The sequence below is a fragment of the Exiguobacterium sp. JMULE1 genome (assembly GCF_013337175.1).
Lineage (GTDB): Bacteria > Bacillota > Bacilli > Exiguobacteriales > Exiguobacteriaceae > Exiguobacterium_A > Exiguobacterium_A indicum.
On the sequence record NZ_SGWC01000002.1, the window covers coordinates 2835001 to 2892513 of the forward strand.

Consider the following 57513-nt stretch of genomic DNA (forward strand, 5'->3'; position numbering starts at 1 on the left):
ACAACAAAATCAAGTGTCTCCTTCAGTTTCGTTTGCGAGACATCATGTTGATATTGACCAACTCCAACAGACTGCGGGTCGACTTTGACAAGTTCAGCGAGTGGATCCTGCAAACGACGCGCAATCGAAATCGCGGATCGTTGTTCGACCTGAAGCTCTGGAAACTCCGTCCGGGCAATCTCTGAAGCGGAATAAATACTCGCCCCTGCCTCGTCGACGATTGTAAAGGCGATATCTGTTTGCCCCTTCATCCAGTCCGCAACAAATGCTTCTGTTTCCCGTGAAGCTGTACCATTGCCGATTGCAATCAACTCGATCCCGTATGTATCAACGAGCTGCGAAAGGGTTTGACGTGCTTCTTTTGCTTTTTGCTCTGACATCGTCACGTAAATGACGCCGACTTCCTTCATTTCACCTGTCGGATCGATGACTGCCCACTTACATCCTGTCCGGTAGGCCGGATCCAGTCCCAACATGACTTTCCCTTTCATCGGTGGTTGCATGTAGAGTTGACGGAGATTCTTACCAAAGACGTCAATCGCTTGGAACTCTGCCTTTTCCGTCAGTTCATTTCGAATTTCTCGTTCGATGGCAGGAAAGACCGATTTTTTATAGCCCGTCGTGATCGCTGCTTCGACGATATCACGTTTCTTTGGCGCCAGTTGTGCGTAGGAACGAAATAATGTCGGTAAAACCTGTTGTTCCTCTAACACGACTTTCACAGAGACGATTTTCAATGCTTCCGCACGGTTAATCGCAAGAATCCGGTGCGGAACGATCTGTTGGATACGCTCACTGTAGGCATAATACTGTGCAAAGACACCTTTTTCATCGACTGCATCCTTTTTCTGTTTCGTGACGATTTCTGCTGAACGGCGCATTTGCTTACGAATGAACTCACGCACCGTCGCTTGTTCGCCCCACTCCTCGGAAATGATCGATTGTGCCCCAGTAAGCGCTTCTTCCGGATCCAGCCCATTGCTCAAGCGATGGAATGTCGCTTCATCATAAGCAGACTTGTCGCGGAACCAGTCGGCAAGTGGTGCAAGCCCTGCTTCCCGTGCAATTTCCGCCTTTGTCCGACGTTTTGGTCGAAACGGTAAATAGATATCTTCGACTTGTTGTAACGTCGTCGCTTCCTCGAGCGTTCGAAGGAGTTCCGGCGTCAATGCACCTTGCTCCTCGATTTTTTCAAGGACGTCACTCCGTCTACTTTCAAGTTGCGTTAATTGTTTATGTCGATCGAGAATCGCTTTGATCGCGACCTCATCGAGTTCACCTGTCTGTTCTTTCCGGTAGCGGGCGATGAACGGAATCGTACCGCCTTCTTCCGTCAATTGTAAGACTGCCTTCACTTGCGCAGGACGTACATTCAATTCACTTGCGATTCTCTTTTCCATCTGCTTCACCTCTCATTCATTATACCGAAGAACGCATGGAAAAGAAAAAAGACTGACACGAGGTCAGTCTTTTGAGAATACTTCATTTGGTTCGACTTTGATCGCTTCACGTAACTTCTGTAAAGCGCGTCGTTGGAGACGGGAAACGTGCATTTGCGAAATGCCGAGTAGTTCGCCCGTTTCTTTTTGACTCATATTACGGTAGTAGGCACATTCGAGAATCGAACGTTCGCGGTCCGTTAAGACAGCAAATGCCTTTTCAAGAATCAGACGCTGATCGACGGAGTCATAGCCGTTTTCTTGATTCCCGACGAGGTCGAGTAACGTAACAGTACTACCTTCCTGATCTGCCTCAATCGAACTATCAACGGATAACGCTTGATAGCTTTTACCCATCTCAAGTGTTTCGAGGACCTCCTCTTCCGATACTTCAAGACGCGCAGCAATCTCATCGATGCGCGGAGAGCGTTGCAACTCCGTCGTCAACTCCTCGACTGCCTTCTTGATTTTCGGTCCGAGTTCCTTGATGCGACGTGGAACGTGAACGCTCCATGTCTTATCGCGGATGAAACGTTTGATTTCACCGATGATCGTCGGAACAGCAAACGACTCAAAACTGCGACCGAATTCCTTATCGAAGCGACGAAGCGCTGCAAGCAACCCAATCATGCCGACCTGAACAAGATCGTCATGAATCGGTCGACCACGCGAGAACTTTCGGGCCAAAGCTTCTACCAAGTCTGAATAACGCTCGAGTAATGCCGCATGCACTTCCTCATCTTGGTCGTCCTGCTGATACAAATCAATCAGTCGAAGTACTTCATCATCACTGTGATGGCGTTGTTGAGACTTTGCTGGCACTTTGACCCACCTCATCTCTATTCATATATTTTGTCATATGGACAGTGACGCCGTTCGCTTTCTCGATCGTTACTTGATCCATCAATGCTTCGATCATCAAGATACCGAGTCCTCCTTCATGCAAGGAATCGAGATCGTGTGCATCCGTAATCGGTTCACTTTGGCGTTTGACCTCATCTTTATCGAACGTAATGCCGTTATCCTTGACGACAATCTCGAGACGATCATCCGGATAGACGTTACATGTCAAGGCGATGCTACCATCTTCTTTTCCTTCGTACGCATGTTGAACAGCGTTCGCACATGCTTCTGAGACAGCGATCTTGATATCTTCGATGTCATCATACGTGTATCCCATCCGGTTCGCGACACCTGAAACCGTCAGACGGGCAATGGCTACATATTCCGGTTTTGCCGGTAATGTCATGTTTAGTTGTTCGTTCTTCATTGCGTTCCACCTCTTACACCACTATCGATTGTAATGATGCTTGAAAGACCTGTAATTTCGAATAGACGACGGATGCGTTCAGAAACGCCGACGAGCGTGAACGATGTACCGTTCTTTTTCGCTGCTTTGAGTGCTCCGACGAACACGCCGAGACCTGTCGAATCCATGTAGTGTACTTCATCCAAATGGACGACGACATCGTTTGTTTCAACTGCCGGGACTAGTTCTTGGCGAAGCTTTGGTGCTGTATACGTATCAATCTCACCTGCGATATAAAGATGCGTCTGACCGTCAAGCTGCTCTGTTTTAATTGTTAAATCCATCTTCAAGTTCCTCCTCAAGGAAAATCTGTCTATGTGGTTTTGCTATTCATCCTACCTCATCCCTTTATAAAAAGGTCACTTGGGTATGTTTCCCCGTAAAGAAAACTTTAAAACCCATTTCATAAAAAAAGAGGTCAAAAAAAGTCGCATACGCTAGTATCGACTCTTCTTGTGTTGCGCTTCTATGTAAGTGCCTAAAAATCAACCAAGCCTAAGCTGATTGCGACGGCACTATTTACTTTCATCATCGTGTCTGGATCTAGATGTGTGACTTTATCCGTTAGACGGCGTTTATCAATTGTACGGATTTGCTCAAGTAAGATGACCGAATCACGTTCTAATCCGTGTCGCTCTCGATATACTTCCACATGGGTCGGTAGTTTGGCTTTGTCGATCTGTGCCGTGATCGCAGCCACGATGACTGTCGGGCTGAATCGGTTACCAATATCATTTTGTAGAACAAGCACGGGACGAACTCCCCCTTGTTCCGATCCGACCACAGGTGACAAATTTGCATAAAACACGTCGCCACGTTTGACTATCAAAGCTTACACCCCGCTTACTTGACGTAGGAGTGAGAACTCCGCCTCCGTTTCAATCTGGAACATTTCGCCAACGATCGATAAATTGATTGCTGCCATTTCTTCGTAACCACGTTTCAATTCCTCACGTAGCTGACGCTTGCGTTCTTCGGTCGTATGGTTCGACTTCATCCCAATCGTCTCCTTCGCTACATTTCGCTCAACAAACTGCATTTCCCGTTGTTGGACCAAGATAATGGCACCTCCAGATTCACTGAAACCTTAACGAACGACTCACTTTCTACTTCAATATATCAGTCGAATTCAGAAAATACAATCAAAATTCAAACAAATAACATATTTTTGCCATCTTATTGATGTCTTGTACGAATCATTGACGCGGCACGCGCTTCGAGAATTGACAGAGAACTTCATAGTTGATTGTCCCAAGCCAATGGGCTGCTTCCTCGATCGGTGCCCCTTCTCCAATCAGAATGACTTCCGTTCCGATTGGATATTCCCTTGGTAATCGAATCATGAGCCGGTCCATGCAGACTCGACCAACGATTTCACACGGTAGACCGTCCACAATCAATGAGTAGCCTTGGAACTTGCGTGACCAGCCATCCGCGTAACCGATCGGAACAGTACCGATCCATTCATCCGTCGGTGCCGTATAGGTCGCCCCGTAACTGATCGTTTGACCGGGCTCGACTTGTTTGACCTGCATCAGACGACTTTTCAGTGAAAACGCCGGTTTTAAGAACTCGTAATGTCCTGCCATCTCATCCGACGGCATCGCCCCATATAAAGCGATACCGACTCGAACGACGTTAAACGGCGCTTGACCTGCTAGACGAATCGCTGCCGCCGAATTGGCACAGTGGATGTAACGGATATCCGGTACTAGTGCGACATACGATAAAAACGTTTCAAGTTGGCGTTCGAACAATCGGCTGTTCAACTCGTCAGCAGTCGCGAAATGCGTATAGATGCCTTCGAGTTCGACGAGATCATCATCACATTCAGCAAGAATTCGCTTCAACTCATCGACATGTTGCAGTCCGAGTCGTCCCATTCCGGTATCGACCTTGATATGCAGACGAAGATGATCGATTTCTGTCAAATGACGTTTCGCTTCCTGAAGCCAATCGGCTGAAAAGACAGGAACGGCGACATCATAATTCGAAGCGACCGTCGCATGTTCCGGTAGTAAAGCCTCAAGCATCAAGATCGGTGCTTGGATACCCGCTTCTCGCAACTCGATCGCTTCTTCGAGGAGCGCGACAGCGAGTAAGTCGGCTCCGTTCTCAAGAGCGATCTCAGCGACCGTCACTGCCCCATGACCATAGCCGTCCGCCTTGACGACCGCCATCACCTGTTGTTCGCCCATCCGTGTTTTGATTTCGCGTATATTATGTGCGATCGCTTCCCGATCGATTTCAATCCAAGTTGGTCGGTACATCCCATTCCCTCTTCTCTAATAAGACTTGCGCAGATGCATAATGCTCTGAATGTGTGATCGAGACGTGGATGACGCCATCGAATGGTCCACTCATGATCGGTCGCCCTGTCTCATCGTTTAAAATTTCAACGTCTTGCCAGGAAACTTCTTTTCCGACGCCGGTTCCGAATGCTTTGACGAACGCTTCCTTTGCAGCGAAACGTCCAGCGAGGTACTCGATGCGACGGTGTCCTGAGAGCGATTGATAGCGTTCCTGCTCTATCTGCGTTAAGATTCTTCCGGCAAAACGTGGCTGCCGCTCAAGCGTTTGCTCGATTCGATCCAGTTCCACCAAATCGATGCCAATTCCATAAATCATCCGAGACGCCTCCACAGTTCTATTCTTCGCCATCTTCATATAGAATGAAGATGAAGCGAGGTGTTGTCATGTTTAGTCGAACGGAAAACCTACAAACGTTCACACGTTCTTATCCGGTCGTTTCGTTGTTCATTTTAATCCAAGTCGCCCTGTTTGTCATCGAACAGTTAGGTGCACTCCTTAATCTGACGTTCTCTCCTTTAAGTGCAGGCGCAGCAATCAATCTCTTAATTGGACAAGGTGAATGGTGGCGTGTCGTCACGGCCACGTTCTTGCATTATGATTTTTGGCACATTGCGTTCAACACGTTTGCTCTCGTCATCTTCGCTCCACCGCTTGAGCGGATGATCGGACATGCTCGATTTGCCGCTTTTTACTTGCTCGTCGGTACGCTCGCGAACATCTTGACGTACTTCACGAAAATCAATGAACCGTTTTACGGTCAAGCTGGAGCATCGGGTGCCATTCTTGGTTTGCTTGGGTTTTATGTCTACTTGAGCCGATTCAAGCGGACAGTCATCCTAGCAGACGATACACGTCTTGTGTATATCTTTACTGCGGTCACGGCAGTCTTTACGTTACTTGGCTCAAATGTCGCTGTATTCGGTCACTTGTACGGTTTCGTCCTCGGATTCCTCTTCGGATTCGTCTTTGGTAATCGTGCCGTTCCATTCACACGTCCTTTCCAAACCGGTCGTCGATCGAGCGGTGGACCTGTCTTCGTAAGCGGTTCTGGTCAACTCGGTCGGATCTTCTTCTATATCATCATCGCGTTTGCCGTACTCGGATTATTCTTCCGCTACTTGTAAAATGGCATAAAAAAAGGACTCCGCTACACGCGCGAGTCCTTTTTTTGCTTATTTGCGAAGTACTTCTGCTAAGTCCTTCACGTCGTCAATCAGATTATGGATCGTCTCCTGATTGTCCGTATAGAGTGCTTTTAGTTCTTCAAAGCGCCCTTTTGGATCTTGTTTGACAGCAGACAATTGTGTTCCTGCGCCGCTGAATGTCCGTTTCACTGCTGCAAACTGCGCTTGGCGCGTATCTTTATGCAGTAGTGATAAAGTAGCGCCGACGAGTGCGCCACCGAGTGTTGCTACGACAAAATAGTTCTTTTTCATCTGTTAGTCCCCCTGCATCTCACTCATTTGTTGGTGGTACGATTTGATACCGTTTCATGACGGGAGAAGGCGCGAACGACTTCCCTGCCTCTTCAGCATACTGGTCTACCGTAAGACGTTCAACTGATTTTGCATAACGAGCTCCGTCCCCTGTCTCTTGGAACTGAATCAATAAGGCAAGATCCGTCCCCTTCTCGACACGTCCAATCCGAAATGCCTGGAAGCCACCATATTCTGCTCCGATGACTTTCGGATTCGACATCACTTGATGTACGAATAGATCTCCGCTATTTTGATCTGCCGGAATCGACCAGTAGAAGAGACTGCCTTCGTCCGAAAAATTGCCACGTGATTCGAGCAACGTATAGGTATTGCCACTTTGAAAAGGTGATTTCGAGTCCGTCTCCATCCAGAGGATGGCATCGCCGCTTCCGCTAGCGACACGAATATGAGCATCACGGGAACGAATTTGTTCAACGAACGAACCGCTACCGAATGTAATCGAAAGTTTAGATGGCATCACAGGCCTCCGCAAGTTGAAAGTCTTTTTCCGTCAATCCGTTTTCATCATGAGTCGTCGCTGCAAGTGTGACGTTTTTATAGTCGATCACGATTCGTGGATGATGATTCAAGTTTTCAGCGATACTTCCGACTTCCTGTACGAAATCCAGTGCCTCAGGAAACGATGCAAGTGTATAGGTCCGGACGATTTCATCATCCACGACACTCCAATCTTGCAACCGCTCAAGACGCTCTTCCACTTCATACTCATTCAACCTAGCCATCCCTTTCTCCTCCTCTACTATCATTTTCGTCCTATACCTTATACCCCATTCTTTTACTTCTCTATACCTGTTTGTATCCGATTTCTTCCTTTTGCCTTCTGTGTGAGATAGAGTACAATGTGAAAGAGAACACTAATTCAAAATCGGAAAGGGGCTTACGCATATGCGCGCTCTGATTGTCATTGATTACACGATCGATTTCGTTGCTGACGAAGGAAAGCTGACTTGTGGAAAACCAGGACAAGCGATTGAAGATCGAATTGCTACGTTGATGGAGGAGTTTTCAACGGAAGACTACGTCGTCATCGCTAACGATATTCACGAAGAAGGCGATACATTCCACCCGGAAACCGTCCTCTTCCCGCCACATAATATCCGCGGAACACATGGACGTGATCTGTTCGGGAAAGTCGCAGCCATGGCACGGGTCGCTGATCACGTCATCGACAAGACGCGTTATAGTGCGTTCGCCGGGACGGACCTCGATTTACGCTTGCGTGAACGCGGTATCCACGAAGTCCACCTCGTCGGTGTCTGTACGGACATTTGTGTCCTTCATACAGCTGTCGATGCCTACAATCTCGGATATCGTATCGTCGTTCATGCCGATGCGGTCGCAAGCTTTAACGCGACTGGTCACGAGTGGGCGCTTACACACTTTAAACAATCGATCGGCGCAGAAGTCGTCGGCGAATAAGAAGGGATCTGTCCGTCATGTTACAACGTAATCTTGCACTCCATACCGATCTGTACTTACCACGGTGGATGTATATCTATTGGAAAGAAGGACGTCATAATGAACGTGCCGTCTTTGATGTTTACTACCGTTCGAATCCGTTCGCAGGAGGCTATGTCGTCTTTGCGGGTCTCGAAAATATCATCGAGTATATTCAAACACTCCGTTTCACGGAAGAAGATATCACGTACTTGCAAGAGATGATTGGCTTCCCGGATGAGTTCAAGGATGAACTGCGTCAGTTCAAGTTCAATGGCTCGATTTCAAGTGTCAAAGAAGGCGAGATCGTCTTCCCGAACGAACCACTGATTCGGATCGAGGCACGCATCTTTGAAGCAAAACTCTTACAGACCGCGATTCTGAACATCGCGAACCACGAATCGCTCATCGCGACGAAATACGCACGTATTCGTCAATCGGCTCCCCGTGCGAAGTTCCTCGAAGCTGGTGCCCGTCGCGCGCAAGGCATCGATGCCGCTTACTTCGGTACGCGTGCTTCATACCTGGCTGGTTTTGACGTCACAAGTCTTGCTTCAGCAGGACGCGACTTCGGCATTCCGTGTGGTGGAACGATGGAACATGCCGACATTCAATTCCACGATGACGAATTGACGGCATTCCGGACATTCGCTTCTCATTATCCGGATCAGGCGACATTACTCGTCGATACGTACGATACGCTCAAGAGTGGTCTTCCGAATGCGATCACGGTTGCGAAGGAACTCCAAGCCAAAGGGCATAAACTGCGCGGCATCCGGATCGATTCTGGCGACTTATCCTACCTGTCAAAACGTGCCCGTAACATGCTTGACGAAGCTGGCTTCCCGGAAGTCGACATCGTCTTATCAGGGGACCTCGACGAATACGTCATCCAGGACTTGCGCATCCAAGGTGCCCAAGCCAATACGTTCCTCGTCGGAACACGCGGCATCACGGCTTACGAGCAACCGGCTCTTGGGATGGTCTACAAATTGGTCGCACGTGAAGTAGATGGCGAGCTCGTACCCGTCATTAAAGTATCCTCGTCAAAAGCCAAGACGACGACGCCCCATATCAAGGAAGTCTATCGCATCATCGATCCGGTGACGGATAAGTTCAAAGGCGATTACGTGACGTTGATGGACGAAGATCCGTCAACACTTGAAGCTGTCGATCTCATCGACGTCCGGGACCCATCGTTCCGGAACCGCATCGAACAGTTCAAGGTCGAGCGCTTACTTGAACCGATCTTCAAGGATGGAGAGTTGATCTATACAGTGCCGACGATCGAAGAGAGTCGCCACTTCCACGAAACACAGATTGGTCGTCTGTGGGAAGAGTACAAACGACTGCGCTTGCCAGAGATCTATGCTGTCACATTCAGCGATCGTCTCTGGAAGCTCAAACTCGACATGATTCGGGATACCCGACTGGCAAGTGGGTTAAAATAAGACGCCAAAAAGCGCCGTTCTTCCTCCCTCAGGATGAACGGCGCTTTTTCTCATGTTAATCCTGCTTCGTTTCCGACAGGTGTCATTTCTGTTGGCGCTTGTTCCATCTTCTTACGAAAGTACCATGCGAAGCCAAGTGCACCTCCGATGAAGACGATATACGTGATGCGTTGACCGAATTCAGCTAAGGAATCCGCGTAGAAAATACTGATTAAATGATCACTTCCACTAATGAGTAGCAAACAGGCAATCAGGAGCGCAATGCGATATGCAAGCGTCGGGCGGTCTGTCGGTTCAGCATGCCAATACATGATGATATGGTGGGCAAGTAGAATGATACCCAGGATTCCTAATATTCCAATGAGTACTTGCGGCATAATGAACGATCCTCCTGTTTAGTAGTATCTAGTCTTATTTAAACATAGTTCATACGAATTTCGTCAGGAAAAGTTTCCCGTCTTACATTCCTCACGGTATACTGTAGGAAAATCGTAAGCGATCAAGGGAGGGCATTTTTTTCATGAAAACCTTTAAGTTATGCACTTTACGCATTTTAATGGACGAGTCAGGACGTGATACGACGATTCCCGTCGCCATTCAGGACGGATTGACGGTCAGTACCGAACAGACGGCACAGTGGGTTGCAGAAATCGTCGTTCCTCCAACGGATCAGCCGATCGTCGATGAATTGTTCACAAAACATTTACGTGCTTTGATTGAAATCACGATCTCACGACCTGATAATGACCCTGCCGCGATGATCGTCACGCCCCTTGAACGGACTGTCTTAAGCGAAAACGTCTCGTATGTCTTCACGGGTAAGATGGTCATGATGAAGAATGATTTATCTGAATCGATCTTACGCGAAGTCGTCGAAGATGGATTCGCTGGCGAAGAACTCGTTCAAGAATATAAGGATCGTCGTTCGAAACGTGGCGCCCATATCACAAGCATCGCTAAAGAAACATTCAAGCAATATTTGACAGAGCATCCGAACGCACCCGTTTCTTAAGGTTTTTCGACCTCATCCGTGATGTGGTCCGCTACGTTGATTCGGTCAATCGTATAGTGATCTGTATGATGGATATAATTCGCACACGCGTTTTTCAAAGGTGTCCGGTAACTGAACGTCGCATCAATCGATGATAAGGCTGCCTTGATCGTATGCGAGTGACAGACGATTAGAATTCGTTTCCCTTCATACATGCGTGTCGCTTCCTGTAACGCATCGAACACGCGATCCTGGATGGCTTGTTCCGTTTCAAGACCCGGCACAAGTGTCGTATCGTTCGCTTGAACAGCCTCGTAAATCGCTGCGACTGGTTCACCGGAAGCGGCTCCGAATTCGCGTTCGACAAGTCGCTCGTCTGTCGCTGTAATCGTTAAGCCAACAGCACGACCGATGATTTCCGCCGTCTCAACGGCACGCGACAAGGGACTTGCTAACAGGACATCCCACTTTTCATTCGATAGATAAGCGGCGCTGAGTTCCGCTTGTCTTCTTCCTGTTGCATTCAACGGGATATCTTCTCTTCCTTGAATCCGTTCGTTTAAGTTCCAATCCGTCTGACCATGCCGCACTAAACAAATTTCAGTCATGTCTCTGTCTCCCTCATTTAAGAAATATGACTGATTGTATCATGTTTTCCATTCGGAAGTTGTCGAGGTGGCAACAGTAGTACCTGACAGGTGAAATGTTCAATTCGTTCAAGCAATCGTTCGATCTTTAACGGATTTTCCGTCTGAGCGAAACTAGCAAGTGAGTGCGTACCATTCGGAAAGGAAAACAAACGAACATCGGCTCCGACATCCGCTCCCTTCTCAACGAAATGCAAGGCTTGAGAAAACGGAACAATCGGATCTTTTTTACCGTGCAAGAGCATGATTGGCGGAGCATCCGACGATAAATGTGTGACGGGTGAGACGTGCGTCATCAGCTTGCGCCATTCTTCTCGTCCCCCCTTGTAGAACTTAATATGGGCAATCCAAGTCTGAATGAAATTAAACAGCAAAAAGTTCGTCGGTGGATATAAAGCGATCACACCACTGATCAATGGCATGTGCCGCTCATCGCGCTCACCAACGAAAGCAGATGGGGCAAGTGCCGTCGTCAGCATGAGTGCGGCTCCGGCTGAATCTCCCCATACCATCATCCGTCCTCTTAGAATTCGAAGACCCTCTGCTTCCTTATTCAAAAAACATAACGCATCCCGTACATCTTCGAGGTTATCCGGAAAATAACTGCCCTCTTCGAACAAACGATACTCAATACTACAGACGGCAACTCCGAGTTCAAGTAGTCGATCAACGATTGGACTAAAGCAGAACATGTCATCGCGCTCTCCACGAACGAATGCACCACCGTGTGCATAGATGGCAACTGGAAACGGTCCTTCTCCTGGTGGATAATAGAGATCGAGTTGTAAGATGCGGTCTCCCACCTGTTTGTAGGTGAGCGTCCGCGGTGCAAGTTGTTTTTCTGTGAGTGGCAAGGCGGGTTCGGTCCATCGAAGTAGTGCACCATAATTGTTCCAGATACTCGCTCCCGCTGCTGCCGTCGTCAATAATGCAGCTCCCCCCATTAGCCATGCAGTTTCACGTTTCACTTGATCACCTCCAAAAAGACGTGCCAGTTTCTTCACTTTATTATCCTTTTACCCCGTTTTAAAAGATGTCGAACGTCTCGGTATTCCTACTTGACGCTTCACCAGCGTTCCGCTATAGTGAGAAAGTCCAAATCGGAATTGTTACGTTTTAATAATGGAGGTATCATATAATGAAAAAAATTATTCCTGCTTTAACAATCGCCTTCGCGAGTGCAAGTGTCCTCGCCGCTTGCGGTTCGAATACCGATTCATCGACTTCAGATAAAACCCAGACAGAAGTCTATGCATCGACGTTCGCAACAGCTGCTATTGCCCGCGAAATCGGTGGTGATCAAGTCGACGTCAAGATGATCGTCCCACCTGGAGCAGATCCTCACTCTTACGAGCCGACGTCAAAACAACTCACTGAAATTGCTAAGGGTGACTTGTTCCTCTTAACGGGCACGACGCTCGAGCCGTATTCGAAAAAAATCCAAGAGAGCTTAAAAGGCACGGACGTCCGCTTCATTGAGACGAGTAAAGACGTCAACTTGCTAGAATCGGATGCTACGCTTCATGCACATGAAGAAGAGGGGCATACAGAAGACGAACATGCTCACGAAGAAGAAGGGCACGATGATCACGCAACGGACGAACATGCGCATGAAGAAGAGGGTCATGACCACGGAAAATACGATCCACACGTCTGGCTCGACCCTGTCAACGCAAAAGCAATGGCACACTCGATTACAACTGCTTTATCAAAAGAAGTACCAAAAGACAAAGCAACATTCGAGAAAAACTTAAAAGCGTTCGATCAGCAAGCTGATGAATTGGACGAACAATTTAAACAAGCCGTCGCTGATGGATCAAAAAAAGAACTTCTCGTTACGCATGCCGCTTATGGTTACCTCGCAGAACGATATGGTTTCACACAACTGCCGATCGCGGGAATTTCTCCTTCCGATGAACCGTCACAAAAGCAACTGGCCACTTTAGTGAAAGAAGCACGGATGCATGATTTGAAATACGTCGCGTTCGAAGAGACGGTCTCACCGAAGGTCGCACGTGTCATCCAAAAAGAAATCGGAGCTGAATCCGTGACGATTCATAATCTAGAGTCGGTCACGAAAGCGCAACAAAACAGCTCGTACTTCAAGTTGATGGAAGAAAACGTCCAAACATTAAAACAAGCACTTCAGTAAAGTACAGTTGACACGCGTTACTCAATGCGGTACGGTAAGAAACGTGTTTTACAACAATTGAATGACTTCTTTTTATCGCGAGAAACGGAGGGACTGGCCCAATGATGTTTCGGCAGCGGACGATTTGATTCGTACTGTGCCAAATCCAGCAAGCGAAAGCTTGAGAGATAAGAAGAGCGTCTTTTTTCATAAAGACCTCCTTCTTTCTTGCGAAGGGGTCTTTTTTTGTACCTTTGAGAAACGAGGTGTCAACAATGAATGAAACGATCACGCCTAACAAATGGGCACTGCTTCCCCTCGTCGTATTCCTGGTCCTCTTCATCGGAGCCGGGATCTTCTATGACGACTTTTACAAATTTCCGATCCTTATCGCCGCATTGATTGCTTTAATCTTTGCTGCAATCACAACGAAAGGATCCATCAATCAAACGGTCGAACGAATCGCAACCGGTGCCGGAAATCCCGATATCATGATCATGGTCTTCATCTTCTTATTAGCCGGTACGTTTTCTGGAACGGCAGAAGCAATCGGTGCCATCGATGCGACCGTCAATGCTGCTTTGACGTTCCTACCTCCGTCACTCCTGATGAGCGGTCTGTTCGTCATCGCTGCCTTCATCTCGATGGCGATGGGGACATCTACCGGAACGATTGCCGCGCTCGCGCCGATCGCTTTCGGTATTCATGAAGCAACAGGCATCAACGTCGCGATCGCAGCAGCATCAGTCGTTGGGGGTTCGATGTTCGGCGATAACTTGTCGTTCATCTCAGATACGACGATCGCTGCCGTTCGAACGCAAAAAACGAACATGCGTGATAAGTTCCGAACGAACTTCATGATCGTTCTCCCGGCTGCCATCTTGACGGTCATCTTACTCGCATTCGTTTCTGGTTCTGGCGATGCGGTAACGGCTAAAGCATTCGAGTTCTACAAATTGATTCCATATCTCGCCGTCATCGTCCTTGCACTATTTGGTGTTAATGTCATCCTCGTTCTCGTCGGTGGTACATTGCTCACTGGCATCATCGGTATGATTGACAATAGCTTCGGTTTAAGTGGGTTCGTCCTTTCGATGTCAAAAGGAATGATGGGCATGGCAGAGATTTCAATCTTGACGCTCCTCATGGGTGGTCTCGTCAGTTTGATTACGTTCAACGGTGGAATTGCTTACTTGAAAGAGACGCTGACGCGCAAGATTTCACAGCGTCGCGGTGCCGAATTCAGTATGGCGGCACTCGTTAGTGCGACGAACCTCGCAACGGCGAACAATACGATCTCGATTCTTGTCGCTGGACCACTGGCAGCTGAAATCGCCGATACGTATGAAATCGATCGCAAGAAATCAGCGAGTATCCTTGATATCTTCTCTTGTGGTATTCAAGGCATCATTCCGTATGGGGCACAACTATTGATTGCAGCAGAATTGACGAAGACGGCTTCTCCTGAACTGATTCCGTATCTGTTCTATCCGTTCCTCCTCTTCGTTTGTGGATCAATCGCCATCTTCTTCGGATTGCCACGCATGAAGAAGACAGCTGCGAAGCAAGAAAAAATTTCTTCCTAATCATAAAAACAGGTCCGATCGCTATGATCAGACCTGTTTTGTTATTTTTTCTGCTTTGCTTGTCTTTCTAAGATCAAATAGGCGATTGCCGGAAGTGGAAACTGAAGGAGTCCAGCACCTCCCCACACCCATGGATTACGTCCTGACTTTCGTGCACTGAAAAACAGACTCACTGCTTGTGTGACCAGCAAGGCACCAATACTAAGCCAAGCTCCCTTTGATAGCTTTTTATTCTTTTGAGCCATCTGTTATCCTCCTTTTTCGGACAGGCATTCAGATTTTATTACGCTTCTATTTTATATCATATCCTATTTCTCCATGAGCATAGAAACGGACGTCTTCGTTCGTTCATGCTAAACTAAACGAGCAAATCTAAACTACGTTTTATGAGGAGGAGTAACACATGCAATACGCAAAACTTTCAAACGGTATTACGATTCCCCAAATCGGATTCGGTGTCTGGCAAGTAGATGAAGAGACAGAAGCACCTGCTGCTGTCGCTGAAGCACTACGTGTCGGCTATCGTCACATCGATACAGCTGCTGTCTACAAAAACGAGCGCGGTGTCGCAAAAGGAATCAAGGAAAGCGGCGTGAAACGTGAGGATCTCTTCTTAACGTCAAAAGTCTGGAACGATGATATTCGTGCCGGTCGGACGAAGGAAGCATTCGCAGAATCGCTCGAACGTCTCGAAACAGATTATCTTGACCTCTATCTCATCCACTGGCCGGTCGAAGGCTATATCGAAGCGTGGAAAGCAATGGTTGAATTGTACGAAGAAGGCAAGATCAAAGCGATCGGTGTCTCGAACTTCAAGGAACATCACCTCGATACATTGGCAGAAGAGGGATTGATGGCTCCAATGATCAACCAAGTCGAATTGCATCCACAATTGCCGCAACACGAACTACACGAATACTTGCAAGATCACAATATCCAAGTCGAAGCATGGAGCCCACTCATGCAAGGGAAATTCCTCGAAATCAATGATTTCAAGGAAATCGCAGAGAAGCACGGCAAGACACCTTCACAAGTCGTCTTACGTTGGCACCTCGACAACGGCATCGTCGCTCTTCCGAAATCCGTCACTCCAGCACGCATTGCGGAAAACTTCGACGTCTTTGATTTCCAACTCGATGCTGATGATCTTGAGAAAATTGATCGTATCGCAACGGATGTCCGCCTCGGACCAGATCCGGACGAAATCGATTTTTAATCTAAAGGTTATCGTAAAAAAAGAACGGCTTCCATGTGAAGACGTCTTGCTTCATCTGAACGACGAGAGACCCGTTTCCAGTCTACGACTTGGAAGCGAGTCTCTTTTTTATGCTTGAAGCTGTTCAGACATAATAAATTAAAATCGTATCTTCCGCTTCTTCTGCTTTTTGAAAATAGGCACGTAAATCAGCAAACTGTTCCCAGATATCCTCGAATTCGCCCGGTGTTCCAGCTTCATCATGAATCGAAGCGAGTGCCCGTTGATCGAAATTCCGCATCACCTCAGCCGATATGATGAGGAGTGGCAAGGGAAGAATACCGACAATCGCCGCTTTTTCTTCGTTGACGATCAACTCTTCGCCAACGATCGCTCGTCCCAGGTTGTAATGTGTGTCTTGATCAATGTAGATATCGATTTGATTCATCAAATGATAGATGGCGTTCGTCTGTTCGAGAGCGAATAATTGTTCATGATCGGGTTGTGTCTCATGAATGAATAAAATCCAGTCCATGATGATGTGGGGATCGTTTCCGAACGACTCCCAGACCGCATCCGTGACGCGGACGAAATGTACGTTTTCCATTCTCCCCCTCCCTTCTGTACTCTGTATTCCCTTTTTAAATTCGTTCTATACAAAAAAAGAGCCAGATTTCTCTGACTCCCTTTCCTTAGATCGCTTTTTCATCTTCTTTTGATTCCTGCCATGCTTCAAGCGTATCTTTCCCCGGCAAGTTCGGAATCGAGTCCGCATAGAATCGCGGCTCTTTCCCTGCTTTTCGTTGTGTCATGTAATCATCTAGGGCAAGCTTCGCTATCTTTGCAAGACGGAAAATCGCATACAGATTGACGATCGCCATGAGTCCCATGAAGATGTCCGCTAACGCCCACACGAGACTAGCCGACTCGACAAGTGAACCGAAGACGATCATGACGAGGACGAGTACGCGGTATGCCATCATGACTTGTTTATTTTCACGGATGAAGTTGATGTTCGATTCACCGTAGTAGTAGTTTCCGACGACGGAACTAAACGCAAATAGGAAGATGGCGAGTGCCATGAATCCTGTCGCAAATGATCCAACTTGTGATGCAAGTGCGCCCTGTGCTAAATCAATACCAGCTAAGGCATCTCCATTCGCATCTTTTGTCGGAACTCCACTGACGAGAACGATCATCGCTGTCGCCGAGCAGACCATCAATGTATCGACGAAGACCGCGAATGATTGAATCAAGCCTTGTTTGACCGGGTGAGAGACTTCCGCTGTTGCCGCTGCGTTAGGTGCTGAACCCATACCGGCTTCGTTCGAGAACAAACCGCGACGAATACCATTCAGAACGGCCGCCCCGATTGCTCCCCCTGCTAATGTCTTAAACTCGAATAATCCTTCTTGGAAAATCAATTTAAAGACACTTGGTAATACTTCAAGATTCGTCACCATGATATAGAGGGCGATTAAGATATAACCACCTGCCATGATCGGAACCATGAATGAAGCGACTGTCGCAATACTGCGGACACCACCAAAAATGATCAGTGCCGTCAAGACGACCAATCCGACCGTAATCCATATCTTATCCACGCCATATTGACTTTGTAGAGAAAGCGAGATCGTATTCGATTGGACAGAGTTGAAGACAAAGCCAAATGAGATCGTGATCAGAACACTAAAGACGATTCCTAACCACCGTTGTCCAAGTGCTTTTTCCATGTAATAGGCTGGACCACCACGCCATTCTTTTCCGTCACGTACCTTGTAAATCTGAGCAAGCGTACTTTCGACGAATGCTGACGCCGATCCAATCAAGGCAATTAACCACATCCAAAAGACTGCTCCCGGACCGCCGAGTGCGATTGCAGCCGCTACACCCGCGATGTTTCCGGTACCGACACGTGCTGCCGTACTGATCGCGAATGCTTGAAACGGGGAGACACCGTCTTTTCCATCATCTGTCCCTTGGAACAATAAGCGAATCATCTCCGGAATCATCCGGAATTGAACGAATCGCATCCGAAATGTAAAATAAATGCCTAACACGACGAGTAACGTGATCAATACATTTGTCCATAACAAATCACTGACTCTATTCACTAACGTCATTAATTCCTTTTCCATCAAATCTCCTCACTTCCATCCATCTTTTCTCTCTATTTGTATGTAAGTTTTTTTCACATGTGATTTATCATACGCAATTTTTTTTGAAAAATCAAACTCATCTATACCTTAGGACGCAAAAAAAGTGTCAAACCTCACATCAGATGTCAGGTTTGACACTTTCACATAAACAGTTTTTAGATTAGATGAACAGATTCAGATTGGCACCGTCCGTTGCACCAAGGTAACTCGCGACGCCACCATAATCGATATCATCCAGTAATTCCTCTTTCTTAATGCCCATGATATCCATCGACATTGTGCAGGCGATCATTCGGACACCAGCAGCTTGTGCTTTTGCCATCATCGTCTCGAGTGCATCGACTTGTTTATCCTTCATGACTTTTTTCATCATTTTTTGACCGGCGCCTGCCATGTTCATGTTTGAGAGCGGTAACTCCCCGGCATGCTTCGGCATCATCATGCCCATCATCCGTTCAATGCCGGCTTTCTCGACTGCCGGTGCGTCTGGTTTTCGAATGATGTTCAAGCCCCAGAACGTAAAGAACATCGTCACTTGTTTCCCCATTGCCTGTGCACCTTGCGCAATGACGAAGGACGCAAGTGCTTTATCGAGGTCACCACTGAAGACGACCATCGTCGCATCATCTGCCGGATTGACTTGAACCGGTGCTGGAACTGTTGTCTCTCCTTGCCCTTTTTCAAGCATGACCTCGACGACACCTTGATTCATCTCCGCTGAATGGACTGTGTGACCTAGTTTTTTCGCCCATGCTTGAACGTCTGGCAAGAATCCTGGGTCTGACGCCTTGACGAAAATTTGCTCGCCGTCCGTCATCTGATCGATTTTTGTTTTCAGCTCTAAGATTGGACCTGGGCACTGTAAGCCGCACGTATCGAGCAGCGCCACTTGTTCTGGTGCAGTCTTCGTTGTTGGCTCACGTTTCGTTACCGTCACAGCTGTCTCCTCCTTCGCTTGGCTTCGTGCTTCTTGATCACGATGCACGACCGACCATGTTTTGTAGCCGCCGCTTAAGTTTTTCACATCATAACCGTATTGTTGCAACAGTTGACTCGCAACATATCCACGTAATCCGACTTGGCATGTCACATAGATCGTTTGATCCTTCGGCAGATCAGTCAACTTCTCACGTAACGTCGGTAACGAGATATTGACCGATCCCGGAATCGCGCCTAACTCGTTTTCCGATGGTTCACGGACATCGAGTAATAAGCCGCCATTGGCGACGATCGCGTCAATTTCGTGCCAATGAACGTTCGCACTGTCACCAAGCACGATGTTCGACGCGATATACCCTGCCATGTTGACCGGATCTTTCGCTGAACTATACGGCGGTGCATATGATAGTTCAAGATCTGGTAGATCAAGCACTGTCAATCCACCTTTGATCGCTGTCGCGAGAACATCGATCCGTTTCTCGACACCTGTCATGCCGATTGCCTGCGCTCCGTAGATCGTTCCTTCGATTGGATCAAATAGTAACTTCATCGAAATCGGACTCGCCCCTGGGTAGTATCCCGCATGCGATCCCGGGTGGAGATGCACGGCTTCATAACGAAGACCAAGTTGACGCAACCGTTTTTCATTGTTACCGGTCGAAGCGACCGTCAAATCAAAGACTTTTGCTACCGCTGTTCCGAGTGTGCCGCTATACCGGACGTCGCGTCCGGCGATGATGTCAGCAACGAGGCGTCCTTGACGGTTTGCCGGCCACGCGAGTGGAACATGTGTCGCTTCCTTCGTGATATAGTCTTTGACTTCAATCGCGTCACCAATCGCAAAGATCGATGGATCAGATGTCCGCAGTTGATCGTCGACTTGAATCGTCTGTTTGATGCCAAGTGTTAAACCAGCATCTGCTGCGAGCGTGCTCTCCGGTGCGACACCAATTGATAAGATATTCATCTCTGTTTCGATCACGCGTCCGCTTGTCAGGACGACGCGGCGACCTGCCTCTTCAAAACGAGCGACGCCATCTTCTAGAATCAACTCGATGCCTTTTGCACGAAGATGTTCATGAACGATGGCTGCCATTTCCGGGTCGACCGGAGCCATGACTTGATCCGCCATCTCAACGAGGGTGACGTGCGCCCCACGTTCTGCGAGATTTTCTGCCATTTCAAGACCGATGAATCCACCGCCGATGACAAGTGCTTTATCAGGACGATTTGTATCAACGTATTCCCGCATCCGGTCCGTATCTGGGATGTTCCGTAACGTAAAGACGTTCGTTGCGTCATCGAGTCCTGGAATGTTCGGACGGATCGGTTTTGCACCTGGAGAAAGAATCAGATGATCGTACGATTCATCGTATTCTTCACCCGTTTCGACGTTGCGGATCGTGACCGTCTTCGCTTCACGGTTGATCCGAATCGCTTCCGACAAATTGCGGACATCTAAATTAAACCGTGCATGCATGCCTTCTGGCGTTTGGACGAGTAATTTATTGCGATCTTTGATGACATCTCCGATATAGTAAGGCAGTCCACAGTTCGCGAACGAAATCTCTTTTCCTCGTTCAAGCAAAATGATTTCTGCCGTTTCGTCAATCCGGCGCAGTCGCGCTGCAGCCGTAGCGCCACCAGCGACGCCGCCTACGATGATCGTTTTCATCTGATGATTCCTCCTTGATTTTCTATCTGCCACTTAATATACCCTGTCAGGTATGTATTTTCAAGTCAGTTGCTCTCAGATTCACAAACATGACATATCTCTACTCTTTTGTATTTTCTTCCTATCTTAACGGACATTAGTTGCAATTCCTTCTGAAATGCTTGAAACTGAATTTATAGTATATAAAGGGGGATTTTGAAATGGACCAGGAACGTAACTCGAACGAATCAAACGAGAACAATAAAGTGACACCGATTCACCAAGATCGTCAACCCGAAACAAACGAACAAGGAATCGCGCCACAACAGCAACAACACTTGGAAGCATTCCAAGCTTTCCTCGTTGAAAAAGGCATTCCAATGGAAGCACGTGAGAATGAGACACACGTCTTCTTCATGACACAAGAAAAAACACCTGCAGGAGCAGAACCGATGATGATGATCGTCTTCAGTAAGACGACGACAGATGTCGAATTATTCGCTCGTACGGTGACACACGTACCAGACGGTGTCGAGGATCTCCCGATTCTGAACGCCATCAATGACTTCAACCAAGAGTTCAAATACTTCCGCGTCGTTCTCGACAGCGACCGTGATGTCACGATCGCATCAACGATCGATCTTGATCATGGCTTCAACCCAGCTGCGATCTTCGGACATTCTGTCATGATGTTCCAAGCATCAGACGAAGTCTACACGTATTTGACAAAACTGTACGAACAGTTCTAATTTCTCATTTTAAAACGGCTTTGGAGCCCTGCTCCGAAGCCGTTTTTTTCTTTAAAGTTCAATTGACAATGAGAATTATTCTCGCTATAGTTAGATTTGTGAAAACGACTACATGACGGAAAACGTCTTATTAATTCTTCTGGGGGAATCACGATTATGAAAAAACGTTTAAAAGTAGCTTCAATCTTCATGGTAGCCGGTATCTTAGCTGCCTGCGGTTCGAATGAAACGGATACGACTGCACCGAAAAAAGAGAAAACGGAACAGTCGACCGAAACTAAATCAGCAGATGCGGGGATCGCTGCAACGACACTGACAGATGAATTGACGATCTTCAGCTCAATCAAAACAGAACTCGACAAAGCAAAAGAAGGACAAGCGATCGATTGGAAGATGGTCACGACAAGTTATGAATCGAAACTAAAAGGTGGTGTCGAGACGACAGCACCAGAAATCGAACAAGTCATCCAGTCTGCTTTAGCAGGTGTGGAAGCGAAGGATCTCGATGAGAACATCGCGCGTCAACTCGTGGATAAAGGTCTACAATCGTATTTCTATAAATTACAAAAAGCAACACAAGCAAAAGCTGAAGAAGCACTCGTAGCTGGTAAACCGGAAGCTGCAACGGAAGCACTCAAGGACGTGGAAGCGATGGCGAAGACCGTCTTCATTCCGACAGCTGAAAAACGGGACGCGAGCTACGGCTTCAAAAACGAAGACGCCATCGCTCAAGCGATCACATCAGGTCTTGCAGCTCAGCAAGAAGCCATCGACGCGAAAGAAATCGGTGACTTCAATGTTGCGAAACAAGTGACGGATAAATCGATTTATCGTTCCTTCTATTTAGCTGCACTCGGTTATGCACAAAAAATCGAGGATGGCGTCAAAGCCGGTACGGACGAAAAAGAATTACAAATGGAACAAGCAGAAGGATATGGCTTCCTCCTCGCGATCGAAGAATCATTAGCGGGCGGAGACGAAGAGGCTGTCAAAACACTGAAAGAGCGCTATGATTTCTCAAAAACAAAGCCAGCTGACGTTTCTTACAAAGAAATCGAAGGATTGTTCGCAAAAGCGTTGACTGAAAAAGTCGACGGGTATCATGAAGAGGCACAAGAAGCGATCGAGAAGAAAGACGTCGATACAGCACGTGCAGAAGCAATGGAAGCGAACATGTTCGTCGTTGCGATGAAACCGACGCTTGAGAATCGTCTCGGCAAGGACAAAGCAGCGCAAGTCGCAAAAGATGCAAACGAATGGTTCGCACTCGTCGAAAAAGGCGACGTCAAGGCTGAAACGACAGGTGAACGAATCACAGACGCACTCGAACCACTTAACTAAGAAGGAAATGGAAACGGAGGGATAAGATGAATATCGGAATCACAGGAGGTGCCGGCTTCATTGGCGCCGCCCTCGCCCTCCGGCTCCAGCAGCACCATACCGTCCATGTACTTGATGCTTTCACGGACTACTATGATGTTCAGTTAAAAGAAGAACGAGCAGCTGCATTAAGACGTGCCGGTGTTACCGTTACGATCGGTGACGTTCATCACGATCTCGACGCCTGGATGGAGACATCGTTCGACGCCGTCTTTCATCTCGCAGCTCTTCCAGGTGTTCCGCGTTCGCTCGAGGAACCGCATCACTATATTCGTGAGGACATCGATATGACGGTGACCTTGTTAGAAGCCGCAAAAAGACATGGCATGCCGCATGTCTTTTTCGCGTCTTCTTCTTCCGTTTACGGGGAACAGACTGGTCCGCTGAAAGAAGATCAGGCAACGGGACACGTCGCCAGTCCTTATGCGGCAGCCAAGTATAGTGCCGAAAGCTTTTGTCATGCTTATGCTCATTTATATGATGTAAACGTGACGCTGTTTCGCTTCTTTACGGTCTATGGTCCTTCGGGTCGTCCTGATATGGCGCTGTTTCGATTCATCGAACAGGCATTACGCGGAGAGGCACTCACCGTCTTCGGTGATCCGATCCGTGACTTCACGTATATCGATGACATCACCCGCGGAATGGAACAGGCGTTGCTGGCTCGTGCAGTAGGGACGTATAACCTCGGCGCGAATCAGCCGGTCTCCGTCCGCACTCTAGCTGAACGGATCGGTCAACGGTTTGATGTGCCCGTGCAAACTCAAACTGCACGACGTGGGGACGTGACGATGACATGGAGTGATACGACGGCTGCAAAAGAAGCCTTCGGTTACCAACCGTCAATCGAGATCGATGTTGGACTGGAGCAGGTGATCGCGTGGCATCAAAACCGCTGATTCGAACGTTTCTGTATCTGACGCTTACCGGGCTTGTCATCTTTTTACTGCTCCGTTTTTTCCTGGAGTTACCGGTCTCGTATCGGTACATTGAAGCTTTATTCAAGAGTCCCTGGACGATCCTTGCAACCTTGACGTATGCGATCGCCTTTTATTTACGCGCGGTCGCCTGGCGCCGCGCCGATGCCAAACGTGCACCGACTGCTGTATACCTGTCGAGCCTGTATCTCGGACTGACGATCAATCATCTCTCACCGGTCAAACTGGGAGAGATGATCCGACTCGTGACGGCGAGAGCCGTCGGAAGTCCATGGAAACAGACGAGCGCGATCTTCGTCTTACAACGAAGTATTGACTTGATCGTTCTGTGTACCTTCATTCTGATCGGTTGGTTGTTTCACCCAATCGTCTTGCTCGTCGCGCTCCTTGCGACCGCGTTATTGCTCGTGTTACGCCGACATGTCCCGCATCTCCCATCGCTCGTTCTGTTCGGAACGCTCGCTTGGGCAGTCGAGGCACTCGCCGTCTTCCTCCTCTTGCACGGAGCAGGTATCGATGTGTCCTTCCCGACGACATTGATTGCGATGAGTGCCGGTGTCCTGTCCGGTGTGATTCAGTTCACGCCGGGTGGTCTCGGTACGTATGAACTCGCGATGGGTACGGTGTTACGGCAAGCCGGTGTTGCCCATGCGTACGACGTTGCCTTGATGACGCACTTCTTTAAATATGCCTTTGCTTTTCTCATTCCGCTGTACGTTCTCATTCGGCATCCGGCTACGCTTCGGTTGTTGATTCGTCAGCTCAAATACACTGATTGGAAAGGAGGAAGACGATGAAAAGCGCTTCTCGCTTTGAAAAAGTCGCAGCACGCGCCTGGAACTTACTCAATGAAGGAAAACCCTTCACACCCATTTTTACGATCGGCGTCTTCTTGACGTACGCCTTATGGACGCAGATGCCACTCGCAGAAGCTGGTCTTGGTTTCATCGTGACGCTTCCTTTGTTCATCTTGCTTTGGCGTTATGATTTTCCGTTATTTTTACGAAATTACCTTTGGATCCCGGTCATCGTTTGGCTGTTCCTTCGGGGTACGAATGCAGATTACTTACCTTTGTTCGCCTATGGCGCAGGTCTTTATTTCTTCTTCACGATTTTTTTCTGGGGAACGATCTATTATCATCTCCGGATCGGAACGCGCTGGACAAACTTCACGCGTTTTTGGAAACTCGTTCTGAAGAATAGTGATTCGACAAGTGGTAACGCGCAGGAGCAACTGCCTAAGGTTGCTCTGTTGCTCATGTACTGGTGGACGGCAAATGACGCGTCGACACTCGACATGACGTTCATCTGGTTCCCAATTGGTCTATTCGTCTTTGCATGGATCCTGCATCACTACCTGTTCGACTGGAAACCGAAGTTGCCCGAGGCAATGACGGTAGATGCCAATCTTCCGACTTCAGAAAAAGTCTATGTCCTGATTGTCGACGGGATGCGTAAAGATCGCTACATGGCAGCAAACACGCCGTTCCTCGAACGATTGCGTCAGGAAGGAACGGAATATACGAATATGGAGACGGTTTACCCTGCCCGGACCGTCGTCTGCTTCAGTTCGATGTTCACCGGTGCTCGCCCGGAAGATCATGGCATTCATTCGAACATGGTCTGGAATACGACCGGCGTTAAAACGGATACCGTCTTCGATCGCCTCCGTGCCGTTGACAAGTCAGGAAAAATCCTTGGTATCGCACACCTTGTCGATGCGTTCGGTTCAACCGACGTGCGGACCGTCACAGCAGTCATGCATAACGATGTTGCAGATCGAAATATCGTAGAACGTGCCAAACAAATCGTCCATGAAGAGGATCCGGATCTGCTCGCGATTCAGTTGATCGGAACGGATCAAACGGGACACAGTCGAGGCACTCTCTATTCCGAGTATGTCGAAAAAATCGAGGAAGCGGATGCGCTCCTTTCCGAGTTTTGTGAGGAGCTCGATCGCCTTGGTAAACTCGAGGATGCGACACTCATCGTCATGGCGGATCACGGTCAAGCGGACGGAATCGGTGGACACGGTCACTTGGATGAAGGCGAACGGTTCGTTCCGTTCTGGATGTATGGTAAGAACGTTCATGCCGGTCTGAAAGTGGATACGCACCGCCATATCCTGTCACTCGGACCAACGATCACAAAAGTCCTAGGGGCAGACATCCCGCACGATAGCCGTGGTGTGCTATTGACAGAAGCGTTCAAGGAGGCGAAGTCTAAATGAAAATCATCGTCTTTTTACCGGCCTACAATGAGGAAGTGTCGCTCCCACTCGTCTTAAAACGGATCCCGGACATGATCGACGGTATTCCGGTCGAGACCCTCGTCATCGATGATGGTTCGACTGATGCGACGAGTACGATCGCGCGTCAACACGGCGCACATGTCTATCGGTTCGAACAAAATCAAGGACTCGGCGCTGCAGTCCGGGAAGGACTCCGGCAATCCTACGAACTTGACGCGGATGTTGCTGTCATGATCGATGCGGATAACGAATATCCGGCCGATCAAATCCCGGATATCGTGCGACCGATCTTACACAATCAGGCCGACTACGTATTCGGTTCTCGCTTTCTCGGTACCGTCGACGGGATGCGACTCTATCGCTATATCGGGAATCATGTCTTCACGTGGTTGCAATGCCTTTTATTGAAACGTAAAATCCATGATGGTCAAAGTGGAATGCGTGCTTTTTCACGCGCAGCGTGTCACCATGCTGAGATTATTCACGATTATAACTATGCCCAAGTCTTAACTCTCAATCTCGTCCGAAAAGGCTTCCGCCTGCACGAAGTCCCGATTCGTTATCGGGTCCGGGAAGCAGGAAAGTCTTTTATCCGTCTGAATTACGTCCAACGTGTCCTCCCCGCAATTTACCGGGAATGGCGACGACCGATCACACAGCTTAGCGTTGAAGAACGCATGGAACGAAAGGAGCATCTCGGATGAAACGCCTTCTTTTGCTACCGCTCCTCCTGCTCTCACTGTTCGTGAGCACTTCCACGGTTTCCGCTTATAGTTACGGAGACCCAGGAAAGGAAGCTTTTGCGGAAGCGTATAAACAATTTGAAGAACAACTCGATGCCAAGGATTACGCGCTTGCGAAAGAGACGCTTGCCGCCTATGATAAAGAATTCAAACTGTATTTCCCTGAAGCGAAAGCGAAGATCGACACGGCTCTCGAACAAGAAGATGCCGAGGCTGCCAAACAAGCGTATCGCGTCGCTCTCCGCCAAAATATCGAACGTCGCCTGCACTTTGCTGAAGAGCAGTTCGAGGACTTCGGTCAAGCGAAACTCTTACTCGCGAAAGCCCGCGGGACATACGATGTGCTCGCACCTTACGTCAAGGAAAGCAAGGATGCACAAACATCCGATGACGTGTATACTGCATTTGATGAATCCTTAAAAGCACTCGGAAATCCTGGTCTGTTTGGGGTCGGGAAAAAAGCGAGTGATGAAGAATCCTTCAAGAAGAACATTACGATGATCGAAGATACGTTGACGCCTCTTTTCGTCCTGCCGGGTGAAGAAAAAACAGGCGTCTTCACAGAAGAAGACTCCTTCCTCGGTCAAACGTTCGGAACGGACGCGATTTGGAAATTGATTGCGCTCGGACTCGTCATCGTCCTCATCGTCATCGTCGTCATTGGTCAATGGAAGAAGAAACGCCGCTCATAAGGAGGAAGACAGATGGATTTTCAAGCGTTTTTGATTACGCTTCGGGAGTGTCTCGAGGCTGTTCTCATCGTTGGGTTGATCTTAGGTTATCTCGATCGATTGAACGCTCCACAATATAAAAAGTGGGTCTACGCAGGTGTCGGGTTGGCACTTCTCGCTAGCCTTGGTGTCGCGTTCCTGTTCCAAGTCGTCTTTACGAGTTTTGCGAGCTTCGGAAGCGATACGTATCTCCGTCTCGGCATCATGATGGTCTCCGTCCTGCTCTTGACACACATGGTCCTCTGGATGGGAAAGGAAGCGAAAGAGAATCAAAAAGCCTCCCAAGCGAAGGTCGCCGCTGCCGTCTCGACGGGTAGTGCCATCACGATGATCATCCACTCCTTCCTCGTCATCGTTCGAGAAGGAATTGAGACCGTCTTCTTCTTCGCTGCCATCTCAGGTGGGGAAATCGAAAAAGTACTGACGAGTTACGGTGCGGTTTCCGGTCTGTTACTCGCCTTGATCTTCGGATACTTATTCGTTTCCGGTTCCATGAAGATTCCCGTCAAACGCTTCTTCCAAGTAACGGGCGTACTCATTCTATTCATCGCAGCCGGCATGCTCGTCCAAACGATTGGACGCTTCCAAGATCTTGGTTTGCTCGGTAGTCTCTTGATGAATGCTGACGGCACACCAGCTGCTGTATACAATATCGTCGGCTTCATGCCGGAGCACTATATCGATCAGGTGCAATACTTGCGTGATACAGGAAACTCGACATTGATCAGTGGACAGATCGGAACGTTCATGGCCGCGATGTTCGGATACAGCCATAACCCATCGCTCGAACAAGTCGTCGCTTGGTGGGGCTACTTCGCCTTTGCCGGTTGGATGTTGCTCCGTCAAAACAAACCATCGAAGTCATCAAAGTCCTTACAGGAGGTTTCTTGACCGTCCGAAGCGATCGTTCACGTCCGCGTGGACGATCGCTTTTTTGGATCACGCTTCTATTCATCGGTGGCTGGATTGGTTTACGGATCATTTACGTCAGTCCCTTCATCGCGAGCTACGATATTGCGAACTTTACGCTCGCTGTGACCGATTATGATTTGGCTGATTTACGTCCGCACTTTCCGGGTTATCCCTTTTTCATCTTATTTGCCAACCTGTTTCTGCCACTGATGATACCTGTCAAAGCGCTCGGACTCGTCTCCACACTAGGACTGGCAAGTGCGCTCTTGCCACTTTACTCGCTCTTTCGCCGTCATGCGTATGATACGACTCGGCTGATCGCTGCCTTTACCGTTCTCTCCACTGCCTCACTCGTGACGTTCGCTGCGACAGGGATGTCGGATGGGCTCGCCCTCGGACTACTCGTCTGGTACGGCTGGAGCATCGAACGCGCACGGCATCAGATTCGTCGCTGGCTCCCGTATCTTCTGTTTGGTTTACTGATGGCGACTCGACTGTCCTATGCGCCGTTTGGTTTCATGTTGCTTGTCCTGCTGTGGCAGGTACGAAAGGATTACTGGCAACTCTTATCCGAGTGCGCCCTTCTTGTTCTCGCACAACTGGCTTGGTTGCTACCGGTCGCTTTTTCTGTCGGTGGACCCTACTCGTTTCTTCAATTATCACTCCGCTTCGTCAGCGGTCATTTTTCCGATTGGGGTGGTTCTGTTCAGACCGATGATGCCTCCATCGTTCAACGATTTGCCCAGACGCTTCAGCAACTCTTCTGGCATGGGATCGGCTATGGCACGTGGATCGGACTAGTGTCTGGACTGCTACTATTCTTACGCAGACGTTGGACGGTCGATGTCGCTTGGGGAGCGACGGCTGGACTCTATTTCGTCTGGGTCTGGCTCGGACAAAATATCGATAAACCCCGTCACGTCTTACCGCTTGTCCTGTTGCTACTCATCTGGTTGATCCGTCAGCTTCCGTTGCGGATGTATCTGCCGTTTTTAGTCGTTCAGTTGACGATCGGTAGCCTCGCGTTGAACGAACAAGCAACGCGTCCTCCGGCGACGATCGAACTAGCGCGTTACGTAGCGACTCTTCCAATCGGCGCGACAGTCTTTACCGACGAGGAAGCTCGCCAATTCCAGTCCGAACGACCGGATGCCGCGATCGTTCCGATCGGGTCAATCAGTAAATGGAATGCAGAACCAAAATCCGACCAGAGTTACGTGACTGGTCGATTGCTCGAGCGCCTTCACGCTCAAGGCGTGCGACCAAAAGTCGAACTGGTCGTCCACTTCACGAGTGATACCCGATACGAACCAGAAGACGCGCAAGCGATGCTATATCAACTAACGCCACCTTGATGGCACGACTGCATGTATACGAAAAACCATGTTGATTCCCGAATGACGCAGTGGAAATCGACATGGTTTTTTCATTGCTGCGTATCGTAACGACGTTCCATATAATCAAAGGTACCGCCGCTGATTTCAATCGTCCGAATCGGTTCGAAGCCGAGACGGCGATACAATCGCTGTGCCCCTGCATTCGTTTGATCAGCGTTTAAGGTGAATGCTCGTAGTCCCCGTTTCTCGCCCTCTTCCGCCGCTGCTTGTAACAGTTCCGTACCAATTCCCTTTCCACCATGACGCGCATCAACCGATAAAGTATCCAGGTAATAGACCGGTCCTTCCGTCTCAACATCGATTTGGATATCTTGACCCGTCCAGCGCTTCAGTTGGTCTTTGATCGGTTCGTCGAGTCGTTTCGCATCCGTCCCTGCATAAGCAATGACGATACCCGCTACTTCATCCTCGATGATTTTTACGAGGATGTTTTCATGACTCAATCGGTTTCCTGTTTCAGCGACGAAGTACGCGAGTCGATCTAGAACCTCCTCCCGCTTTGTCGTTCCCGTCAGTGTCTCAGCGATCTCATGAATCGCTTGCTCAATCAACGGGGCAATCTGTTGTGCTTCAGAAGCATGTGCTTGTCGAATCATCTCATCCTTCTCCTTTCGTTTTTTCTAATCAATAAACCTGAAAAATCGGACTCGACGATGTCGAATCCGATACATGATTTTTTTAGACATTCATCCATTTCACTGCGTGACTTTTTGTACGACAGGTGCCGGTACGATGACAGGCTCCCGTGTCATGACAGCAACGACACGTCCAGCGATCGCTACAGCCAGTAACGTATATAACGTTAAGCTGAGCGGCAGATAGACGAGTGAGATGACTAACACGATGGCATCGAGTCCGAACAAGATCGTCCCGATCGATAGACCTGTCAGTTTGCTGAGTCCCATCGATAACAAATCGTCTCCACCTGTTGCCGCTCCACTTTTCAAAACAAGTCCGAGACCATATCCGGTCACGATGCCACTAGCGATTGCTGCGATGAGCGTCGCTGGCCAAGCCTGTTCTGGAAAGTGGAACAAATCGAGTCGGTGCCACATCTCATAAAAGATTGATAACGCACCTGCTGAAAGTAACGCTTCACTGACGAAACGTTTCCCTTTGAAGTACAAGGCACCAATGAAAAATGGAATATCGAGCACGATCATTGAAATCGAAGGATTGATATCAAAAAAGTATCGACCGAGCAACGATAATCCGATGAAGCCGCCTTCTGCTAATCCGAACTGTTCATTCAATGTGTAGTAACCGAACGCCATGATCAGCGTACCGGTTAAGATGGTTGCGATTCGTTTCATGTTTTATTGTCCTCTCCCGTTTACATCGTGGGAGAGGTTTTATACGTCCCGTTTGGGTATTCATCTATTTTCGCTCTCCCTGATTTTTATAAGCCATTACCGTCTTGTTCGTTTTGACCGGTACTGCTAAAAATCAGGTAAGCTGAATAGATGATTGGTCCTCTCGGTATCCATCGGTTTCCACCCCTTCATTAAAAATCTACATTTATTATAACCCGAATTTCAGTAACTAAAACAGTTTTACGCGTTCTTCACATAATCCAAACACTTTTGCTCACTCATTCACAATTTAGACAAGATTATGCTCAACATTGAACAAACTACTTGAAAACGACCTTGTGAAGGATTACACTAAGTATATCAAATGAATGTGATATTTATCACAAACAAAACACAAAGGAGACTTTACCCATGAAAGTAGCAGTCATCGGATGTACACACGCAGGAACAGCAGCAGTCAAAGAACTCGCTTCGCAACAAGACGTCGAGATTACCGTTTATGAGCGGAATGACAATGTATCGTTTCTCTCTTGTGGAATCGCGCTTCACGTCGGTGGTGTCGTCAAACATGCGGAATCACTTTTCTACTCATCACCAAGTGAACTCGCTGAACTCGGCGCTGAGATGCGTCTGAAACATGATGTGCTTGAAATCGATAGTGAACGCCAAACGATCGTTGCGAAAAACCTCATGACTGGTGAAGTCGTTTACGATACGTACGATAAACTCATCATGACGACAGGATCATGGCCAATCATTCCGATGCTTCCTGGCATCGAGTTGAATCAAATCGAGCTCTGTAAAAACTATCACCATGCTCAAACAATCATTGAAAAAGCGACAGAAGCACAACGGATCACAGTCGTTGGTGCAGGGTATATCGGTGCTGAACTCGTCGAAGCGTTTGAAGCATACGGAAAAGACGTCACGTTCATTGATAGTGCGGATCGCATTCTCAACAAATACCTCGACCGCTCATTCACTGACGTCATCGAACGTGAATTGACAGACCGTGGTATTCGTCTCGAACTCGGGCAAACCGTCCAAAGCTTCAAAGGGGAAAACGGCGCTGTGACACACGTCGTCACAGACAAAGGAACGTTCGAAACGGATCTCGTCATTCTCTGTGTCGGTTTCCGCCCAAGTACGGAACTCTTAAAAGGACAGGTCGACATGCTACCGAACGGTGCCATCATCGTTGACGATTATATGCGCACAAGCAACCCGAACATCTTTGCTGCTGGTGACAGCTGTGCCGTCTATTATAATCCAGCTCGGACACATGCCTATATTCCACTCGCAACGAATGCTGTCCGGATGGGAACATTGATCGGTAAAAACTTGCGCGCACCAAAAATTCGCTACCAAGGAACACAAGGCACATCAGGTCTTCGCTTATATGATTTGAATATCGCATCGACTGGTTTGACAGAAGAAGCGGCACCCTTGTTCGGACTTGAAGTGAGTAGCACAACAGTCACAGATGCGTATCGCCCAGAGTTCATGCCAACAGCAGAAGACGTCCAATTGAAGCTCGTCTTCGAGACAGCAACCCATCGTGTCGTCGGTGCACAAATCATCTCAAAAGTTGATTTGACACAAGCGATGAACACACTGTCTGTCGCGATTCAAAACGATATGACACTTGAAGAGCTCGCTTTCGTCGACTTCTTTTTCCAACCGCACTACAACAAACCGTGGAACTTGCTGAACCAAGCAGCTCTGCAAGCAATGAATGAGCGTCAATCCGCTCGTGTCTAAGCGCATTACACGATAAATCAAACAAGCAACGGATCACCGTTGCTTGTTTTAGACTGAAGACAAAGCGCAATTTTTCTCTAACGAGAAGGATTGCGCTTTTTTGTTCGTCTCGAATCGTTTTCCTGGGACAAGCATCGCGCCGCTTCGCTTCACTGCAGGGTCGCTCCTGCTTGTTTTTTCCTAGGAAGCGATTTCGAATGAAAACCCCAGTTATGTCGTCTTTTTCTCCGATTCAGTCTCAAATAGATGCTGCCAGTCCTGATACGGCATTGTGCCGTTCACCGTCTCCATGTCAAAGCGTAACGGTGCAATCAACTCGAGTGAATTTCCATCTGGATCCTCGAAGTAGATCGCCGCGTGCGCATGTGGATGGTTATCGAGAACGAGCGGTTGATCGGCTGCCGCTACACCAAAGGCGGATCGGACGATAATGCCCATCTCCTTTAACCAGTCCTGTGCTTTATCGATATTTTCTTGCTCCATTCGAAACGCCACATGTCGAATCGATGGATGATACGGTAACTCGGCTTGACCGGCTTTCCATAAACCTAACCAACTCTTGCCGTGCTCGATCCAAAAGAAAGCGACGCGTTCATTTTGGAACGCACATGCAAGTCCCAATTTTTCATAAAAGGCAATTGATCGTTCGAGTTCTTTGACCGGTAAATGAGCTTCATACAATCCAGTAATCATCTTCTTCACACTCCTCTTTTTCTAGTGTAAACCATCAATTTCCAAATTTACTACGATCAGAAACGTTTAATCCGACCTGTTGAGGGAACATACACCCTATACCAAAACCAACTTTCAGGAGGAATGTTTACATGGCTGCATCGAAAAATCCGTTAACCCAATACTTCAATGACGATTTCCCAAAACAATATCAGGACGCACCAGCAGTTCAAGCAAAAATGGAACCTGTTCCCGATTGTGGCGAAGAGAGTTATAAAGGCTCTGGCAAATTGATCGGCAAAAAAGCACTGATTACGGGTGGCGACTCCGGCATCGGCCGAGCAGCAGCCATTGCCTATGCTCGTGAAGGGGCTGACATCGTGCTCAACTACTTACCGGAAGAACAACAGGATGCGGAAGAAGTCAAAGCACTCGTTGAAGCAGCGGGACAAAAAGCATATCTCTTACCTGGTGATTTAAGTGATGAAGCGTTCTGTCAGCAACTCATTAAAGAAGCACACGAATCGCTCGGTGGACTCGACATTTTGGCACTTGTCGCAGGTAAACAACAAGCCGTCGAAGATATTCTCGACCTGTCAACGGAGCAATTACGTAAGACATACGAAATCAATGTCTTCTCCCTTTTCTGGGTCGTCAAAGCAGCCTTGCCACTCTTGAAAGAAGGGGCTTCGATCATTACGACGACATCCGTTCAAGGATACAACCCAAGCGCGAACCTCTTAGATTATGCATCGACGAAGTTTGCCATCAACGGGTTCACGCGTGGACTCGCTAAACAAGTCGCGCCAAAAGGAATCCGTGTCAACTCCGTCGCACCTGGTCCGATTTGGACACCGCTTCAAATCTCGGGTGGTCAGCCAAGCGAGAACATTCCAGAGTTCGGGCAGGAAACACCACTGAAACGAAGTGGTCAACCGGTCGAACTATCAGATGTCTATGTCTTCCTCGCTTCAGACGCTGCGAGCTATGTCACGGCGCAAATCTATGGTGTCACAGGCGGAATCGAATTAGCATAAGAATTGCATTTGAAGGGGGATGACTCAAAAGTCAGTCTCTACAAAGACCAGGGTGGCAGAATGATAATCTGCCACCCTTTTCTCGTAAAAAAAGAAGTGCTCGTTACACGCGACTCCTACAGGAAAAAGCGCATTTTTGCGCTGTCAGAGACAAACAAGACCCGCTTTCCTGCTGAAGAAAGCAGGAAAGCTGGCTTGTGTCTCTCCTGAGGAAAGGGCGTGAAAAGACGAGTCACTCTTTTTTGAGTCAGCCCCATTTACGTATATCTTAACGGGATATCAGTTGCATCACCGGGTACCATTTAGTCTAATGAAAGTAATAACGATGAAGGAGTGAATCAGATGACTGAAAAAGAAAAGATGATTCAAGGGGAACTCTACTTAGCACAAGATCCGGAACTCGTGGCTGACCGCATCCGAGCACAATCGCTCTGTTATGAGTTCAATCAATTGAGTGTTCATGATGGGACTAAACGGAAGGCACTTCTTCAACAATTATTCCAGACGGAGCAAGCCGACTTTTACATTGAACCGACCTTTAAATGTGACTATGGCTACAACATTACGTTAGGGGCTCGCTTTTATGCCAACTACGACTGTGTCTTGCTCGATATTTGTCCGATCACGATTGGTGACAACTGCATGCTTGCTCCAGGAGTACATATCTATACTGCGACCCATCCACTCGATCCTGTCGAGCGCAACAGCGGTTATGAATTCGGGAAACCGGTCGTCATCGGGAATAACGTCTGGATCGGTGGACGCGCGGTCATCAATCCCGGTGTGACGATCGGAGATAATGCTGTCATCGCCTCAGGTAGTGTCGTCGTCAAGGATGTACCGGCAAACAGCGTCGTCGGTGGAAATCCAGCCCGAGTCATCAAAACAATCTAATTCTCATCAAATTCTAATCTGTTCCTCAGCTTCCTTTCACATGGTCTGGTTATTCTATGTATAAGAACAACAGCCACTACTAAAGGAGGACATCATCATGACTGAAAAACGAACAGATAAAGGGAATAAACGTTTCAAAAAAGGAATCGCTACACTTGCCGTAACGGGTACAGTCTTAACAGGAGCCGGTGCGTTCCTACTCTTCACAGGTCCGGGACACTCTCTCGTCAACTCGACGGTCACCACTTCACAGCAGGCAGAGCAAAAAGTCGAAGCTGCTTCGCGCCAAGTCGAACAAAAGCTTCCTGCTTCGATGCGTGACGATCAAGAAATCGAAGGCACATTACAAAAACTATCGGATCGTTCAATGACGATCGACGTCAACGGTGACACTCAGACGTATGACTTTGCTTCGTCAGTCGAACGCGAAGCCGTGCAAGAAGGCGATTGGGTCAAAATCGATCTGAATGCGAATCAGCAAATCACGGAACTGGAGCGAGAAGATCAAGACGATCGGAATGACCGAGAGGACGATGGCAATCGCTCAGATGATTCATCAGACGATGCGAATGAACGGTACGGCATCCTTCGTGCCCTATCACAAAGTGAATTGACACTCGAACAAGATGGACAAGAGACGGTCTACGCGATTGCGGATCGTGCGGAACGCGACGATGCGAAATCTGGGGATATCGTGAAAATCGAATTGAATGCAGACGGTCAAGTCCGTGAAATCGACCGCGAAGATGACGACGAGAATCGTAATGCTACACGCGACGAAGACGGTGACGATGCACGGGAACAAGAAGTCCGCGGCACGCTCGCTAAAATAACGAATCAAGAAATCATCATCGAACAGAATGGTACGCAAAAATCGTACTCTCGTGCATCAAACATGGAACAAGATGATGACATCCGAGTCGGTGGTTCCGTTAAACTTGAGTTAAACGCGTCAGACGAAGTGAAAGAAATCGATGAATGATCATTAAAGGAGGATGTTTATGCCAACTACCATCTTAATCGTTGAGGACGATGCGAAAATCGCACGCCTCCTTGAACTCGAACTCCAATATGCCGGGTACGCGACACGTGTCGCCCCCAACGGAAAAGATGGTCTCGCTGCCGCTGAGCATTCGGTTGATCTCGTCTTACTCGACGTGATGATGCCGGAGCTGAGCGGCTTCGAGGTGTTGCGCAGGCTCCGTGGAAAAGGTATTCATATCCCCGTCATTATGCTAACAGCACGTGGGGAAGTTTACGATAAGGTCGCAGGACTCGATCTTGGTGCGAATGATTATGTGACGAAACCGTTCGAGATGGAGGAACTCCTTGCCCGGATCCGTGCGTTACTACGCACTCCGACTTCAACTAGTAACGCATCGCGCACGTTACAGTTCGCAGATCTTGTACTCGATCTTGATCGACATGAAGCATTTCGCGATGAATTGCGACTCGATTTGACACCACGGGAGTTCGAACTCCTGACGTATTTACTGGAAAACAAAGAACATGTCCTGACACGCGAACAAATCTTAAATCGCGTCTGGGGATACGATTACTTCGGCGAGACGAATATCGTCGACGTCTACATCCGTTACCTTCGAAAAAAAGTCGATGCTCACCCTCCTGCTTTGATCCAGACCGTTCGTGGGGTTGGTTATGTACTGAGGGAGGCGAACCCATGAAGCTTCGAACGAAACTTGCTTTATCCGTCACCGCCTTTACGACACTTTTATTGTTGCTTTCGTTCATCGTCGTGACCTTCGTCGTCCGCAATCATTTGATTGAATCGCGTTATACCCAACTGGAACAGGCGGAGGAATTGATGGAGGATGATTCATCGGTCCGGGCATTGTTGACGCTTCATGAGGATTCCGTCGTCTTATCGAACGAAGATGGACGATGGGTCATTTCAAATGATGAAGATGACGACGACTCGTCTACCGTTAACGGAGACGTACAAGCAAGTGACCTACCCGGTATCCCGCGTTCGAACGAACCTTTCAAATCTGGTGATTGGTTCGGTATCGTCTATCAGGATCAAGCCTATTTATTCGAAGATGAAAGCGTCGATGATACGGTCTCGACACTCGTCTTGACCTTCACCATCGTGTTGGTCGTTGGAATCGTCATCGCGTTCATCAGTAGCTTCTGGATTGCGTATCAGACGCTCCGCCCGCTCAGGCAACTGAATGATACGATGCAACGGATCTCGTCTTCTGGAACGCTTGAGACCGTGCAGACCGAACGTGATGATGAGATCGGTCGCCTCGGTCGCGTCTTCAATCAGATGATTGGGCGTGTCGATCAGACGATGGAACAACAACGGCAGTTCGTCGCCGATGTCTCGCATGAGATGAAGACACCGCTGACCGTCATCGAAGGGTATGCGCAATTATTGAAGCGATGGGGCAAAACGAAGCCGGACGTCCTCGATGAATCGATTGAAAATATCTTACAGGAGACGCATGCGATGCGGACGACCTTGATCGAGCCCATGCTCGAACTGTCTCGTCTCGGTTATGAAGAAACGTCTGTCGAAGAGATTGACTTAGCCGAGCTTGGGAGCGAACTCGCTGATCGGATGTATCACGCGACAGGGACGATCATCCCTGTTGATGCCTCTGGAACGATCCTGGCGAATCGCGAAGCGGTGCTACGCATCTTGACGATTTATATCGATAATGCCCTGAAATATGCCACTTCTCCTGAATTGCATCTGCGCAAGGAGCGACTCGCTGTTCTTGATCGAGGAACATCTCTAACGAACGAAGAACGTACCCGGTTATTTGACCGGTTTTACCGACTTGATGCAGCACGCGATCGTTCAGGAAGTGGACTCGGATTGTCGATTGCTGCAGCTCTAGCGACGACGCATCATTTTCAGGTCGGTAGTGAAGCCCGTCAACCAGATGGCAGTTGTTTCTATCTGATTCCCGAGCAGTCTAAATGAAACTTTTTCTACATTTGTGTCGTACACTTAAGGAAGAACGTCACATGATGAAAGAAGGAATTTCACGATGGCTAAAAAACGTTGGGGTGGACTTGCTGTTGCCGGCGCCTTTCTCTTAACGAAAGGAAAGGTCATCCTTGCCTTATTGAAATTTTCGAAGTTTGGAGGCACTCTGATTTCGTTCGGAGTTTCGCTTCTCTTTTACGCTCAAGTATTCGGTGTCTGGTTCGGGGTCGGATTGCTCTATCTCCTATTCATTCATGAGATGGGACATCTACTCGCTGCGAAACGACTCGGTTTTAAAACGGGTCCCGCGATTTTCGTACCGTTCATGGGAGCCGTCATCGGGATCAAAGATACGTTCCGGACACCAAAACAAGAAGCGATTCTTGCGTACGGTGGACCACTCGCGGGTCTCGTGTCCCTGATTCCGCTTGCGATTGGATACGCTGTGACCGGAAATGACTTTTGGCTCGTCATCTTCCATCTCGGGGCTCTATTGAATCTCTTCAACCTACTTCCCGTCAGTCCACTTGACGGCGGACGGATTCTTGCGGGACTTCCGATCATCGTTTGGGTTGCAGGTCTTGCTGCCTTGATTGCTTACGGCATCACGAACTTCAGCCTGATTCTGCTCTTGATTGCTTTCTTCGGCGGCAGTGCTGTCTGGAAACGGTATAAGTTCGCAAAACAATATGAGGCGAACCGATCGACCTTGATGTTATACCGTGCTGCACGCGAACGCGTCTTACGCGCAAAGGCGGAACAAGAACGTGCAAACGCGGAAGTCGCTCTTGCACCGGAAGTGGAGGAAGAACAAACGGTCGAAAGTACGTACGACCCGATCGCTTGGTCGCTTCGTCTCGATTTACAAGATTTGCGACAAGCGAGTCCGGAAGAGGCACGTCAGGAAGCGGACGATCTGTTACGGTATCAATATGATGCTGCGAACGACTACGATGCGTTGTTGCGACGAATCGATCAGCGGATCGAACCGCTCCGACTCGCTGAAGAGTCGGTCCAGTATCACCAGATGCCGAAAAAACAACAAACGATCACCTTACTCGCTTACTTGGCGCTCGGTGCCATTTTATTCATTGCTTTCGAGTACTCGAAAGGGTACTTGCCTACACCATCTTAAAACGAGTTCCATCGGATGCGCTTCATGGCGCATCCTTTTTTTATAAGACGAACACATTGACTAGAGTGATTTCTTGCATCTCTTCATAGAAGCGACTACTCTGAGTAAAACCCTACTTACCACTTGTCTAAAAAAGGAGGCTCTCCTTCCATGAATAAAAATACTGCCCGTTTGGGTGAAGCACCTATCAACCAGCTCTTACTTAGTCTCTCTTTACCGGCGATGGTCGGGATGCTCGTCACGGCACTCTATAATATCGTCGATACGATTTTCGTCGCTCAAGGCATCGGTACGGCTGCCGTTGCCGCTGTCGGAATCGCTTTCCCCGTCCAGCTCGTATTGATGGCGATCGCTAACTCAATCGGTATCGGGGGGGCTGCGATTGCGTCACAACGGCTTGGTCAAAAACAGACGGATGGTGCCAGTCGTGCTTATGCGAACGTCTTGATAGCAGTTTTCTTCATCAGTATGCTCGCCATCATCAGTGCTTTCATCTTCGTCGAACCGTTACTTCGTCTCTTTGGAGCGACAGATGAAATCATGCCGTATAGCATCGATTTCTTACGCGTCCTCTTGATCGGATCTCCGTTCTTCATGTTGACGATGGCGTCGAGTGCAATGCTCCGCGCAGAAGGACGCGCGAACTATCAGATGCGCGTCATGCTGACGACAGTTGCCATCAACATCGTCCTGACACCTCTGTTCATCTTTGGTCTTGATTGGGGCATCCAAGGTGCTGCACTCGGAACAGTCGTTGCGCAAATCGTCGGTGCTGCACTTGTTTTCCGATTCTTCTTTACGAAACGTCGGCAAACGGGGTTAACACTCAATCGGAATGCTTTCAAACCCGATTTCCGTTTAACGTTTCGGATGATGCAAATCGGATCATCGTCGTTCATCATGCAAGTCTCCCAATCGATTTTGTTCATCACCGTCAACCACATGCTCGTCCGGTACGGTGGTACGACGGAACTAGCGACGTTTGCGGTCATCAATAAGTTCATGGCGCTCGTCGGTATGCCAATCATGGGGATCGTGCAAGGGATGCAACCGATCGTCGGGTATAATTTCGGTTCTCGGCAATTTAGCCGGATGTCACTTGCCATCAAGTTGGCAATCCGTTACGGCTTATCGTTATCGATCAGCTTGTGGTTACTGATTCAATTGTTCCCTCGCTTCTGGGTCGGCTTGTTCACGGAAGAAGCAGCACTGCTGCAGGAAGGCTCGAGTGCGATGCGCATCTTATTCGCTTTATCGTTCGTCTATGGGATTCAAATGATTGTCAACGGGATGTATCAATCGCTCGCCAAAGCGAAAGTCGCTTTATTCTTATCCTTGTCACGCCAAACGTTATACACGATTCCACTCGTTTTGATCTTACCCCTGTTCTTCGGTGTCAATGGTGTCTGGTTCGCTTTCCCGATCGCTGATGCGATGGCTGTCTTGACGGCCCTTGTCTTCGCCTATAAAGATCGCGTTCTATTATTTAAACCGGAGGAGTACGTCGCAGAGGAACAAAAAGTCGCCACCGCGAAGTGACTGGAATGGATATCAGATCATCTGCCTTGCAGATGGTCTTTTTTAATGGACTTCTATAATACGAACATGTATTCTGTTACTAGTGAATGACAGAAAGGAGTCTGCTGCATGTATACATTAGCGATTGACTTTGAAACGGCAAATCGGAATAGCCGAAGCATTTGTGCGTTTGGTTGGTCCGTTCTCTCCAACGGTCGCGTCACGGAGAGTAAACAGGTCTTAATCAATCCAGAAGAGAACTTCGATGCTGGAAACATCCGGGTCCATGGAATTCGTCCGAGTGATGTCTTCGATGCACCGACGTTACCTGAAGCGATGGAAGCACAGGGCTTATACGATTTAATCGCAGGTGCTCAACTGGTCGTTGCCCACAATGCATCATTTGATATGGGGGCGCTCCAAAAAGCGATTCAAAAATACGATATGTACCAGATGCCCGCTTTCACCTACGGCTGCACGGTCAAATTATCCCGCAAACTGTATCCGTGGTTACCGAACCATCGATTGAATACGATGGCTGAATTCCTCAACGTCTCTTTCCAGCACCATGACGCGAAAGAGGATGCCTACGTCTGTGCCTTGCTCCTAAACGATATGTTGGAACGAACGAATCTACAGGATCCGGTCTCCTTGCATACGTTTTGTGGCGTTCGGATGGGACAGGTTGCCTATTAATAAACAAAAAAATTGTAGACAACAGGGCTGACTCCAAAAAATGACGCATCTTTTCACGCCCTTTCCTCAGGCGAGACACAAGCCAGTTTTCCCGCTCTATTCGAGCAGGAAACGGGTCTCGTTTGTCTCTGACAGCGCATAAATGCGCTTTTTCCTGTAGGAGTGGCGTGTAAACGCGTTATTCTTTTTTATCTAGAAGAAGGATCCGAGACGCGTTTTGTTCACTCGACATCGCTTCCTAGGGAAAAACAAGCAAGAGCGACCCTGCAGCGAAGCGAAGCGGCGCGATGCTTGTCCCAGGAAAACGATGCGAGACGAACAAAAAAGCGCAATCCTTCTCGTTAGAGAAAAATTGCACTTTACCTTCAGTCTCAAAGCACTCTAGACACGAGATCTAGAGTGTTTTTTGATGCTGTTCTATTATTTGCTTGTTTGTTTGATCGGGAACCAGCCTGGACGACTTGTGATGCCTGCCCATAATGCATCTGGAACGACGAGTTCTGCTTGTGCTTCTGGATCAAGTTCTGTCCGGATTGACGCAAGGTCACCCGCTTCGACTTTCTCAACCCACTTCGGTTCCATGATCAGTTCACGACCGAGAGCGATCATTGGAACGACAGCCAAACCTTGTTCGACTTCGTCCGCTGTGTGCAGCGATCCGACACCGATGACAGGTACTTGTTCGCCAACACGTTCTTGGACGAGCGTGATTGGTGATGTCGTTGCATTTTCGTCACGAATCGAACCTGCGAAGAAGTCCATCACGGAAACGTGCAAGTAATCGAGGTCTTTTTTCGCCAGCTCATCGACGAGGCGCATCGTATCATCGAGTGTGATTCCTGGATTTTCGATCTCTTCTGGAGAGAAACGGTATCCGACGATGAACGAAGGATCCTGTTTCGCGACAGCTTCGACTGCATCCACGACCGCTAATGGGAAGGCGAGACGTTTTTCTAAGCTACCGCCCCATTTGTCTTCGCGACGGTTTGAGTGTGGTGAGAAGAATTGTTGAATCAAGTACGTGTTCGCACCATGAATCTCAACACCGTCAAATCCAGCTTCCATCGCACGACGTGTCGCCTGACCGAATGCTTCAATGATTGCTTCAACTTCTTCCGCCTCTAGCGCACGAGGTGTCATTGCTCCTTCACGTACAGGTGCGACAGCACTTGCACTGACTGTTTGCCCACCGACGAGTTCTGGTGGTGCCATACGACCAGCGTGGAAAATTTGTAAGATCGCTTTTGCGCCTTTATCTTGAATCGTTTTTGCGAGTCGCTTCAGACTTGGAACGAGATCGTCACGATGCGCACCGAACTCATTCGGGAATCCTTGACCGTCTGCTGTGACATTCGCACATGCTGTAATGACCGCACTGACGCCGCCTGAACGTTCTGCATAGTACGCGAGTTCCGCATCCGATACTTCGCCGTTCTCTTGTGCTGCATAGTTCGTCATCGGTGCCATCAAGACGCGGTTTTTCAGCGTCACACCGTTTGGTAATGTAAATGGTTCAAACATTGCTTGAGTTGCCATGAGTGAAGTGCCTCCTCTAATTTCTTGAATTGAATATCGACAGTATACGCTCGTCTTCCTCCGAATAGCTACTGATGTGCTTACGCGATGTGTCACTTGCGAATCGCTTTACGACGACCACCCGGCCACCACCAGTTCCAGTGACCAAATAGTTTCATCAGTGCGGGGACGAGTAGCATCCGGACGATTGTGGCATCAATAAAAATCGCAAGCGCGATACCGACGCCAAGTTGTTTAATTGGACTGACGCCCGTGAAGGCAAACGCCCCTGTGACGACGATCATAATCAAGGCAGCAGACGTAATGATCTTACTCGTCTTCGCAAGCCCCATCTCGGTCGCATAATCGTTATCGCCTGTCTCGTCATAATATTCTTCCATTCGCGAGACGAGGAACACTTCATAATCCATCGATAAACCAAAGACGAGTGAGAAGATGAAGACCGGTGTCAAAATACCGATCGTCTCCTGCGGAAGAACTGCGCCGGACTCAAACAAGATGACGAGTAATCCGAATGTCGCTCCTAGACTAAGCAAATTCATTAGAATCGCCTTGATTGGGATCAAGATGGACCGGAACGCAATCAGCAGAATGATGAATGTCGCCAAAACGACGACACCGACTGTTAGTGGGAGTTTCGATTCAATGGCATCATAAATTTCCTGATTGAAGGCTGCCGGTCCCCCGACAAGATAACCGTCCGCTTGCATCTTTCGCACCCAGTCTTGCGAAGCAGCATCGCCGGGATCTCCTTTTAAGTTAACATCAATTCGTGCTTGGTCGTTCTCTGATAGAAATGCCGTCAAAGCTTCGCGCCCGGCCGGAACAGCGACTAACTGCTCGAGCGGAATCTGTTGCTGTTCGGCGATCGTTGCGGCGGATACGACGGAGCGTACATCGGGATCCGACTCGAGTCGAATCGTCACATCTTCGATTTTTTCTCGTCCCACCTCTGAGGAAGCATCAGCAGACAAGATGAGGACGGCATCCGTTCCATCGTTCCCGAATGTTTTTTCCCACGACTCAAAAGCGAGACGCGACGGATAGGATTCCGGTAAAGCGGTCGCTTGCGGAATGTTTAACGTCAAGTCACGTAACGGCAATAAACAAGGTAAAAGAAGCAATAAAGATAGAATCGTTACTGCGACCGGGCGCTTCATGACGAAACGAGCGAGGCGGCGCCAACGATCTTCACTACGACCTGCTCGTTGCCGGAAGAGTCGCCCTTTTTCTAGCACCTTCCCGAAAACGATCAATAGTGCCGGTAACAATGTCAATGCACTGATGACGGCCCCAAGGACCGAAACGAGCGTCCCGATCGCGACAGCACGGAAGACATCAACATCAATCAATAACAATCCGGCAAGTCCGACGAATACACAGATTCCAGAAAATAAAATCGAGCGTCCTGCCGTCTCGACCGAACGAATCGCCGCCTTCCGAATATCTTGCCCGTCCTGCCGTTCTTCGCGGAATCGATTGACGTATAGCAATGAAAAATCAATTCCGAGTGCTAGGGAAATCATCGCAACCGCATTTAAGACGAAAATCGATAACTCTTGTTGTCCGGCAACGAAATAAAGAACACCGGCACCAAAGACAAAAGTGACGAGTCCCATGATCAACGGTAAGATGGCGGCAACGGGTGTACCGAAAACAAGTAGTAAGACGATCAAGGCTGCCGGAATTCCGATCAACTCAGCTCGGATGAGGTCATTTTTTGACGCTGTATTCAAATCATCGACGACGACTGGTTCACCCGTTAGTCGAATCGTCCCGGTATCATCCAGTTGACGCGTGACCGCAGCTGCCCATTTCGCATCAAGTGTTGGTACACCGACCGTCACGTATCCCTTATCGTCACGAATCGCTCGCGGATTTTCGACGGGACCAATGACGTTCCCGACGCCATTAATATCACGGAAGCGCTCGACATGTTGCATCATCGTTTGTCGTAGATTCTCTTGATTTTCAAATAGAACGATGATCGTATGCGGATCCTGACCGAAGTCTTGATCGAGTACTGTCTCGACGCGTTGAAAATCACCGTCACGCGTAAATCCGTTTCCTTCTAGCCGATCGGGTAGTTGATAAGCGAAATATCCAAGCACGACGAGCAGGATTGCCCAAACAATCAACACTCCTCGAAAATACGTACTCATCAGATGACCAAGCCGTTGCATGATGCGTCCCCTTTCTGTATAAACGTACAAAAAACATCCTTCTTGCTGAAAAGCGAAAAGGATGTTTCATTACGTCTTTTGAAAAATTTGAACCCATGTGTTGCCGAATGTCGCCGATGTCGACACGATCGCAAGACGTCGCGCCTCTTCATCGAGTAACACACTTTTGAGTAAAACGGAGGAATGGCATCCCTCGAACTTATATTTCAGCTGACTCTTCTCATACAAGTAAAAGCGAGATGAATCGGTGATCGAAAACAATTGGTGCCGGTGGTCAACGAGCGAGTACTCCGCGTAATCCGAAAAAGGAATAATCGATTCCTGATTCGTCGCGGCATCCCAAATCACATACCGTTTTTGTAGATCATCATAGGAGATGATCGTCGTAGGTGCGATGAACCGTTCGAACGTCAAACGTGTATCATATCCTCGCTCAATCAAGCGTCCGAACAACGGTGCCTCTTCATAGTTTGAGTACCGCCAGTCCCCTGTTTGAACGTTCACGCAGACAACATCCGTTTCTGCCGAATATAGGAAGATCTCATCGTCTTGCCACAAGAATAAATTACTGAACCACGCTTCGGAAAAAGCAGCGGGTCGCTTGATATAATCTAAATGCCCTTGCTCTAAATCTAGTAAACCAAAATAAGCTGACTCTTCAAATACGATGAACAATCGCCCACCGCCTGGCTCAATGTACCAGGAGAATGGAACATACGCACATGCTGTTTCCCATAGTGGTCTTAAATCCGCATCACATTTCATAAATCCGTGGCGATCTCGAAAAAGAAGCAAATCCTCCCCGATTCGATCGAACAGTGAGACGGATTCATGGAGTAACAGCTCTGCAGCAGGTTTATACATATGCATCACTTCCTACTTCATACGGTATCAACCTTCTCAGTTTCTCGCTACTATTGATGCGCTCGACTTGCACCTCCTGTTATACTAGCCTCATGGAAAAAGGAGGACGAACACGATGAAACCTTTACAATTATCAGCAGAGACGGCTGTCGAACTCGCAAAACGTCTGAACGTACCACTTGAACAACTGATGCATATGCCGCGCCATATCTTGATTCAAAAGCTCGTCGAACTCGAGCAAGAACAAGCGAAAACGGAATCTGATTCGTCTAGCGAATCGGAATCTTGAGTAAAAAGCCTCTTTTCCAATGATGGAAGGAGGCTTTAATCTTCGTTTAAGATTGTGGATGATAGTCGGATTTACCGTAACGGAAGACATTGATGATTGCTTTTCCGTCACTCGGATAACCATTCGGATGATCGATCGGGAAGAGGGAGAAAAAGACGAAATAAAACGAGAAATACGCAAATTGGTACGTAAAAATCGATGCCTCGAACACGCCGGCATAAATAAGACCATTTACGACTAAGATACTCACTAAGTTCGCGATCGATCCACCAGCGTAGACCATGATATTAGCAAACTTCGTTTCGTGACGTAGTGCCTCATATTGACACCATCCATCCCAAAAATAGATACGATTTAAACGAATCGGTCCGACACGGAGTAACGATTTTCCAGAACCGATATTGATCTCCATGTTTCCACCGAACAATCGGGCAAAAAAGTAATGCCCCATCTCATGAATCAATGTCACGATAGGCAACAATAAAAAGAACGACAAAAAGAATTTCCATAAATCCTCGAAACCAAACATACGCCGTACATCCTTTCATAAAAACAACATCCCATATACTACTTAAGAGGTTTTTTCCCGAAAGGTGACGCTTCAAACAAGGTTTCGATGAATTCAGGCAAGTCAATTTCATGACAGGCTGACATCGGACTGTCATCCACGCAAAAAAGGACGAAGCCTTATAGCGCTTCGTCCTTTTTGATTTAATCGGTTTTCTTACGACGTTTGTTCGCTGCGTACAACAATCCGATGATCGTCAGTGCTGCACCGCCTGCTACCGCATATTTCTTGTAATCCGCTTTTCGTTCGGCGATGACCGTCGTCGTCAATGCTTGGACGACCAACTGTTTCTCTTCATGCAGTCGTGGTGCGTGCAACTTAACGGCACCCGACTCCACCAACACCTCGAATTCACCGTTTGGCAATTCAATCGTGATATCCTCTTCCGTCGCATTATGGTAGACACGCTGCCGTTCGATGTATCCTTCATAGGTTCGTTTCAGTTCAAAGGCAATGACACCTTCCCCTTCTTCGAGGAAACGAAGATGCTTCTTGATCATCGCTGCGTTTGCGAGACGAAACATCGGATACTGACGACGGAGGGCAATCAATCCTTTGACGTACTCGACGGCCGGACGCTCTGTTTCCGCCCGTTCATAATCGAGACGATTGACGACCTCTCCGGCATTGAAGCTGTCACGAATTCCGTCCTTCGTCCGGAAGAACTCTTGTCCGGCATGGAGGAACGGAATGCCTTGCCCCGTCAAGATGATGGCATTCGCGAGCATTTGCCGTTTCCGACGAGTCTCTTCCGTATCCTCAGGGCGAGACACCGTTAACTTATCCCAAATCGTCAAATCATCGTGCGCTTCGACATACGAGACAACCTGATTTGGCTCATCGGCAAATCCTTGTGAAGAGACGTTACCAGCGATTCCCCGTTTGACTTCACTCGTCCGGTCGAATGCCCCGCTGATGAAACCACGGTCTTCCGGCGTTTGAACGTCGCCTTTGATCCCGTCCCGTAAACCGTTATTGAAGTGAGCGATTCCTGGCATCTTCGGTGCGTTGAAATAGTTCGCTTTTTCTTCCGGATCAAGTGGCGTATCGAGATCCCAGCCTTCACCGATGATCAGAATCGATGGATCGATCCGATCAAGTGCATGACGTACCTGATTCATCGTCTCGACATCATGCAGTCCCATCAAATCGAATCGGAAACCATCCAGATGGTACTCTTTCGCCCAGTACGTCACACAATCGAGAATGAACTTCCGCATCATCAGACGTTCAGATGCGGTATCATTCCCACAGAAACTACCGTTTGACAAGCTACCATCCGCCTCTTGACGATAGAAGTAGCCAGGAACGAATTGACCGAGCGGAACCGTTGCTGCATCATACGTATGATTGAAGACGACGTCCATGATGACACGGATCCCGCGATCATGTAACGCTTGTACTAATTGCTTTAACTCAAGGATCCGCGTTCGTGGATCATCCGGATTCGATGAGTACGAACCTTCCGGCGCAAAGTAATTCACCGGATCATACCCCCAGTTATAGTTATCCGGGTCGTTCGGCGCTGTCTCATTGACTGAGCCAAAATCATAGATCGGCAGTAACTGGACATGCGTCACACCAAGATCCGCTAAATAATCAAGTCCTGTCAATCCGCCATTTGGTGTCCGTGTCCCTGCTTCCGTCAGCCCAGCGAACGTACCACGTGCGACGACACCACTAGCCGGATGACTCGTTGCATCGCGTACATGTAATTCATACACAACTGCGTCTTGCGAAGAATGGAACAGTGGGCGTTCTTCAATCCATCGTTTGGGTGTCACACTTGTCGGGTCAATTAACGCACCGCGTTTTCCGTTCGTTCCGACGGCTTTCGCATACGGATCGACCGCCTCGACTTTTTGTCCGTTGATGCTCGCTTGAAACGTATAGAAATAACCTTCATATGCTGCTCGATCGAGTTCAACGACGTACGTTCCCCGTTCGCCTGCCATCATCTCGACCTCTTCGACTTTTCGTGCGCGTAGTGTCTTGTAGAGACGAATCACGACACGTTCTGCCGTCGGCGCCCATAAGCGCACGCGAATCGCCGTCTCTGAGAAGGTCGCTCCTAAATCATTTCCACTATAGGCAAATCGCTCATCCAGTTCTTGCGGTGTGAGCGTCAACATGTCTGCTGTTTGTTTCAAAGCTAAGCACCCCTTTCATTTCATGGTTTTTATTATAACAAAATTTCAAAGCAGTGGACGCTTCCGGTATTCCTCTCTAAAATAGAGAGTGGAATGAAAGGGGAGATTAACATGGCAGCAAAAGATAATTCATTTGATATCGTGTCACAAATCAACATCGAGGAAGTCAAGAACGCCGTCCAGATCGCATTGAAGGAAATCACGAACCGCTTCGACTTCAAAGGTTCAAAGAGCGACATGAAGCTCGAAAAAGAGGATTTGATTCTAATCTCAGATGACGATTTCAAACTCGATCAAGTCAAAGATGTCTTAACAGCAAAATTGATCAAGCGCGAAGTCCCGACCAAAAACCTGCAGTACGAAAAAGTCGAACAGGCTGCTGGGAATACGGTTCGCCAACGTGTCATCCTTAAGAGCGGAATTGATCGTGACGATGCGAAAAAGATCAACAATGCCGTCAAGGAATCGAAATTAAAAGTGAAGACACAAATCCAAGATGATCAAATCCGTGTCACAGGTAAATCACGTGACGACTTGCAACAAGTCATGCAAATCGTTCGTGAACTTCCGTTATCGGTCGATGTTCAGTTCATTAACTTCCGTTAATCCACTCACGTCAAATTAGCTGAACGTTTTTGTTCAGTCCATCAAACAAAAAAGGGAGGTGCTTTCTGGATTGTATCCAAAAAGTACCTCCCTTCATTTATATCGTTGCTTACTGCGCTGTATAACCACCATCGAGAACGACAGCTTGACCCGTGACACCTGCCGCTTTGTCACTTGAAAGGAAAATAGCGTAATCCGCGATTTCTTTGACTTGGAGTAACCGTTGTTGCGGAACAAGTGGATAGATGACCTCTTCTAGTACACGTTCGAGCGGTACATTCCGTGTTTCAGCGAGCGAAGACAATTGGTTTTGGACGAGTGGTGTATCGACATATCCTGGGCAAATCGCGTTGACCGTGATACCCGAAGTTGCCCCTTCTAATGCTGCGACTTTCGTTAAACCGATGACGCCGTGTTTCGCACTGTTATAAGCAGCTTTCCCTGCAAAACCAATCAATCCGTTGATCGATGACATGTTCAAGATCCGTCCAGAGCCTTGTTTTTTCATGATCGGGAAGACATATTTCGTATAGAGGAATGGTGCACGAAGCATGATGCTTTGAAGCAAGTCGAATTTCTCAGTCGAGAACTCTTCGATTGGTGAGACGTGCTGCATTCCCGCGTTGTTGATGACGATATCAATCGTTCCGTAATGTGCGACCGTCTGATCGATACTTGATTTGATTGCCTCTTCACTTGTCACATCACCTGCGACAGCAAACGCATCGAAGCCTTTTTCACGAAGCGTTTCAGCAGAGCGTTTTGCAGCTTCTTCCTGAAGATCGACGATGACGACCTTCGCACCTTCTTGAGCGAATTCTTCAGCGATCTCAAGACCGATTCCGCTTGCTGCTCCTGTAATTAACGCGACTTTTCCTTCGAGTTGTTTCATCATGATGGATTCCTTCTTTCTTTATCTTTACGTGTTCGGTCTCTTTACTGTACGCTGATTGAAAGAATAATAAAAATGAATACTTGTTATGACATCTATAACTCAAAAGAATAGGAGAATACTAATGGATTTCCGCCAACTGGAATACTTTACGGAAGTGGCACGCTTCAAAAGCTTCACTCGTGCCGCTGAACATCTCCACGTCACGCAACCGACGCTTAGTAAAATGGTCCGTCACTTAGAAGAAGAACTTGAGATGGAATTGTTCGACCGGAGCAAACGACAAATCGTCCTGACGGATGCCGGCGAGACCTTATTGATTGAAGGTGAAAAGATTCTGCGACAGTTATCTGATCTGCCTTCTCATCTCTATGATGTCATGCATCTGACGAAGGGAACGATTCGTCTCGGCGTACCCCCACTAATTGGTTCGCTGTTTTTCCCAGGTCTACTGCGTCGCTTCGAAGAGATGTATCCGATGATTCAAATCGAATTAATCGAAGCCGGTGGACATGCGTTAGAAAAAGCGGTCGTCGCCGGTGAAGTCGATTTGATCGCAACGGTGCTGCCTTCGGATGAGCATTTAACGACACACCCCTTCATTGAAGAAGAACTCCATTTATTCTTACCGAGTGATCATCCACTCGCTGATCGGTCGATGATTGCGTTAGAAGAAGTTTCCGACATGCCGTTCGTCTTGTTCAACGAAACGTTCTCGCTCCACGATGTTGTCTTGAACGCCTGCCAAGATGCCGGATTTACGCCTAACGTGTCTCGGGTGAGCTCGCAGTGGGACTTCTTATGTTTACTTGTCGCAGAAGGAAATACCGTGACCGTCCTTCCGCGTTCGATCGCGGATCGCTTTTCGATTCGTGGCGTCAAAACGATCCCACTTGAAACACGAGTCCCGTGGCACTTAGGAATCGCCGTTCCAACCGGTCGCTACCAATCGTACGTGACGCGGAAATGGATTCAATTCGTCAGCGATATGTATTCCAAATAAGCATACCTTTCATAAAAACCATGTATTTGTAGAATGGAAATTCTTCCTTTACGATGAGAACATCGTTAAAAAAGAAAGGAAGTCCTTTACCATGGCAACTCATTTTGAATCACGTCACGAAACAGGCGTTAAAAAACTCAGCGAATTCACAGACGCAAACGCTGCACAATCGACGCATGACAAAATCTCTGAATCCCTGAAAGATATCGCTCCAGCAGTCGGTGAGTGGATCACGGATTTCGCATACGGTGAAGTTTACAGCCGTGATGGTCTCGTCAATCGTGACCGCGCAATCGTGACGATTGCTTCCCTCGTCACACAAGGTACAGAACCACAGCTCGCTCTCCACATCAATACTGGATTGACAGCTGGTTTAACAGGAAACGAAATCGTCGAAGCTATCATGCATCTTGTTCCTTACACTGGATTCCCACGTGTCTTGAACGCACTCGAAGTCGCAAAAGTCGTCTTCGCAGAACGTGGCGTCACAGTCGAAACAGAATAAGATACGCATGACTTGATTGAAAAAAGATGGGCATGACGCATTTTCGGGTATCTCCTTAACAAAGGAGTGATCGATCATGCGTTATGCCCTTTTTGCGGATCTTCACAGTTCAGTAGCCGACACAGCGGCTGTCCTAGCTGACATACGGCGGATCGCTCCCGATGCGCATTTGTTTTGTCTCGGTGATGTTCATGAATGCCATGTCGGTAAAAAGCGAGCGAAGCGCTATTCTTTCGAATCGCTCTCCCTCGTCGTGACGCTCGATGATGATTTTATAGAGCTGATTGATTTTAAGACGTTACTGGGTAATCAAGAAGAGCGCATCCTGTCTCTCGTTCCACCACATCTGTCTCCTGTCATCGATGCATTACGCGATTGCCCTCGAAAACAACGGATCGAGGGGGCGTTATTGATTCATGGAGATCAACTCAGTTGGTCGCGGGATTTTCTACCCGACCTGTCACAACAACGCGAACCGTTACTCTTTTTTGGTCATAGTCATATCAGAGGTTTGTTTCGAAATGGTATCGCCAAATCGAGCCCACTAGGTCAAACTTTATCCATCAAAGGAAAACGATATGCCGTCAATCTGGGTCCCGTCGTCTTCGAACGAGAATGGTGTCTTTACGATTCAGAGCAACAAACGATCGTATTCTATCAGGCGAAGTAAGAGGATACGACAAAAGCCGTCGGGCACAGGGCTCGACGGCTTTTGTTCATGCATCTTATTGATCAGAGATAACGGACAAGCGATGCCTTGACGACATCCACTTGTGTGAAGTTCGTCTCTTCCGCGAATGTTTCGATGACTTGACGGACATCCCCTTGACGACGTACGAAGCTCGTCGGGACTGGTGTCGTACCGACAAGTTGCTCATGCAGACTCGTCAATCGATGATCATCGATGATCGTCGTCATCAAATCAAGGAACAGGAGAACATGCAGACGGTTCAAATAATCCCATGGTTTGTCTTCCGAACGGAATTCATTACGAGCGAGCCATTTTTTCAATCCGATCGCATCGATTTGACTCAACGTCTCTGTCGTACGTGCCGACTTCCAAAGCGTCAACAGTTCACCCAGTTTTTTTCGTGTCTGTTTCTTACGCATGAAGAATTCAAAATTATCTTTCGTCCGTAATGCGTCTCCTTCAATCGGAGCAATCAAATCGGCTTCCGGCGCCGTCACGAAATCGTGAACGAAATCGACAGACTCTCCCGGTAACCAAGCAGCGACTTTCCCGTGAAAATCAGCCATAAAGGCGACCGTTTCTGCCAAAGGCTCCTGCTTCATCTGTGAAGCAGCTTGCTGTAATCGTTCTTTCGTCTCAGTCTTCATAATCTACCTCTTCTTATTCGTGGATTGGTCTTACATTTCTTCTGGAGCGCCGACACCGAGTAAACGAAGACCCTCTGTCAAGACGATCGTGACCGACTTGACGAGTGCAAGACGCGATTGTTTTGCTGCGTCATCTTCGAGAACACGGACGTGTCCGTAGTATTTATTGAAGCTTTGTGCAAGATCTAAGACGTAGCGGCTGATGATTGATGGCTCGCGACGTGTGAACGCGCGATCGATGACCGTCGAGAATTGGTTTAGCATCGAGACGACACCCCATGCATGATCATCGGCACTACCAGCGAATGGTGTGCCATCATAGCCACCTTTACGGAGCAACGAGTGCGCACGGGCATTCGTGTACTGGACATACGGTCCTGTTTCGCCTTCGAATTTCAACATCTGCTCAAGATCGAACTCGATGTTGTTCATCCGTTCGTTCTTCAAGTCGTGGAAGATGACGGCGCCGACACCGACTTGACGAGCCGTGGCTTCGGCATTCGCTAAGTTCGGATTTTTTTCCGCGATGTTTTGCTTCGCAACGTCGATCGCTTCTTGTAGTACTTCTTCAAGTAAGACGATCCGACCTTTACGCGTCGACATTTTCTTTCCGTCCTTCATGATCAGACCGAACGGCACATGGTGCATTCCGTCGACGTTCTCAAATCCAAGTTTCTTCAAGACTGCGAACAATTGCTTGAAGTGAAGCGCTTGTTCCCCACCGACGACGTAGAACGCTTGCTCAAAGCGGTACGTTTCGAGACGATAGACAGCAGCTGCTAAGTCACGTGTCGCATAAAGCGTTGCGCCATCTTTCTTTTTAATCAAAGCAGGTGGCATACCTTCTGCTTCGAGGTCGACGACCATTGCCCCTTCTGATTCGACGAGGAGATCTTTTTCTTCGAGCAAATCGATGACGTGTTGCATCTTATCGTTGTAGAAGGCTTCTCCGTTCAAGCTATCGAATTTAACACCGAGCATCTCATAGACACGGTTAAACTCGACGAGTGAGACTTCACGGAACCACGTCCAAAGCGTCGTTGCCTGCTCATCACCTTGTTCGAGTTTTTTGAACCAGAGACGTCCTTCATCCTCAAGTGCCGGATTTGTTTCCGCTTCTTCGTGGAACCGGACGTATAATTTCAACAATTCCTTGATTGGTTCTGCACGGACCGCTTCTTCCTCACCCCACATCGTGTAAGCCACCATCAATTTCCCGAACTGTGTTCCCCAGTCCCCTAAGTGGTTGACACCGACGACGTCGTACCCTTTTTTACGTGAGATTTGGTTGAGCGCGTTCCCGATGACCGTCGAACGCAAGTGCCCCATCGAGAAGGGTTTCGCGATGTTTGGTGATGAAAAATCAGTGACGATCGTTTTTCCATTCGCTTCACTTGATCCGAACGCCTCTTGCTCCGTCAGGACTTGGTTGACGATTTCTTGCGAGACGACTTCCCGGTTCAAGAAGACGTTGATGTAAGGACCAACAGCTTGAACGTTCGAGAACAACGGCGCGTCAATTTTTTCTGCGAGCTCCGAAGCAATCATGTTCGGTGCTTTACGGAATGCTTTAGCGAGCATGAAACATGGGAATGCCAGATCTCCATGATCTTCATGTTTCGGTTGCTCGATCAGTTGTTCGATTTGTTCAACCGATAAGGCACCTTCCATGACGTGATGTAATACTTCTGCATACTGCGCTTTATAACTCATCTTTATTTCCTCCTGCTTTACTGATTTTTTGGCAATAAAAAACGCCCCTTGCGCCACGCGCAAAGAGACGGAATGACCGCGGTACCACTCTTCTTGGTGTCACTCGACACCCACCTTGTTCGGGGATAACGGGGTTCCCCCGGCTACGCCTTTTCCATCAGGAATCGGGCAGCGTCTCAGAAGTGCGTTTCACGACCGGTTCGTCCTCAGGCTTCCACCATTCCCTGATTCGCTAGTTGACGAATATCAACCGTTACTCTCTTCATCATCGACTGTATTCGATATCTTTCACATTATACGCAATTCTTTCTTTTCTCTCAACCTTATTTTTTTGGTAAATGGCTTATCAAAATTTCCACAATTCGGGTATAGGAATAAAAGATACTTCTCAGGGGGAGGGATGTTTCATGCGCTACTACCAACATGTAGCCCGGACGAGCTGGATCGTCTTCGGTCTCGTCGCCTTGACATTATTAGTGATCGGCATCGTTCATCCACCAACCTTCCATCCTTCTGTCTCCATCATCAACACTCTTTATTTATTCGGACTCGTTCTCCTGTTTCAGTTCGATAATGTCCGTCGTGGTGGCATTTACTATACATTCCAAGAAGGCATCATCTTATTTTTATTCCTCAATTATGGTTTAACGTACGCCTTGATTTTAAGCCAAGTCGGTATTCTCGTCTTTCAATTCATGTCTCACCGAAAAGCGATTCGTTGGAAACGTTTCGTTTATCTCTACCCGATCAACGCCTTGTTCGATTTAGTCTACATCTCGCTTCCGGCCTTTGCGTATTATGCGCTCGGCGGACCAATCGGCTCAAACTTTACGTATACGAAAGCCTTACTCCCTTTCATCGGCTTTTTGATCACCGTCTTCCTTGTCTCTTACTTCCAATGTCTATTCGTCAATCGCTTCCTCTACTTGAAATACGACTGGAAACGTCTCGTAAAGCTTCAGTCCCTCGTCTACGGGATTAGCATGTTAAGTGCTCTACTTGGAATCTGGTTCTACGATGAAAGTCCGCTCGTCGCGGCTACAGTTTCCGTCTTGATTCTCTTTTTGTTCAAACGTCTGTTGCAAGAGCGTGGTGACTCCCTTGAAGCAAACGATAATGCTAAGCGATTTGATGATGCGAAGGAACACTTGTTGATTTCCCGCTTCGAGCGCGAGACGATCGATTCGTTGCTCCTCGATTTACCGCATCTATTGCCGTTTTCTGAAGGTTGGATCTCGATTCAACAACAGCGGAAACAAGTCATCTATAACATCCGGACGAAACAACCGATCGACGTGTTACCACTGTTTCATTCCTTGTCAGCCGACGATTTGCATACCCCAATCATCTATGGTCTTCGTTGTGACTGGGGAAACGATATTCAGATCGGATTGCCTGTCGATCGTCACTCGATGCTAGCGATTCCTTCGATTACGAGCGGAGAGGTCGATGTTTCGATCATCCTATTCCATCAAGTCGCAGACGCCTATGATGCGACAAATGCCGACGAATTATCTCGTTTGCTCCGTATCTTTTGTCGCGTCTTAGAACGCTCACGTGAAACGGTCCAACTCTATACGGAAAGTCGGACCGATGCCTTGACCGAATTACCGAATAGTCGTGCTTTTTATGAACACGGTCGGCAGGAATTTGCGGCTGACTGCTATCCGCTCTCCGTGATCCTGTTCGATATCGATCATTTCAAACGTGTCAATGATACGTACGGTCATAAAGTGGGCGATCTCGTCCTTCGTGAACTCGGTCGACGTATCCAGGCGATCCAATTGCAATATGATGATGTCTTTGCTGCTCGTTATGGTGGGGAGGAATTCGTACTTCTGTTGCGAAATGGTAGTCAAGAGGCTGCTATCCAGATTGCCGAGACAGTCCGCCATGCGGTCATGGATCGTCCCTTCCTCGTCGATGGTCACCGACTGTCCTTAACCGTCAGCCTCGGAATTGATACAGTGGAGGAAAGATATCAACGGACGTTCGAAGAATCGTTACGTCAAGCCGACCATGCACTCTAT

At 48.2% G+C, this 57513-nt stretch carries 60 protein-coding genes, 1 riboswitch and 1 other annotated feature (2 of these 62 cut by a window edge); of the genes, 31 read left to right on the forward strand and 29 right to left on the reverse strand.

Going from position 1 to position 57513, the window contains the following annotated elements:
* From EXW93_RS14920 to acpS, 8 genes are all read right to left on the reverse strand, one after another.
* Positions 1-1400, reverse strand: the 5' portion of a protein-coding gene (locus tag EXW93_RS14920; protein WP_174316700.1) for a Tex family protein. Its footprint begins 721 nt before the window's first position; 1400 of the gene's 2121 nt are visible here — the first part of the coding sequence; the start codon lies at positions 1398-1400; its stop codon lies beyond the left edge, outside the window.
* A 63-nt stretch (positions 1401-1463) separates the two neighbouring features.
* Positions 1464-2261, reverse strand: coding sequence for an RNA polymerase sigma factor SigB (gene sigB / locus EXW93_RS14925; RefSeq protein WP_023469620.1), 798 nt, complete (start codon positions 2259-2261; stop codon positions 1464-1466).
* Positions 2227-2709, reverse strand: a complete 483-nt coding sequence (gene rsbW, locus EXW93_RS14930; protein WP_023469621.1) for an anti-sigma B factor RsbW — start codon at positions 2707-2709, stop codon at positions 2227-2229. Before rsbW ends, sigB begins: the two co-directional genes overlap by 35 nt.
* Complete coding sequence (locus EXW93_RS14935) at positions 2706-3032, reverse strand: STAS domain-containing protein (protein WP_023469622.1); 327 nt, start codon at positions 3030-3032, stop codon at positions 2706-2708. The genes rsbW and EXW93_RS14935 overlap by 4 nt, the downstream gene beginning before the upstream one ends.
* Before the next feature lie 194 nt (positions 3033-3226).
* Positions 3227-3577: a type II toxin-antitoxin system PemK/MazF family toxin gene (locus tag EXW93_RS14940; RefSeq protein ID WP_023469623.1), complete on the reverse strand. Its 351-nt coding sequence runs from the start codon at positions 3575-3577 to the stop codon at positions 3227-3229.
* A 3-nt stretch (positions 3578-3580) separates the two neighbouring features.
* Complete coding sequence (locus EXW93_RS14945; RefSeq protein WP_023469624.1) at positions 3581-3805, reverse strand: hypothetical protein; 225 nt, start codon at positions 3803-3805, stop codon at positions 3581-3583.
* A gap of 139 nt (positions 3806-3944) precedes the next feature.
* Positions 3945-5018: an alanine racemase gene (alr, locus tag EXW93_RS14950; protein WP_023469625.1), complete on the reverse strand. Its 1074-nt coding sequence runs from the start codon at positions 5016-5018 to the stop codon at positions 3945-3947.
* Positions 4996-5376, reverse strand: a complete 381-nt coding sequence (gene acpS / locus EXW93_RS14955; RefSeq protein WP_055969547.1) for a holo-ACP synthase — start codon at positions 5374-5376, stop codon at positions 4996-4998. The genes alr and acpS overlap by 23 nt, the downstream gene beginning before the upstream one ends.
* A 68-nt stretch (positions 5377-5444) precedes the next feature.
* Between acpS and EXW93_RS14960 the strand changes: the two genes are divergently transcribed.
* Positions 5445-6185: a rhomboid family intramembrane serine protease gene (locus EXW93_RS14960; RefSeq protein WP_023469627.1), complete on the forward strand. Its 741-nt coding sequence runs from the start codon at positions 5445-5447 to the stop codon at positions 6183-6185.
* Between the two features lie 48 nt (positions 6186-6233).
* On the opposite strand, the gene EXW93_RS14965 is transcribed toward EXW93_RS14960, so the two are convergent.
* Genes EXW93_RS14965 through EXW93_RS14975 form a run of 3 tightly spaced genes read right to left on the reverse strand, consistent with a single transcriptional unit; the run spans position 6234 to position 7282 of the window.
* Positions 6234-6497, reverse strand: coding sequence for a hypothetical protein (locus EXW93_RS14965; RefSeq protein ID WP_023469628.1), 264 nt, complete (start codon positions 6495-6497; stop codon positions 6234-6236).
* 19 nt (positions 6498-6516) lie between these two features.
* Positions 6517-7017 carry a hypothetical protein gene (locus EXW93_RS14970; RefSeq protein WP_023469629.1) on the reverse strand — a complete coding sequence of 167 codons (501 nt, stop codon included), beginning with the start codon at positions 7015-7017 and terminating at the stop codon, positions 6517-6519.
* On the reverse strand, positions 7007-7282 hold the full coding sequence (locus EXW93_RS14975; protein WP_174316701.1) for a 4a-hydroxytetrahydrobiopterin dehydratase: 276 nt from the start codon (positions 7280-7282) through the stop codon (positions 7007-7009). Before EXW93_RS14975 ends, EXW93_RS14970 begins: the two co-directional genes overlap by 11 nt.
* Positions 7283-7445: 163 nt before the next feature.
* Here EXW93_RS14975 and EXW93_RS14980 point away from each other — a divergent pair, with 163 nt between their 5' ends.
* Together EXW93_RS14980 and EXW93_RS14985 are read left to right on the forward strand one after the other, a co-directional pair.
* Positions 7446-7979, forward strand: a complete 534-nt coding sequence (locus tag EXW93_RS14980) for a cysteine hydrolase family protein (protein ID WP_023469631.1) — start codon at positions 7446-7448, stop codon at positions 7977-7979.
* 17 nt (positions 7980-7996) lie between these two features.
* The gene (locus EXW93_RS14985) at positions 7997-9448 is read left to right on the forward strand and encodes a nicotinate phosphoribosyltransferase (RefSeq protein ID WP_023469632.1); all 1452 of its coding nucleotides are present in this window, start codon (positions 7997-7999) and stop codon (positions 9446-9448) included.
* Positions 9449-9498: 50 nt separating this feature from the next.
* Here the strand turns inward: EXW93_RS14985 and EXW93_RS14990 are convergent, their stop codons facing one another.
* Positions 9499-9825, reverse strand: coding sequence for a hypothetical protein (locus tag EXW93_RS14990; RefSeq protein WP_023469633.1), 327 nt, complete (start codon positions 9823-9825; stop codon positions 9499-9501).
* Positions 9826-9968: 143 nt separating this feature from the next.
* Here EXW93_RS14990 and EXW93_RS14995 point away from each other — a divergent pair, with 143 nt between their 5' ends.
* Positions 9969-10460 carry a YwpF family protein gene (locus tag EXW93_RS14995; protein WP_050678476.1) on the forward strand — a complete coding sequence of 164 codons (492 nt, stop codon included), beginning with the start codon at positions 9969-9971 and terminating at the stop codon, positions 10458-10460.
* On the opposite strand, the gene EXW93_RS15000 is transcribed toward EXW93_RS14995, so the two are convergent.
* The gene (locus tag EXW93_RS15000; RefSeq protein WP_133208387.1) at positions 10457-11047 is read right to left on the reverse strand and encodes a histidine phosphatase family protein; all 591 of its coding nucleotides are present in this window, start codon (positions 11045-11047) and stop codon (positions 10457-10459) included. The two genes, EXW93_RS14995 and EXW93_RS15000, sit on opposite strands and share 4 nt — an antisense overlap.
* A gap of 17 nt (positions 11048-11064) precedes the next feature.
* Positions 11065-12054, reverse strand: coding sequence for an alpha/beta hydrolase (locus tag EXW93_RS15005; protein ID WP_055969800.1), 990 nt, complete (start codon positions 12052-12054; stop codon positions 11065-11067).
* Between the two features lie 170 nt (positions 12055-12224).
* Here EXW93_RS15005 and EXW93_RS15010 point away from each other — a divergent pair, with 170 nt between their 5' ends.
* Positions 12225-13238, forward strand: a complete 1014-nt coding sequence (locus tag EXW93_RS15010; RefSeq protein ID WP_055969556.1) for a metal ABC transporter solute-binding protein, Zn/Mn family — start codon at positions 12225-12227, stop codon at positions 13236-13238.
* A 69-nt stretch (positions 13239-13307) separates the two neighbouring features.
* Positions 13308-13412, forward strand: a riboswitch (SAM riboswitch).
* An 80-nt stretch (positions 13413-13492) separates the two neighbouring features.
* Positions 13493-14803: a Na+/H+ antiporter NhaC family protein gene (locus EXW93_RS15015; protein WP_055969558.1), complete on the forward strand. Its 1311-nt coding sequence runs from the start codon at positions 13493-13495 to the stop codon at positions 14801-14803.
* A gap of 41 nt (positions 14804-14844) precedes the next feature.
* Here EXW93_RS15015 and EXW93_RS15020 read toward each other — a convergent pair whose 3' ends face one another.
* Positions 14845-15048, reverse strand: a complete 204-nt coding sequence (locus tag EXW93_RS15020) for a hypothetical protein (protein WP_035395656.1) — start codon at positions 15046-15048, stop codon at positions 14845-14847.
* Positions 15049-15206: 158 nt separating this feature from the next.
* Between EXW93_RS15020 and EXW93_RS15025 the strand changes: the two genes are divergently transcribed.
* Positions 15207-16019 (forward strand): aldo/keto reductase, encoded by an 813-nt coding sequence (locus EXW93_RS15025; protein ID WP_023469640.1) that lies wholly within the window; start codon positions 15207-15209, stop codon positions 16017-16019.
* Between the two features lie 124 nt (positions 16020-16143).
* Here EXW93_RS15025 and EXW93_RS15030 read toward each other — a convergent pair whose 3' ends face one another.
* The 3 genes from EXW93_RS15030 to EXW93_RS15040 all read right to left on the reverse strand — a co-directional run bounded on the left by EXW93_RS15030 (position 16144) and on the right by EXW93_RS15040 (position 20771).
* A complete protein-coding gene (locus tag EXW93_RS15030; protein ID WP_029342856.1) occupies positions 16144-16605 on the reverse strand; it encodes a hypothetical protein in 462 nt (153 codons plus the stop codon).
* A gap of 85 nt (positions 16606-16690) precedes the next feature.
* Complete coding sequence (locus tag EXW93_RS15035; protein ID WP_055969563.1) at positions 16691-18136, reverse strand: alanine/glycine:cation symporter family protein; 1446 nt, start codon at positions 18134-18136, stop codon at positions 16691-16693.
* A 181-nt stretch (positions 18137-18317) separates the two neighbouring features.
* Positions 18318-20771, reverse strand: a complete 2454-nt coding sequence (locus EXW93_RS15040) for a CoA-disulfide reductase (protein ID WP_035395651.1) — start codon at positions 20769-20771, stop codon at positions 18318-18320.
* 200 nt (positions 20772-20971) lie between these two features.
* Here EXW93_RS15040 and EXW93_RS15045 point away from each other — a divergent pair, with 200 nt between their 5' ends.
* The 9 genes from EXW93_RS15045 to EXW93_RS15085 all read left to right on the forward strand — a co-directional run bounded on the left by EXW93_RS15045 (position 20972) and on the right by EXW93_RS15085 (position 29809).
* Positions 20972-21499, forward strand: a complete 528-nt coding sequence (locus tag EXW93_RS15045; protein ID WP_023469644.1) for a type III secretion system chaperone family protein — start codon at positions 20972-20974, stop codon at positions 21497-21499.
* A gap of 156 nt (positions 21500-21655) precedes the next feature.
* Positions 21656-22840, forward strand: a complete 1185-nt coding sequence (locus EXW93_RS15050) for a hypothetical protein (protein ID WP_035395649.1) — start codon at positions 21656-21658, stop codon at positions 22838-22840.
* A gap of 26 nt (positions 22841-22866) precedes the next feature.
* Positions 22867-23778 (forward strand): NAD-dependent epimerase/dehydratase family protein, encoded by a 912-nt coding sequence (locus EXW93_RS15055; RefSeq protein WP_035395647.1) that lies wholly within the window; start codon positions 22867-22869, stop codon positions 23776-23778.
* Positions 23760-24614: a lysylphosphatidylglycerol synthase transmembrane domain-containing protein gene (locus EXW93_RS15060; protein ID WP_023469647.1), complete on the forward strand. Its 855-nt coding sequence runs from the start codon at positions 23760-23762 to the stop codon at positions 24612-24614. The genes EXW93_RS15055 and EXW93_RS15060 overlap by 19 nt, the downstream gene beginning before the upstream one ends.
* Positions 24611-26047, forward strand: a complete 1437-nt coding sequence (locus EXW93_RS15065; protein ID WP_035395644.1) for an alkaline phosphatase family protein — start codon at positions 24611-24613, stop codon at positions 26045-26047. The genes EXW93_RS15060 and EXW93_RS15065 overlap by 4 nt, the downstream gene beginning before the upstream one ends.
* The gene (locus tag EXW93_RS15070) at positions 26044-26772 is read left to right on the forward strand and encodes a glycosyltransferase family 2 protein (RefSeq protein ID WP_023469649.1); all 729 of its coding nucleotides are present in this window, start codon (positions 26044-26046) and stop codon (positions 26770-26772) included. The genes EXW93_RS15065 and EXW93_RS15070 overlap by 4 nt, the downstream gene beginning before the upstream one ends.
* Positions 26769-27503, forward strand: coding sequence for a hypothetical protein (locus EXW93_RS15075; protein ID WP_235515952.1), 735 nt, complete (start codon positions 26769-26771; stop codon positions 27501-27503). The genes EXW93_RS15070 and EXW93_RS15075 overlap by 4 nt, the downstream gene beginning before the upstream one ends.
* Positions 27504-27515: 12 nt before the next feature.
* Positions 27516-28433, forward strand: a complete 918-nt coding sequence (locus tag EXW93_RS15080) for an FTR1 family iron permease (RefSeq protein ID WP_023469651.1) — start codon at positions 27516-27518, stop codon at positions 28431-28433.
* Positions 28430-29809, forward strand: a complete 1380-nt coding sequence (locus EXW93_RS15085; protein ID WP_055969571.1) for a hypothetical protein — start codon at positions 28430-28432, stop codon at positions 29807-29809. The genes EXW93_RS15080 and EXW93_RS15085 overlap by 4 nt, the downstream gene beginning before the upstream one ends.
* A gap of 71 nt (positions 29810-29880) precedes the next feature.
* On the opposite strand, the gene EXW93_RS15090 is transcribed toward EXW93_RS15085, so the two are convergent.
* Both EXW93_RS15090 and EXW93_RS15095 read right to left on the reverse strand, forming a co-directional pair.
* Positions 29881-30447, reverse strand: a complete 567-nt coding sequence (locus tag EXW93_RS15090) for a GNAT family N-acetyltransferase (protein WP_023469653.1) — start codon at positions 30445-30447, stop codon at positions 29881-29883.
* A 99-nt stretch (positions 30448-30546) separates the two neighbouring features.
* Positions 30547-31164, reverse strand: a complete 618-nt coding sequence (locus EXW93_RS15095) for a YitT family protein (protein ID WP_050678462.1) — start codon at positions 31162-31164, stop codon at positions 30547-30549.
* Between the two features lie 411 nt (positions 31165-31575).
* Between EXW93_RS15095 and EXW93_RS15100 the strand changes: the two genes are divergently transcribed.
* Positions 31576-32925, forward strand: coding sequence for an FAD-dependent oxidoreductase (locus EXW93_RS15100; protein WP_035395637.1), 1350 nt, complete (start codon positions 31576-31578; stop codon positions 32923-32925).
* Between the two features lie 210 nt (positions 32926-33135).
* Here EXW93_RS15100 and EXW93_RS15105 read toward each other — a convergent pair whose 3' ends face one another.
* The gene (locus tag EXW93_RS15105; protein ID WP_055969574.1) at positions 33136-33618 is read right to left on the reverse strand and encodes a VOC family protein; all 483 of its coding nucleotides are present in this window, start codon (positions 33616-33618) and stop codon (positions 33136-33138) included.
* A gap of 131 nt (positions 33619-33749) precedes the next feature.
* On the opposite strand from EXW93_RS15105, the gene EXW93_RS15110 reads away from it, so the two are divergent.
* The 8 genes from EXW93_RS15110 (at position 33750) to EXW93_RS15145 (ending at position 41836) form a co-directional block, all read left to right on the forward strand.
* Entirely contained in the window at positions 33750-34634 is an 885-nt protein-coding gene (locus EXW93_RS15110) for an SDR family oxidoreductase (RefSeq protein WP_055969577.1), read from the forward strand.
* A 342-nt stretch (positions 34635-34976) separates the two neighbouring features.
* Positions 34977-35528, forward strand: a complete 552-nt coding sequence (locus EXW93_RS15115; protein WP_035395634.1) for a maltose acetyltransferase domain-containing protein — start codon at positions 34977-34979, stop codon at positions 35526-35528.
* Positions 35529-35625: 97 nt separating this feature from the next.
* A complete protein-coding gene (locus EXW93_RS15120; protein ID WP_055969580.1) occupies positions 35626-36510 on the forward strand; it encodes a hypothetical protein in 885 nt (294 codons plus the stop codon).
* Between the two features lie 19 nt (positions 36511-36529).
* Positions 36530-37213: a response regulator transcription factor gene (locus EXW93_RS15125; protein WP_035395630.1), complete on the forward strand. Its 684-nt coding sequence runs from the start codon at positions 36530-36532 to the stop codon at positions 37211-37213.
* Complete coding sequence (locus EXW93_RS15130; protein ID WP_035395628.1) at positions 37210-38481, forward strand: sensor histidine kinase; 1272 nt, start codon at positions 37210-37212, stop codon at positions 38479-38481. The genes EXW93_RS15125 and EXW93_RS15130 overlap by 4 nt, the downstream gene beginning before the upstream one ends.
* Positions 38482-38548: 67 nt before the next feature.
* Positions 38549-39622 carry a site-2 protease family protein gene (locus tag EXW93_RS15135; protein ID WP_023469662.1) on the forward strand — a complete coding sequence of 358 codons (1074 nt, stop codon included), beginning with the start codon at positions 38549-38551 and terminating at the stop codon, positions 39620-39622.
* A 150-nt stretch (positions 39623-39772) separates the two neighbouring features.
* Positions 39773-41161 carry an MATE family efflux transporter gene (locus EXW93_RS15140; RefSeq protein ID WP_035395624.1) on the forward strand — a complete coding sequence of 463 codons (1389 nt, stop codon included), beginning with the start codon at positions 39773-39775 and terminating at the stop codon, positions 41159-41161.
* 108 nt (positions 41162-41269) lie between these two features.
* Complete coding sequence (locus EXW93_RS15145) at positions 41270-41836, forward strand: 3'-5' exonuclease (protein WP_035395622.1); 567 nt, start codon at positions 41270-41272, stop codon at positions 41834-41836.
* 420 nt (positions 41837-42256) lie between these two features.
* Here the strand turns inward: EXW93_RS15145 and EXW93_RS15150 are convergent, their stop codons facing one another.
* The 3 genes from EXW93_RS15150 to EXW93_RS15160 all read right to left on the reverse strand — a co-directional run bounded on the left by EXW93_RS15150 (position 42257) and on the right by EXW93_RS15160 (position 46419).
* Positions 42257-43372: an NADH-dependent flavin oxidoreductase gene (locus EXW93_RS15150; RefSeq protein WP_023469665.1), complete on the reverse strand. Its 1116-nt coding sequence runs from the start codon at positions 43370-43372 to the stop codon at positions 42257-42259.
* 92 nt (positions 43373-43464) lie between these two features.
* On the reverse strand, positions 43465-45555 hold the full coding sequence (locus tag EXW93_RS15155) for an MMPL family transporter (RefSeq protein ID WP_055969583.1): 2091 nt from the start codon (positions 45553-45555) through the stop codon (positions 43465-43467).
* Positions 45556-45624: 69 nt separating this feature from the next.
* A complete protein-coding gene (locus tag EXW93_RS15160; protein WP_023469667.1) occupies positions 45625-46419 on the reverse strand; it encodes a hypothetical protein in 795 nt (264 codons plus the stop codon).
* Positions 46420-46534: 115 nt separating this feature from the next.
* On the opposite strand from EXW93_RS15160, the gene EXW93_RS15165 reads away from it, so the two are divergent.
* The gene (locus EXW93_RS15165) at positions 46535-46708 is read left to right on the forward strand and encodes a YycC family protein (protein ID WP_023469668.1); all 174 of its coding nucleotides are present in this window, start codon (positions 46535-46537) and stop codon (positions 46706-46708) included.
* A gap of 46 nt (positions 46709-46754) precedes the next feature.
* On the opposite strand, the gene EXW93_RS15170 is transcribed toward EXW93_RS15165, so the two are convergent.
* Entirely contained in the window at positions 46755-47237 is a 483-nt protein-coding gene (locus EXW93_RS15170; protein WP_023469669.1) for a site-2 protease family protein, read from the reverse strand.
* 182 nt (positions 47238-47419) lie between these two features.
* Positions 47420-49426: a type I pullulanase gene (pulA, locus tag EXW93_RS15175; protein WP_235515953.1), complete on the reverse strand. Its 2007-nt coding sequence runs from the start codon at positions 49424-49426 to the stop codon at positions 47420-47422.
* A gap of 111 nt (positions 49427-49537) precedes the next feature.
* Between pulA and EXW93_RS15180 the strand changes: the two genes are divergently transcribed.
* The gene (locus EXW93_RS15180; protein ID WP_023469671.1) at positions 49538-50032 is read left to right on the forward strand and encodes a YajQ family cyclic di-GMP-binding protein; all 495 of its coding nucleotides are present in this window, start codon (positions 49538-49540) and stop codon (positions 50030-50032) included.
* Positions 50033-50141: 109 nt separating this feature from the next.
* On the opposite strand, the gene EXW93_RS15185 is transcribed toward EXW93_RS15180, so the two are convergent.
* Positions 50142-50927 carry a 3-hydroxybutyrate dehydrogenase gene (locus tag EXW93_RS15185; RefSeq protein ID WP_055969587.1) on the reverse strand — a complete coding sequence of 262 codons (786 nt, stop codon included), beginning with the start codon at positions 50925-50927 and terminating at the stop codon, positions 50142-50144.
* Positions 50928-51048: 121 nt separating this feature from the next.
* On the opposite strand from EXW93_RS15185, the gene EXW93_RS15190 reads away from it, so the two are divergent.
* The 3 genes from EXW93_RS15190 (at position 51049) to EXW93_RS15200 (ending at position 53102) form a co-directional block, all read left to right on the forward strand.
* Entirely contained in the window at positions 51049-51927 is an 879-nt protein-coding gene (locus EXW93_RS15190) for a LysR family transcriptional regulator (protein WP_035395614.1), read from the forward strand.
* A gap of 91 nt (positions 51928-52018) precedes the next feature.
* A complete protein-coding gene (locus EXW93_RS15195; protein WP_023469674.1) occupies positions 52019-52432 on the forward strand; it encodes a carboxymuconolactone decarboxylase family protein in 414 nt (137 codons plus the stop codon).
* 76 nt (positions 52433-52508) lie between these two features.
* Positions 52509-53102 carry a metallophosphoesterase family protein gene (locus EXW93_RS15200; RefSeq protein WP_035395612.1) on the forward strand — a complete coding sequence of 198 codons (594 nt, stop codon included), beginning with the start codon at positions 52509-52511 and terminating at the stop codon, positions 53100-53102.
* 62 nt (positions 53103-53164) lie between these two features.
* Here EXW93_RS15200 and EXW93_RS15205 read toward each other — a convergent pair whose 3' ends face one another.
* The gene (locus EXW93_RS15205; RefSeq protein ID WP_050678446.1) at positions 53165-53770 is read right to left on the reverse strand and encodes a hypothetical protein; all 606 of its coding nucleotides are present in this window, start codon (positions 53768-53770) and stop codon (positions 53165-53167) included.
* A 30-nt stretch (positions 53771-53800) separates the two neighbouring features.
* A complete protein-coding gene (argS, locus tag EXW93_RS15210) occupies positions 53801-55483 on the reverse strand; it encodes an arginine--tRNA ligase (RefSeq protein ID WP_023469677.1) in 1683 nt (560 codons plus the stop codon).
* Positions 55484-55543: 60 nt separating this feature from the next.
* Positions 55544-55761: a binding site (T-box leader), on the reverse strand.
* Positions 55762-55890: 129 nt separating this feature from the next.
* Here argS and EXW93_RS15215 point away from each other — a divergent pair.
* A protein-coding gene (locus tag EXW93_RS15215; RefSeq protein ID WP_174316702.1) for a GGDEF domain-containing protein crosses the window boundary here: on the forward strand, positions 55891-57513 show its 5' portion. It continues 54 nt past the right edge of the window; the window shows 1623 of its 1677 coding nt (coding positions 1-1623); its start codon is at positions 55891-55893; its stop codon lies off the right edge, out of view.

Coding starts and splice junctions, on each gene's coding strand:
- rsbW (WP_023469621.1), bottom strand. CDS start 2,709: ATGAAGAACGAACAACTAAACATGACATTACCGGCAAAACCGGAATAT.
- EXW93_RS14935 (WP_023469622.1), bottom strand. CDS start 3,032: ATGGATTTAACAATTAAAACAGAGCAGCTTGACGGTCAGACGCATCTT.
- alr (WP_023469625.1), bottom strand. CDS start 5,018: ATGTACCGACCAACTTGGATTGAAATCGATCGGGAAGCGATCGCACAT.
- acpS (WP_055969547.1), bottom strand. CDS start 5,376: ATGATTTATGGAATTGGCATCGATTTGGTGGAACTGGATCGAATCGAG.
- EXW93_RS14960 (WP_023469627.1), top strand. CDS start 5,445: ATGTTTAGTCGAACGGAAAACCTACAAACGTTCACACGTTCTTATCCG.
- EXW93_RS14965 (WP_023469628.1), bottom strand. CDS start 6,497: ATGAAAAAGAACTATTTTGTCGTAGCAACACTCGGTGGCGCACTCGTC.
- EXW93_RS14970 (WP_023469629.1), bottom strand. CDS start 7,017: ATGCCATCTAAACTTTCGATTACATTCGGTAGCGGTTCGTTCGTTGAA.
- EXW93_RS14975 (WP_174316701.1), bottom strand. CDS start 7,282: ATGGCTAGGTTGAATGAGTATGAAGTGGAAGAGCGTCTTGAGCGGTTG.
- EXW93_RS14980 (WP_023469631.1), top strand. CDS start 7,446: ATGCGCGCTCTGATTGTCATTGATTACACGATCGATTTCGTTGCTGAC.
- EXW93_RS14985 (WP_023469632.1), top strand. CDS start 7,997: ATGTTACAACGTAATCTTGCACTCCATACCGATCTGTACTTACCACGG.
- EXW93_RS14990 (WP_023469633.1), bottom strand. CDS start 9,825: ATGCCGCAAGTACTCATTGGAATATTAGGAATCCTGGGTATCATTCTA.
- EXW93_RS14995 (WP_050678476.1), top strand. CDS start 9,969: ATGAAAACCTTTAAGTTATGCACTTTACGCATTTTAATGGACGAGTCA.
- EXW93_RS15000 (WP_133208387.1), bottom strand. CDS start 11,047: ATGACTGAAATTTGTTTAGTGCGGCATGGTCAGACGGATTGGAACTTA.
- EXW93_RS15010 (WP_055969556.1), top strand. CDS start 12,225: ATGAAAAAAATTATTCCTGCTTTAACAATCGCCTTCGCGAGTGCAAGT.
- EXW93_RS15015 (WP_055969558.1), top strand. CDS start 13,493: ATGAATGAAACGATCACGCCTAACAAATGGGCACTGCTTCCCCTCGTC.
- EXW93_RS15020 (WP_035395656.1), bottom strand. CDS start 15,048: ATGGCTCAAAAGAATAAAAAGCTATCAAAGGGAGCTTGGCTTAGTATT.
- EXW93_RS15025 (WP_023469640.1), top strand. CDS start 15,207: ATGCAATACGCAAAACTTTCAAACGGTATTACGATTCCCCAAATCGGA.
- EXW93_RS15030 (WP_029342856.1), bottom strand. CDS start 16,605: ATGGAAAACGTACATTTCGTCCGCGTCACGGATGCGGTCTGGGAGTCG.
- EXW93_RS15035 (WP_055969563.1), bottom strand. CDS start 18,136: ATGGAAAAGGAATTAATGACGTTAGTGAATAGAGTCAGTGATTTGTTA.
- EXW93_RS15040 (WP_035395651.1), bottom strand. CDS start 20,771: ATGAAAACGATCATCGTAGGCGGCGTCGCTGGTGGCGCTACGGCTGCA.
- EXW93_RS15045 (WP_023469644.1), top strand. CDS start 20,972: ATGGACCAGGAACGTAACTCGAACGAATCAAACGAGAACAATAAAGTG.
- EXW93_RS15050 (WP_035395649.1), top strand. CDS start 21,656: ATGAAAAAACGTTTAAAAGTAGCTTCAATCTTCATGGTAGCCGGTATC.
- EXW93_RS15055 (WP_035395647.1), top strand. CDS start 22,867: ATGAATATCGGAATCACAGGAGGTGCCGGCTTCATTGGCGCCGCCCTC.
- EXW93_RS15065 (WP_035395644.1), top strand. CDS start 24,611: ATGAAAAGCGCTTCTCGCTTTGAAAAAGTCGCAGCACGCGCCTGGAAC.
- EXW93_RS15070 (WP_023469649.1), top strand. CDS start 26,044: ATGAAAATCATCGTCTTTTTACCGGCCTACAATGAGGAAGTGTCGCTC.
- EXW93_RS15075 (WP_235515952.1), top strand. CDS start 26,769: ATGAAACGCCTTCTTTTGCTACCGCTCCTCCTGCTCTCACTGTTCGTG.
- EXW93_RS15080 (WP_023469651.1), top strand. CDS start 27,516: ATGGATTTTCAAGCGTTTTTGATTACGCTTCGGGAGTGTCTCGAGGCT.
- EXW93_RS15090 (WP_023469653.1), bottom strand. CDS start 30,447: ATGATTCGACAAGCACATGCTTCTGAAGCACAACAGATTGCCCCGTTG.
- EXW93_RS15095 (WP_050678462.1), bottom strand. CDS start 31,164: ATGAAACGAATCGCAACCATCTTAACCGGTACGCTGATCATGGCGTTC.
- EXW93_RS15100 (WP_035395637.1), top strand. CDS start 31,576: ATGAAAGTAGCAGTCATCGGATGTACACACGCAGGAACAGCAGCAGTC.
- EXW93_RS15105 (WP_055969574.1), bottom strand. CDS start 33,618: ATGATTACTGGATTGTATGAAGCTCATTTACCGGTCAAAGAACTCGAA.
- EXW93_RS15110 (WP_055969577.1), top strand. CDS start 33,750: ATGGCTGCATCGAAAAATCCGTTAACCCAATACTTCAATGACGATTTC.
- EXW93_RS15115 (WP_035395634.1), top strand. CDS start 34,977: ATGACTGAAAAAGAAAAGATGATTCAAGGGGAACTCTACTTAGCACAA.
- EXW93_RS15120 (WP_055969580.1), top strand. CDS start 35,626: ATGACTGAAAAACGAACAGATAAAGGGAATAAACGTTTCAAAAAAGGA.
- EXW93_RS15125 (WP_035395630.1), top strand. CDS start 36,530: ATGCCAACTACCATCTTAATCGTTGAGGACGATGCGAAAATCGCACGC.
- EXW93_RS15130 (WP_035395628.1), top strand. CDS start 37,210: ATGAAGCTTCGAACGAAACTTGCTTTATCCGTCACCGCCTTTACGACA.
- EXW93_RS15135 (WP_023469662.1), top strand. CDS start 38,549: ATGGCTAAAAAACGTTGGGGTGGACTTGCTGTTGCCGGCGCCTTTCTC.
- EXW93_RS15140 (WP_035395624.1), top strand. CDS start 39,773: ATGAATAAAAATACTGCCCGTTTGGGTGAAGCACCTATCAACCAGCTC.
- EXW93_RS15145 (WP_035395622.1), top strand. CDS start 41,270: ATGTATACATTAGCGATTGACTTTGAAACGGCAAATCGGAATAGCCGA.
- EXW93_RS15150 (WP_023469665.1), bottom strand. CDS start 43,372: ATGGCAACTCAAGCAATGTTTGAACCATTTACATTACCAAACGGTGTG.
- EXW93_RS15155 (WP_055969583.1), bottom strand. CDS start 45,555: ATGCAACGGCTTGGTCATCTGATGAGTACGTATTTTCGAGGAGTGTTG.
- EXW93_RS15160 (WP_023469667.1), bottom strand. CDS start 46,419: ATGTATAAACCTGCTGCAGAGCTGTTACTCCATGAATCCGTCTCACTG.
- EXW93_RS15165 (WP_023469668.1), top strand. CDS start 46,535: ATGAAACCTTTACAATTATCAGCAGAGACGGCTGTCGAACTCGCAAAA.
- EXW93_RS15170 (WP_023469669.1), bottom strand. CDS start 47,237: ATGTTTGGTTTCGAGGATTTATGGAAATTCTTTTTGTCGTTCTTTTTA.
- EXW93_RS15180 (WP_023469671.1), top strand. CDS start 49,538: ATGGCAGCAAAAGATAATTCATTTGATATCGTGTCACAAATCAACATC.
- EXW93_RS15185 (WP_055969587.1), bottom strand. CDS start 50,927: ATGATGAAACAACTCGAAGGAAAAGTCGCGTTAATTACAGGAGCAGCA.
- EXW93_RS15190 (WP_035395614.1), top strand. CDS start 51,049: ATGGATTTCCGCCAACTGGAATACTTTACGGAAGTGGCACGCTTCAAA.
- EXW93_RS15195 (WP_023469674.1), top strand. CDS start 52,019: ATGGCAACTCATTTTGAATCACGTCACGAAACAGGCGTTAAAAAACTC.
- EXW93_RS15200 (WP_035395612.1), top strand. CDS start 52,509: ATGCGTTATGCCCTTTTTGCGGATCTTCACAGTTCAGTAGCCGACACA.
- EXW93_RS15205 (WP_050678446.1), bottom strand. CDS start 53,770: ATGAAGACTGAGACGAAAGAACGATTACAGCAAGCTGCTTCACAGATG.
- argS (WP_023469677.1), bottom strand. CDS start 55,483: ATGAGTTATAAAGCGCAGTATGCAGAAGTATTACATCACGTCATGGAA.